At 59.0% G+C, this 57,671-nt stretch carries 49 protein-coding genes (2 of these 49 cut by a window edge); 28 read left to right on the forward strand and 21 right to left on the reverse strand.

What is annotated here, in order from left to right; translation table 11 throughout:
- Positions 1-2, reverse strand: partial view of a flagellar protein MotY gene (locus ACA074_RS22020; RefSeq protein ID WP_187678171.1) — a 2-nt sliver only. Its footprint begins 907 nt before the window's first position; just 2 of its 909 coding nucleotides fall inside the window; the start codon is cut by the window's left edge — 2 of its three bases fall inside, at positions 1-2; its stop codon lies off the left edge, out of view.
- A gap of 160 nt (positions 3-162) precedes the next feature.
- Between ACA074_RS22020 and pyrC the strand changes: the two genes are divergently transcribed.
- Together pyrC and rnt are read left to right on the forward strand one after the other, a co-directional pair.
- Positions 163-1,209, forward strand: coding sequence for a dihydroorotase (pyrC, locus tag ACA074_RS22025; RefSeq protein WP_095190451.1), 1,047 nt, complete (start codon positions 163-165; stop codon positions 1,207-1,209).
- Entirely contained in the window at positions 1,206-1,883 is a 678-nt protein-coding gene (gene rnt / locus ACA074_RS22030) for a ribonuclease T (protein ID WP_095190452.1), read from the forward strand. The genes pyrC and rnt overlap by 4 nt, the downstream gene beginning before the upstream one ends.
- A 72-nt stretch (positions 1,884-1,955) precedes the next feature.
- On the opposite strand, the gene ACA074_RS22035 is transcribed toward rnt, so the two are convergent.
- Positions 1,956-2,558, reverse strand: coding sequence for a peroxiredoxin (locus tag ACA074_RS22035; protein ID WP_187678173.1), 603 nt, complete (start codon positions 2,556-2,558; stop codon positions 1,956-1,958).
- 314 nt (positions 2,559-2,872) lie between these two features.
- Between ACA074_RS22035 and ACA074_RS22040 the strand changes: the two genes are divergently transcribed.
- Together ACA074_RS22040 and bfr are read left to right on the forward strand one after the other, a co-directional pair.
- The gene (locus tag ACA074_RS22040; RefSeq protein ID WP_093430580.1) at positions 2,873-3,091 is read left to right on the forward strand and encodes a bacterioferritin-associated ferredoxin; all 219 of its coding nucleotides are present in this window, start codon (positions 2,873-2,875) and stop codon (positions 3,089-3,091) included.
- Between the two features lie 200 nt (positions 3,092-3,291).
- A complete protein-coding gene (gene bfr / locus ACA074_RS22045) occupies positions 3,292-3,765 on the forward strand; it encodes a bacterioferritin (protein WP_187678174.1) in 474 nt (157 codons plus the stop codon).
- Between the two features lie 106 nt (positions 3,766-3,871).
- Here the strand turns inward: bfr and grxD are convergent, their stop codons facing one another.
- The 3 genes from grxD to plzR all read right to left on the reverse strand — a co-directional run bounded on the left by grxD (position 3,872) and on the right by plzR (position 6,842).
- Entirely contained in the window at positions 3,872-4,213 is a 342-nt protein-coding gene (gene grxD, locus ACA074_RS22050) for a Grx4 family monothiol glutaredoxin (RefSeq protein ID WP_187678175.1), read from the reverse strand.
- Between the two features lie 97 nt (positions 4,214-4,310).
- The gene (locus tag ACA074_RS22055; protein ID WP_497677796.1) at positions 4,311-6,416 is read right to left on the reverse strand and encodes a molybdopterin oxidoreductase family protein; all 2,106 of its coding nucleotides are present in this window, start codon (positions 6,414-6,416) and stop codon (positions 4,311-4,313) included.
- A gap of 135 nt (positions 6,417-6,551) precedes the next feature.
- Positions 6,552-6,842, reverse strand: a complete 291-nt coding sequence (plzR, locus tag ACA074_RS22060; RefSeq protein WP_103305479.1) for a PlzR type 4 pili assembly inhibitor — start codon at positions 6,840-6,842, stop codon at positions 6,552-6,554.
- Between the two features lie 404 nt (positions 6,843-7,246).
- On the opposite strand from plzR, the gene argF reads away from it, so the two are divergent.
- Positions 7,247-8,167: an ornithine carbamoyltransferase gene (gene argF, locus ACA074_RS22065; RefSeq protein WP_100845205.1), complete on the forward strand. Its 921-nt coding sequence runs from the start codon at positions 7,247-7,249 to the stop codon at positions 8,165-8,167.
- Positions 8,164-9,273: an ABC transporter ATP-binding protein gene (locus ACA074_RS22070; protein WP_489878826.1), complete on the forward strand. Its 1,110-nt coding sequence runs from the start codon at positions 8,164-8,166 to the stop codon at positions 9,271-9,273. The genes argF and ACA074_RS22070 overlap by 4 nt, the downstream gene beginning before the upstream one ends.
- Positions 9,274-9,350: 77 nt before the next feature.
- Here the strand turns inward: ACA074_RS22070 and ACA074_RS22075 are convergent, their stop codons facing one another.
- Positions 9,351-10,133 (reverse strand): PhzF family phenazine biosynthesis protein, encoded by a 783-nt coding sequence (locus tag ACA074_RS22075; protein WP_401266485.1) that lies wholly within the window; start codon positions 10,131-10,133, stop codon positions 9,351-9,353.
- A 98-nt stretch (positions 10,134-10,231) separates the two neighbouring features.
- Entirely contained in the window at positions 10,232-10,702 is a 471-nt protein-coding gene (gene ybaK / locus ACA074_RS22080) for a Cys-tRNA(Pro) deacylase (protein ID WP_489878824.1), read from the reverse strand.
- Between the two features lie 351 nt (positions 10,703-11,053).
- On the opposite strand from ybaK, the gene ACA074_RS22085 reads away from it, so the two are divergent.
- The 11 genes from ACA074_RS22085 to ACA074_RS22135 all read left to right on the forward strand — a co-directional run bounded on the left by ACA074_RS22085 (position 11,054) and on the right by ACA074_RS22135 (position 23,594).
- Complete coding sequence (locus ACA074_RS22085) at positions 11,054-11,905, forward strand: MIP/aquaporin family protein (protein WP_187678181.1); 852 nt, start codon at positions 11,054-11,056, stop codon at positions 11,903-11,905.
- A gap of 77 nt (positions 11,906-11,982) precedes the next feature.
- Entirely contained in the window at positions 11,983-13,485 is a 1,503-nt protein-coding gene (glpK, locus tag ACA074_RS22090; RefSeq protein WP_187678182.1) for a glycerol kinase GlpK, read from the forward strand.
- Positions 13,486-13,580: 95 nt separating this feature from the next.
- Positions 13,581-14,336 (forward strand): DeoR/GlpR family transcriptional regulator, encoded by a 756-nt coding sequence (locus ACA074_RS22095; RefSeq protein WP_007916700.1) that lies wholly within the window; start codon positions 13,581-13,583, stop codon positions 14,334-14,336.
- 312 nt (positions 14,337-14,648) lie between these two features.
- A complete protein-coding gene (glpD, locus tag ACA074_RS22100; RefSeq protein WP_497677797.1) occupies positions 14,649-16,184 on the forward strand; it encodes a glycerol-3-phosphate dehydrogenase in 1,536 nt (511 codons plus the stop codon).
- A gap of 348 nt (positions 16,185-16,532) precedes the next feature.
- Positions 16,533-17,447, forward strand: coding sequence for a glutamate/aspartate ABC transporter substrate-binding protein (locus ACA074_RS22105; RefSeq protein ID WP_187678184.1), 915 nt, complete (start codon positions 16,533-16,535; stop codon positions 17,445-17,447).
- 192 nt (positions 17,448-17,639) lie between these two features.
- Complete coding sequence (locus tag ACA074_RS22110; protein WP_042560752.1) at positions 17,640-18,386, forward strand: amino acid ABC transporter permease; 747 nt, start codon at positions 17,640-17,642, stop codon at positions 18,384-18,386.
- Positions 18,386-19,057 carry an amino acid ABC transporter permease gene (locus tag ACA074_RS22115; protein WP_095190467.1) on the forward strand — a complete coding sequence of 224 codons (672 nt, stop codon included), beginning with the start codon at positions 18,386-18,388 and terminating at the stop codon, positions 19,055-19,057. The genes ACA074_RS22110 and ACA074_RS22115 overlap by 1 nt, the downstream gene beginning before the upstream one ends.
- Complete coding sequence (locus ACA074_RS22120) at positions 19,054-19,788, forward strand: amino acid ABC transporter ATP-binding protein (RefSeq protein WP_187678185.1); 735 nt, start codon at positions 19,054-19,056, stop codon at positions 19,786-19,788. The genes ACA074_RS22115 and ACA074_RS22120 overlap by 4 nt, the downstream gene beginning before the upstream one ends.
- 241 nt (positions 19,789-20,029) lie before the next feature.
- On the forward strand, positions 20,030-21,931 hold the full coding sequence (aauS, locus tag ACA074_RS22125) for a two-component sensor histidine kinase AauS (protein WP_401266476.1): 1,902 nt from the start codon (positions 20,030-20,032) through the stop codon (positions 21,929-21,931).
- Positions 21,928-23,256, forward strand: coding sequence for a two-component response regulator AauR (gene aauR, locus ACA074_RS22130; protein ID WP_187680187.1), 1,329 nt, complete (start codon positions 21,928-21,930; stop codon positions 23,254-23,256). Before aauS ends, aauR begins: the two co-directional genes overlap by 4 nt.
- Positions 23,256-23,594: a GlpM family protein gene (locus ACA074_RS22135; RefSeq protein ID WP_325717581.1), complete on the forward strand. Its 339-nt coding sequence runs from the start codon at positions 23,256-23,258 to the stop codon at positions 23,592-23,594. Before aauR ends, ACA074_RS22135 begins: the two co-directional genes overlap by 1 nt.
- A gap of 32 nt (positions 23,595-23,626) precedes the next feature.
- On the opposite strand, the gene ACA074_RS22140 is transcribed toward ACA074_RS22135, so the two are convergent.
- Both ACA074_RS22140 and ACA074_RS22145 read right to left on the reverse strand, forming a co-directional pair.
- Complete coding sequence (locus ACA074_RS22140) at positions 23,627-24,106, reverse strand: hypothetical protein (protein WP_497677798.1); 480 nt, start codon at positions 24,104-24,106, stop codon at positions 23,627-23,629.
- Between the two features lie 211 nt (positions 24,107-24,317).
- Complete coding sequence (locus ACA074_RS22145; protein ID WP_497677799.1) at positions 24,318-25,352, reverse strand: alpha/beta fold hydrolase; 1,035 nt, start codon at positions 25,350-25,352, stop codon at positions 24,318-24,320.
- Between the two features lie 207 nt (positions 25,353-25,559).
- Here ACA074_RS22145 and ACA074_RS22150 point away from each other — a divergent pair, with 207 nt between their 5' ends.
- Positions 25,560-25,757, forward strand: coding sequence for a hypothetical protein (locus tag ACA074_RS22150; RefSeq protein ID WP_497677800.1), 198 nt, complete (start codon positions 25,560-25,562; stop codon positions 25,755-25,757).
- Between the two features lie 144 nt (positions 25,758-25,901).
- Entirely contained in the window at positions 25,902-31,124 is a 5,223-nt protein-coding gene (locus tag ACA074_RS22155; protein WP_497677801.1) for a dermonecrotic toxin domain-containing protein, read from the forward strand.
- A 65-nt stretch (positions 31,125-31,189) separates the two neighbouring features.
- On the opposite strand, the gene metE is transcribed toward ACA074_RS22155, so the two are convergent.
- Positions 31,190-33,502, reverse strand: coding sequence for a 5-methyltetrahydropteroyltriglutamate--homocysteine S-methyltransferase (gene metE / locus ACA074_RS22160; protein ID WP_497677802.1), 2,313 nt, complete (start codon positions 33,500-33,502; stop codon positions 31,190-31,192).
- 112 nt (positions 33,503-33,614) lie between these two features.
- On the opposite strand from metE, the gene metR reads away from it, so the two are divergent.
- Together metR and ACA074_RS22170 are read left to right on the forward strand one after the other, a co-directional pair.
- On the forward strand, positions 33,615-34,532 hold the full coding sequence (metR, locus tag ACA074_RS22165; RefSeq protein ID WP_187680192.1) for a transcriptional regulator MetR: 918 nt from the start codon (positions 33,615-33,617) through the stop codon (positions 34,530-34,532).
- A 352-nt stretch (positions 34,533-34,884) separates the two neighbouring features.
- Positions 34,885-35,133, forward strand: coding sequence for a DUF6124 family protein (locus ACA074_RS22170; protein WP_497615266.1), 249 nt, complete (start codon positions 34,885-34,887; stop codon positions 35,131-35,133).
- Positions 35,134-35,335: 202 nt separating this feature from the next.
- Here the strand turns inward: ACA074_RS22170 and ACA074_RS22175 are convergent, their stop codons facing one another.
- From ACA074_RS22175 to nosR, 4 genes are all read right to left on the reverse strand, one after another.
- Positions 35,336-35,833, reverse strand: coding sequence for a GNAT family N-acetyltransferase (locus tag ACA074_RS22175; RefSeq protein WP_401266493.1), 498 nt, complete (start codon positions 35,831-35,833; stop codon positions 35,336-35,338).
- A 1-nt stretch (position 35,834) separates the two neighbouring features.
- Entirely contained in the window at positions 35,835-36,473 is a 639-nt protein-coding gene (locus ACA074_RS22180; protein WP_497677803.1) for a LysE family translocator, read from the reverse strand.
- A 23-nt stretch (positions 36,474-36,496) separates the two neighbouring features.
- The gene (locus ACA074_RS22185) at positions 36,497-36,931 is read right to left on the reverse strand and encodes an NUDIX hydrolase (protein WP_497658021.1); all 435 of its coding nucleotides are present in this window, start codon (positions 36,929-36,931) and stop codon (positions 36,497-36,499) included.
- Between the two features lie 75 nt (positions 36,932-37,006).
- Entirely contained in the window at positions 37,007-38,359 is a 1,353-nt protein-coding gene (gene nosR / locus ACA074_RS22190) for a response regulator c-di-GMP phosphodiesterase, NosR family (protein ID WP_497677804.1), read from the reverse strand.
- Positions 38,360-38,611: 252 nt separating this feature from the next.
- Between nosR and ACA074_RS22195 the strand changes: the two genes are divergently transcribed.
- The 5 genes from ACA074_RS22195 to ACA074_RS22215 are packed head-to-tail and all read left to right on the forward strand — an operon-like array spanning position 38,612 to position 46,949.
- On the forward strand, positions 38,612-40,873 hold the full coding sequence (locus ACA074_RS22195) for an EAL domain-containing protein (RefSeq protein ID WP_497677805.1): 2,262 nt from the start codon (positions 38,612-38,614) through the stop codon (positions 40,871-40,873).
- On the forward strand, positions 40,870-42,741 hold the full coding sequence (locus ACA074_RS22200; protein WP_497677806.1) for a putative bifunctional diguanylate cyclase/phosphodiesterase: 1,872 nt from the start codon (positions 40,870-40,872) through the stop codon (positions 42,739-42,741). Before ACA074_RS22195 ends, ACA074_RS22200 begins: the two co-directional genes overlap by 4 nt.
- A 43-nt stretch (positions 42,742-42,784) precedes the next feature.
- A complete protein-coding gene (locus ACA074_RS22205; protein ID WP_497677807.1) occupies positions 42,785-43,738 on the forward strand; it encodes a cytochrome-c peroxidase in 954 nt (317 codons plus the stop codon).
- Positions 43,735-45,549, forward strand: a complete 1,815-nt coding sequence (locus tag ACA074_RS22210) for a DAHL domain-containing sensor histidine kinase (protein ID WP_401266444.1) — start codon at positions 43,735-43,737, stop codon at positions 45,547-45,549. Before ACA074_RS22205 ends, ACA074_RS22210 begins: the two co-directional genes overlap by 4 nt.
- Positions 45,546-46,949: an ATP-binding protein gene (locus tag ACA074_RS22215; RefSeq protein WP_497677808.1), complete on the forward strand. Its 1,404-nt coding sequence runs from the start codon at positions 45,546-45,548 to the stop codon at positions 46,947-46,949. The genes ACA074_RS22210 and ACA074_RS22215 overlap by 4 nt, the downstream gene beginning before the upstream one ends.
- 7 nt (positions 46,950-46,956) lie before the next feature.
- Here ACA074_RS22215 and ACA074_RS22220 read toward each other — a convergent pair whose 3' ends face one another.
- On the reverse strand, positions 46,957-48,282 hold the full coding sequence (locus ACA074_RS22220; RefSeq protein ID WP_497677809.1) for an APC family permease: 1,326 nt from the start codon (positions 48,280-48,282) through the stop codon (positions 46,957-46,959).
- Positions 48,283-48,565: 283 nt separating this feature from the next.
- Positions 48,566-49,387, reverse strand: coding sequence for a carbon-nitrogen hydrolase family protein (locus ACA074_RS22225; RefSeq protein WP_497677810.1), 822 nt, complete (start codon positions 49,385-49,387; stop codon positions 48,566-48,568).
- Positions 49,388-49,512: 125 nt separating this feature from the next.
- On the opposite strand from ACA074_RS22225, the gene ACA074_RS22230 reads away from it, so the two are divergent.
- Both ACA074_RS22230 and ACA074_RS22235 read left to right on the forward strand, forming a co-directional pair.
- Positions 49,513-50,313 (forward strand): helix-turn-helix transcriptional regulator, encoded by an 801-nt coding sequence (locus ACA074_RS22230; RefSeq protein ID WP_187680203.1) that lies wholly within the window; start codon positions 49,513-49,515, stop codon positions 50,311-50,313.
- 108 nt (positions 50,314-50,421) lie between these two features.
- Complete coding sequence (locus ACA074_RS22235) at positions 50,422-52,041, forward strand: FMN-binding glutamate synthase family protein (protein ID WP_401266432.1); 1,620 nt, start codon at positions 50,422-50,424, stop codon at positions 52,039-52,041.
- An 84-nt stretch (positions 52,042-52,125) separates the two neighbouring features.
- Here the strand turns inward: ACA074_RS22235 and ACA074_RS22240 are convergent, their stop codons facing one another.
- The 5 genes in view from ACA074_RS22240 to ACA074_RS22260 are tightly spaced (at most 43 nt apart) and all read right to left on the reverse strand, a layout consistent with a single transcriptional unit that may run on beyond the window.
- Positions 52,126-53,541, reverse strand: coding sequence for a glycosyltransferase family 39 protein (locus ACA074_RS22240; protein ID WP_497677811.1), 1,416 nt, complete (start codon positions 53,539-53,541; stop codon positions 52,126-52,128).
- A gap of 43 nt (positions 53,542-53,584) precedes the next feature.
- Positions 53,585-54,526 (reverse strand): lysylphosphatidylglycerol synthase transmembrane domain-containing protein, encoded by a 942-nt coding sequence (locus ACA074_RS22245; RefSeq protein ID WP_401266427.1) that lies wholly within the window; start codon positions 54,524-54,526, stop codon positions 53,585-53,587.
- Entirely contained in the window at positions 54,523-55,263 is a 741-nt protein-coding gene (locus tag ACA074_RS22250) for an SDR family oxidoreductase (protein WP_497615279.1), read from the reverse strand. The genes ACA074_RS22245 and ACA074_RS22250 overlap by 4 nt, the downstream gene beginning before the upstream one ends.
- The gene (locus ACA074_RS22255) at positions 55,260-56,576 is read right to left on the reverse strand and encodes an FAD-binding oxidoreductase (RefSeq protein ID WP_497677812.1); all 1,317 of its coding nucleotides are present in this window, start codon (positions 56,574-56,576) and stop codon (positions 55,260-55,262) included. Before ACA074_RS22255 ends, ACA074_RS22250 begins: the two co-directional genes overlap by 4 nt.
- A protein-coding gene (locus ACA074_RS22260; RefSeq protein WP_497677813.1) for a UbiA family prenyltransferase crosses the window boundary here: on the reverse strand, positions 56,573-57,671 show its 3' portion. Its footprint extends 371 nt past the window's final position; 1,099 of the gene's 1,470 nt are visible here — the last part of the coding sequence; its start codon lies off the right edge, out of view; its stop codon occupies positions 56,573-56,575. Before ACA074_RS22260 ends, ACA074_RS22255 begins: the two co-directional genes overlap by 4 nt.

Genomic DNA, 57,671 nt, shown 5'->3' on the forward strand with positions numbered 1-57,671 from the left:
ACGGGAGGCTCCATTGGCTTCTGAAACACAAAGACCGATTCACACTATGTTTACGGCATACCTACGGGATATCGGAAGCTTCCCGCAAAACTTGATAGCGAGTGCCTGCAAGAGTCTTTTCCGGTAGCATTCGCCTCAGTTTGACCCGCCTGGAATCCCCTCATGTCCGACCGCCTGACCCTGCTGCGTCCCGACGACTGGCACATTCATCTTCGCGATGGTGCCGTGTTGACCAATACCGTTGCCGATGTTGCGCGCACTTTTGGTCGCGCCATCATCATGCCCAACCTGGTACCTCCGGTGCGCAACGCCGCTGAAGCCGACGGCTATCGCCAGCGGATTCTCGCTGCCCGCCCGGCCGGCAGTCGTTTCGAGCCGTTGATGGTGCTGTACCTCACCGACCGCACCCAACCCGAAGAAATTCGTGAAGCCAAGGCCAGCGGTTTCGTACACGCCGCCAAGTTGTATCCGGCTGGCGCCACGACCAACTCCGATTCCGGGGTGACCAGCATCGACAAGATTTTCCCGGCGCTGGAAGCCATGGCCGAAGTCGGCATGCCGCTGCTGATCCACGGCGAAGTCACTCGCGGCGACGTCGATGTCTTCGACCGCGAAAAGATCTTCATCGATGAACACATGCGCCGTGTGGTCGAGCGTTTCCCAACGCTGAAAGTGGTGTTCGAACACATCACCACCGGCGACGCCGTGCAGTTCGTCAACGAGGCATCGGCCAACGTCGGCGCAACCATCACTGCGCATCACCTGCTGTACAACCGCAATCACATGCTGGTTGGCGGGATTCGGCCGCACTTCTATTGCCTGCCGATTCTCAAGCGCAATACGCACCAGGAAGCCCTGCTCGACGCCGCCACCAGCGGTAGCGCGAAGTTCTTCCTCGGCACCGATTCGGCACCGCACGCCCAGCACGCCAAGGAAGCCGCTTGCGGCTGTGCCGGCTGCTACACCGCGTACGCCGCCATCGAGTTGTATGCCGAAGCGTTCGAACAGCGTAATGCCCTGGACAAGCTCGAAGCGTTCGCCAGCCTCAATGGTCCGCGTTTCTACGGTTTGCCGGCCAACACCGATCGCATCACCCTGGTTCGCGAAGAATGGACCGCCCCAACCAGCCTGCCATTTGGCGAGCTGACCGTTATCCCGCTGCGCGCCGGTGAAAAACTGCGCTGGCGCCTGCTGGAGGAACACGCGTGAGTGAAGACCATTTCGACGACGAACTGGAAGGTCAAGGTGGCGGCGGCGGTTCCCGTCATCCGATGGCAGCGCGTTTTCGCGGTTACCTGCCGGTTGTCGTCGACGTAGAAACCGGTGGCTTCAACTCGGCCACCGACGCATTGCTGGAGATTGCCGCGACCACCATCGCCATGGATGAAAAGGGTTTTGTATATCCGGATCACACCTACTTCTTCCGCGTTGAGCCTTTCGAAGGCGCCAACATTGAAGCAGCGGCGCTGGAGTTCACCGGGATCAAGCTTGATCACCCATTGCGCATGGCGGTCAGTGAAGAGACGGCTCTCACCGACATCTTCCGTGGCATCCGCAAGGCGCTGAAGGCCAACGGCTGCAAGCGAGCGATTCTGGTCGGCCACAACAGCAGCTTCGATCTCGGCTTCCTGAATGCCGCCGTCGCGCGGCTGGACATGAAGCGCAATCCGTTCCATCCGTTTTCGAGTTTCGATACCGCGACACTGGCTGGTCTGGCTTATGGCCAAACCGTCCTGGCAAAAGCCTGTCAGGCAGCGGACATCGATTTCGACGGCCGTGAGGCGCACTCGGCGCGTTACGACACAGAGAAGACTGCCGAGCTGTTCTGCGGCATCGTCAACCGCTGGAAACAGATGGGTGGCTGGGAAGACTTCGACGACTGATCGTCGCCGTTTCAACCGCGCATAAAAAACCGGCCACGTGGGCCGGTTTTTTTGTACCTCGACGTTGATGCCTTACAGGGCAGCAGCGTTCTCGGTCAGGTATGCAGCAACGCCTTCTGGCGAAGCGTTCATGCCTTTGTCGCCTTTCTTCCAGTTGGCAGGGCAGACTTCGCCGTGCTCTTCGTGGAATTGCAGAGCGTCGACCAGACGGATCAGCTCTTCCATGTTACGGCCCAGCGGCAGGTCGTTGATGATCTGCGAGCGGACAACGCCCTTGTCGTCGATCAGGAACGCGCCACGGAAAGCCACGCCGCCTTCGGATTCAACGTCGTAGGCCTTGGCGATTTCGTGCTTCATGTCGGCAGCCATGGTGTATTTCACCTGACCGATGCCGCCATTGTTCACTGGAGTGTTGCGCCAGGCGTTGTGGGTGAAGTGCGAGTCGATCGACACAGCGATCACTTCAACGTTGCGTGCTTTGAAGTCAGCCATGCGGTTGTCCAGAGCGATCAGCTCGGACGGGCAGACGAAGGTGAAGTCCAGTGGGTAGAAGAACACCAGGCCGTATTTGCCTTTGATGGCCGAGGACAGGGTGAAGCTGTCAACGATCTCGCCATTGCCGAGTACGGCCGGGACGGTGAAGTCAGGGGCTTGTTTGCCTACGAGTACGCTCATTGATATCTCCTGGTGTAAAAACTTGAAGTTCAGGGTCCGGGCCAGCCTGCCACCCTGAGGCGACAGCCCTGTGACACGAACCCCCTTCGCAAGGGCCGACCATCATACACTGCGTTTTTGGCCTGTCCTTAACGGTTTTTTAAAGCAGGCGGATAACGGCGTTGCATTTACAGGGCCAGGCAGATGGCCAGTCACTACCGCTCGTCAGTCACTCGCTAATCCCGGCAAAAGCCTTCCGAAAGCACTTTGACAATCATTCTCGTTAACATTAAGATCCATCGCAATTGAGTCACAACCAGCGACGGTTCTCACTTATGTATGTTTGTCTCTGCACTGGCGTCACCGACGGTCAAATCCGCGATGCGATCTATGAAGGTTGCTGCAGCTACAAAGAAGTGCGCCAAGCCACCGGCGTCGCCAGCCAATGCGGCAAATGTGCCTGCCTGGCCAAGGAAGTGGTTCGCGAAACCCTGACGAAGCTGCAAACCGCCCAGGCTGCGATCCCCTATCCAGTAGAATTTACTGCTGCGTAATTACCCCTATTTCAAAGAACCGGACTTATGTCCGGTTTTTTTATGCCCGCAAATCAATCGGTTAGGCTCTAGACGCGGAACACAAACATTCTTATTCAGATTTATTTTCATTTATTATTCAATAACTTAGGTTTGACACTTATAAACGTGCAGCTCAAACTCCGCCTTATATACAGCTATTACAGGGCAGGACTCCGATCATGAAAGGCGACATTACAGTCATCCAGCATCTCAACAAGATCCTTGCCAATGAGCTGGTCGCGATCAATCAGTACTTCCTGCATGCGCGCATGTATGAAGATTGGGGCCTGAACAAGCTGGGCAAGCACGAGTACAAAGAATCCATCGACGAGATGAAGCACGCGGACAAGCTGATCAAGCGCATCCTGTTCCTCGAAGGCCTGCCGAACGTGCAGGATCTGGGCAAGCTGCACATCGGTGAGCACACCAAAGAAATGCTGGAGTGCGACCTGCGTATCGAGAAGACCGGCCACGCCGACCTTAAAGCCGCCATCGCGCATTGCGAGACCGTTGGCGACTTCGGTAGCCGTGAACTGCTCGAAGACATTCTCGAATCCGAAGAAGAACATATCGACTGGCTGGAAACCCAACTGGGCCTGATCGACAAAGTCGGTCTTGAGAACTATCTGCAATCGCAGATGGGCGAAGAGTAAGTTAGCGCCCGCTAAACTTGCGACACTAAAAAGCCCCGCCCTCTTTCGAGGCGCGGGGCTTTTTATTGCCCGGGTTTCAGCATTTGCTGAAACCCACAGAAGCCAATCAGGCTTCGGACTTGTTCGCAGCAGCCGCTTCGACAGCAGCCTTGATGGTGGTTTGCAGCGAACCGTCTGCAGACATCTCGGTCATGATGTCGCTGCCGCCGACCAGCTCACCACCCACCCACAGTTGCGGGAAAGTCGGCCAGTTGGCGTACTTTGGCAGGTTGGCGCGGATTTCCGGGTTCTGCAGGATGTCCACGTACGCAAACTTTTCGCCACATGCCATCACAGCCTGCGCAGCTTTCGCGGAAAAGCCACACTGTGGGGCATTCGGCGAGCCTTTCATGTAAAGCAGAATGGTGTTGTTGGCAATCTGCTCTTTAATCGTTTCGATGATATCCATGGAGCACCTCGGCTGAACTTTCCGACTCATGGGTCGGCACGGTGGCGCATTGTAACGGAATCCCGAGCGCCATGCTCGGTCTCCCCGACAGACATGTTCAAGCCGCCGCCACTGTCACCGGCACGCCATTGAGCGCGGCATTACCGGACAACTCGTCGAGCTGGCATTCATCCGTCAGGTCGTTGGCACTCGAACCCGGCTGACCGCTGGCAATCGCCATCTGCACACCAGGGCGCGCATGGCCCCAACCGTGCGGCAGGCTGACCACGCCCCTCATCATGTCCAGACTGCTGAGCACTTCCACTTCGATCTGCCCGACCCGCGAACTGACCCGCACCAACTGACCGTCATTGAGCCCACGGCTGGCGAGATCATCCGGATGCATCAGCAACTGATGACGCGGCTTGCCCTTCACCAGACGATGGTAATTGTGCATCCACGAATTATTGCTGCGCACATGGCGGCGGCCAATCATTAACAGCTCATCGGCGGCCGGCGCCTGCAATGCGGCGAAGCGTGCGAGATCCGCGAGGATCTCCGGCGGCGCTGCTTGCACCCGCTGATCAGGCGTTTTCAGACGCTTCGCCAGATTCGGTTTCAACGCGCCCAGATCAACGCCATGGGGATGATCGAACAGCGTCGCCAGCGACAGCTTATGCTCTGAAGCATCGCCATAGAGGCCCATGCGCAGCCCCATGTCGATCATCTTCGCCGGCGGCATCGTTGGTTTGAGCTCCTTGCCGGTTTGCTCGGCAAAGGCCTTGGCCAACCCGACAAAGATCTCCCAGTCATGCAGCGCGCCCTCAGGCTTGGCGAGGATCGCGCGGTTGAAACGACTAACGTTGCGCACCGCGAACAGGTTGAACGTGGTGTCGTAGTGATCGTTCTCCAGCGCAGAAGTGGACGGCAGGATCAGGTCGGCATAACGGGTGGTTTCGTTGATGTACAGGTCGATGCTGACCATGAACTCCAGACCGTCCAGCGCTTGCTCCAATTGTCGGCCGTTGGGCGTCGACAACACCGGGTTGCCTGCAACGGTGATCAGCGCGCGGATCTGCCCCTCGCCTTCGGTGAGCATCTCTTCAGCCAGTGCCGACACCGGCAGTTCGCCGCCGTACTCGGGGCGCCCGGAAACACGGCTTTGCCATTTGTTGAAATGCCCGCCCGAGGTCGACGCCACCAGATCAACAGCAGGCTCGGTGCACAGCGCACCGCCGACGCGATCCAGGTTACCGGTCACCAGGTTGATCAACTGCACCACCCAGTGACACAAGGTGCCGAACGCCTGAGTCGATACGCCCATCCGCCCGTAGCACACCGCGCTTGGTGCGGCAGCAAAGTCGCGGGCCAGTTGGCGAATCTGTTCGGCGGGAACGGCGCACAACGGACTCATGGCTTCAGCGGTGAACGTCGCCACGGCGGCGCGGACTTCGTCCAGCCCATCGACTGGCAAATGACTGTCGCGGGTCAGGCCTTCATCAAACAACGTGTTGAGCATGCCAAACAGCAGCGCCGCATCGCCGCCCGGGCGCACGAACAGATGCTGATCGGCGATCGCTGCCGTCTCGCTGCGCCGTGGGTCGACCACCACCACTTTGCCGCCGCGCGCCTGAATCGCTTTCAGGCGTTTCTCCACGTCAGGCACAGTCATGATGCTGCCGTTGGACGCCAACGGATTACCACCGAGGATCAGCATGAAGTCGGTGTGATCGATGTCCGGGATCGGCAACAGCAAGCCATGGCCGTACATCAAGTAGCTGCTGAGGTGATGCGGCAATTGATCGACCGACGTCGCGGAATAACGATTGCGCGTCTTCAGCAGACCGAGGAAATAGTTGCTGTGAGTCATCAGCCCATAGTTATGCACACTCGGGTTGCCTTGATAGACCGCCACCGCGTTTTGCCCATGCCGTTCCTGAATCGCCGCCAGCCGCTCGGCCACCAGCGCGAACGCCTCGTCCCACTCGATCGGCAGCCATTCACTGCCGACCCGGCGCATCGGCTGGCGCAGGCGATCAGGATCATTCTGAATGTCTTGCAGGGCCACGGCCTTGGGGCAGATGTGGCCACGGCTGAAGGTGTCGAGAGCATCGCCCTTGATCGAGGTGATCGCGACAGCGCCATCAGTTTCGGTGGTCTCGATGGTCAGGCCGCAAATGGCTTCACACAGGTGGCAGGCACGGTGATGGAGAGTCTTGGTCATGGCCAGTCTCTGTTTTGTTCTGGGGCAGGTAATGACGCCTGCGGGAACAAAACTATGGCCCCTACGTCGGTGGGGCGCCAGCGACGTTCGTCTTGTGAATCGACGGCTATCAGGCGAGCCGATAGCCCGCCGCGATCAGTTGGACGGCAGTTGCGGCGGCGCCTGCAACTGGATTTCCTGAATGGTTTCGATCTGCTCGTGGGCGACGTGTACGCCGGTGAGTTCACCGATCAGCCGCCAGTGTTCGTCTAGCCCGGCGCTGATGGTCGCCATGCGGTCGATCATCTGCCGGCTGGCAGCCTTGACCACGTCGTCTTCGCTGCGCAGCAGTTCGAAGGACATCGAAGTGACCGATGCGGTGAGATGGGTCAGAGAGCGAGCCGTATGGCCCAGCAATTCCATTAACAGTTTTTCTTTCGATTCCATGCGGAGGCTTCCTGCGTCGCTCGAAACGTATTTATAACCCAGCACTTTGCTTTAGCAAATGTTTCAGACTGAGCATCCGACCAAGTGGTGGCATGGCGCCATGGTCGTAAACCGACCAAAGCGGCGCTATCCCCGCCAAACCGGATTGCCAAGCCCTGCGAGGCCAGTGTACAAAGAGGCTCGCTGCTGTCCTGAACCCGGTTTCAAATGCGTGACGACTCTATTAAGTCCGCCCTCCGAATCCCGCAAAAACCGTAGCCTATTGGAAAAACGCGACATTTAGTGTCAATATCGCGCCTCCCCCTATTTCGTCGCCCCGTGCGGCTTACGCCGCAGGTCTCGCCCGTTGTTCCGATAAACAAGGCTTTGAGCATCTGCGGTTTGTAGCAAAAAGGTAGTCAATGATGAGCGCAAGGCACTTTCTCTCCCTGATGGATTGCACGCCCGAAGAGCTGGTCAGCGTGATCCGTCGAGGCGTTGAGCTCAAGGACCTGCGTAACCGCGGCGTACTGTTCGAGCCTCTGAAAAACCGCGTGCTGGGGATGATCTTCGAGAAATCCTCGACCCGTACCCGGATCTCCTTCGAGGCCGGCATGATCCAGCTCGGCGGCCAGGCGATCTTCCTTTCGCCGCGCGACACCCAACTGGGCCGTGGCGAGCCGATCGGCGACTGCGCCATCGTCATGTCGAGCATGCTCGACGCGGTGATGATCCGTACCTTTGCCCACAGCACCCTGACCGAATTCGCCGCCAACTCGCGCGTGCCGGTGATCAATGGCCTGTCCGACGACCTGCACCCGTGCCAGTTGCTGGCCGACATGCAAACGTTCCTGGAACATCGCGGCTCGATTCAGGGCAAAACCGTGGCCTGGATCGGCGACGGCAACAACATGTGCAACAGCTATATAGAAGCGGCGATCCAGTTCGACTTCCAGTTGCGTATAGCCTGCCCCGAAGGCTACGAGCCGAACCCTGAATTCGTCGCCAAGGCCGGCGATCGCGTGACCATTGTCCGCGATCCGCAGGATGCCGTGCGCGGCGCGCATCTGGTCAGCACCGACGTCTGGACCTCTATGGGCCAGGAAGAGGAAACTGCCAAGCGCCTCAAGCTGTTCGCACCGTTTCAGGTCAACCGCGCCCTGCTCGATCTCGCTGCCGAGGACGTGCTGTTCATGCACTGCCTGCCCGCGCACCGTGGCGAAGAAATCAGCCTCGACCTGCTTGATGACCCGCGCTCCGTCGCTTGGGATCAGGCAGAAAACCGTCTCCACGCACAGAAGGCCCTGCTCGAGTTCCTCGTCGAACCGGCATATCACCACGCATGAGCCATGAATTACTGCTGAACCTGCGCAACCTCGCTTGCGGCTATCAAGACCAACGCGTGGTGCAGAACCTCAATCTGCACCTCAATGCCGGTGACATCGGCTGCCTGCTCGGCTCGTCCGGTTGCGGCAAGACCACCACTCTGCGTGCCATTGCCGGTTTCGAACCGGTGCACGAAGGTGAAATCACGTTGGGTGGCGAGACCATTTCCAGCGCCGGTTTCACCCTCGCGCCGGAGAAACGCCGGATCGGCATGGTGTTCCAGGACTACGCGCTGTTCCCGCACCTGAGCGTCGCGGACAACATCGCCTTCGGCATCCGCAAGCACCCGCACAAGGATCGCGTGACCGAAGAGCTGCTGGAACTGGTCAACCTGAAGAACCTTGGCAAGCGTTTCCCTCATGAGCTGTCCGGCGGCCAGCAACAGCGCGTTGCCCTCGCCCGCGCCTTGGCACCGGAACCGCAACTGCTGCTGCTCGACGAGCCGTTCTCCAACCTCGACGGCGAGTTGCGCCGCAAGCTCAGCCACGAAGTGCGCGACATCCTCAAGGCGCGTGGCACCAGTGCGATTCTGGTGACCCACGACCAGGAAGAAGCCTTCGCCGTGAGTGATCACGTTGGCGTCTTCAAGGAGGGTCGACTGGAACAGTGGGACACGCCCTACAACCTCTATCACGAACCGGCGACGCCGTTTGTGGCCAGTTTCATCGGTCAGGGTTACTTCATTCGAGGCCAACTGAACACTCCGGAATCGGTGCAGACCGAACTGGGTGAACTGCGCGGTAATCGTGCTTATACATGGCCGATTGGTGGTGCGGTGGATGTGCTGTTGCGTCCTGACGACATCGTTTATGCGCCGGACAGTCCGCTGAAGGCACGGATTATTGGCAAAACATTCCTCGGCGCCTCGACGCTCTATCGCCTGCAATTGCCGACGGGCTCGCAACTGGAATCGATTTTCCCGAGCCATGCTGATCATCAGGTTGGCGCAGAGGTCGGAATTCGTGTTGCCGCTGAACATCTGGTGTTGTTCCAGGCGAGTGGCAGCACAGCAGCGCAAATACCAGCAGTGGAAAACGGCGTGCGCCGATTCAGCACCGCTTATTAAGATCAAAAGATCGCAGCCTTCGGCAGCTCCTACATTGATCCCTGTAGGAGCTGCCGAAGGCTGCGATCTTTTAGCTTTTAAGCGAGCAACAACTTACCGCTCGCAACGAGCGTCGCATTGCCACCGATCTTCACCCGCTCACCCTCCAGCCGACAGAACAACTCCCCGCCCCGCGCCGAACGTTGGCACGCGGTCAGACTGGATTTACCCAGACGCTTCGACCAATACGGAATCAGACTGCAATGAGTCGAACCGGTCACTGGATCTTCATTGATGCCGATGGCCGGCGCGAAGTAGCGCGAGACAAAATCATGATGATTGCCGCGAGCTGTGACGATAGCGCCCAGCCATGGCAGTTTGGCCAGTGCGACCATATCCGGCTTGCAATCGAGCACGGCCTGCTCCGATTCCAGCACTACAAACAACTCATTTGACCCGAGCACATCCACTGCTTCGACGCCCAGCGCCCGCTCGACATCCAGCGTCACACCGATTTCCGACGGCACAATCGACGGGAAGTCCAACCACAAGCGGCCACCTTCGCGACTGACACTCAGCGGTCCGGACTTGCAAACGAAGTCCAGACGTTCGGCAGTTTCCTTGTAGATCTCGAACAGGACATAGGCACTGGCCAGCGTCGCGTGCCCACACAACGGCACTTCTGTAGTCGGGGTGAACCAGCGGATGTGCCAGGCCTGACCTTCACGCACCAGAAATGCGGTTTCCGCCAGATTGTGCTCGGCGGCGATCTTCTGCATCAACTCATCCGCCAGCCATGCGTCGAGTCGATAGACCATCGCCGGATTGCCACTGAACGGCCGATCACTGAATGCGTCGACCTGATAAAACTCGAGCTGCATAACCTTCTCCCTAAGTTCGTCGGCAGAGCATGCAGCGCGGGTCGGATCAGCGCCAGTGACAGAACCGGCCAATTTTCTTCATACAGCGCAGGCCGATCTCAGGTTCGACCAATCTCGGCGAATTTTGCCTGGGTATGTTCGGCCAAGACCATTGGCGCCAGCTCAACCTCTAGCCCGCGCCGACCGGCGCTGACATAAATAGTCGCAAAACCCTGGGCTGAACTATCGATAAAAGTGCGCAGGCGCTTCTTCTGACCCAACGGGCTTATGCCTCCCAACAGGTAACCGGTGGAACGCTGCGCGGCTGCCGGATCAGCCATCTCGACTTTCTTCACGCCGGCGGCATGCGCCAGACCTTTGAGGTCGAGCGTTCCGACGACCGGCACGACAGCCACTAACAATTCACCTTTTTCACTCGCCGCCAGCAGCGTCTTGAACACCTGAGCAGGCTCAAGCGCCAGTTTTTCTGCGGCCTCCAGCCCATAGGACGCGGCCTTCGGATCATGTTCGTAACTGTGCACGCGATGTTCGGCACGAACTTTTTTCAACAAGTCCAACGCAGGGGTCATGGCAGCTCCAGGCTCGGCAGTGGCAGAAAAAACCTGTGGCGGATTTTAGGCCATCGCACCACAAAAGGCTCTATTCCAAGCCACGTTTCCCGTGGGCTGCAGGCTTTTGAGCACGCGGATCACAAACGATCATTCACATAACGAATAGTTTAATTGTGACCGACAGTTCACTTTCGACCTTTGACAGGTTTGTTTCTTGTCTATATTTTTTCGAATCTGAATAATGTAAGAATTGTCGACATCGCAGCACTCAGCAGTAAACCGGGAACAGGATGGGGATCCTGCCCCGGGGAAAATCGCGCATTGCCCTGTTGGCAATGCGCCAGACAACAACAAAAATCGAGGTTTTCAATGACAACTGCTTTACAGCAACCTTCGCTCTCGGGCCAATGCATGGCCGAGTTTCTGGGGACTGCACTCCTGATCTTTTTCGGTACCGGTTGTGTCGCCGCGCTCAAAGTCGCGGGCGCCAGCTTCGGCCTGTGGGAAATCAGCATCATCTGGGGCGTCGGCGTGAGCATGGCGATCTACCTCACCGCAGGGGTTTCCGGTGCGCACCTCAATCCTGCTGTGAGCATTGCGCTGACAATCTTTGCTGACTTCGAAAAGCGCAAACTGCCGTTCTATATCGTCTCGCAGATTGCCGGCGCCTTCTGTGGTGCGCTGCTGGTCTACACGCTGTACAGCAATCTTTTCTTCGATTACGAACAAACTCACCAAATGGTTCGTGGCTCGGCTGCCAGCCTTGAGTTGGCGTCGGTGTTCTCCACTTTCCCGAACCCTGTGCTGTCTACCGCTCAGGCATTCCTGGTCGAGATGATCATCACTGCCATCCTGATGGGCGTGATCATGGCCCTGACCGATGACAACAACGGTCTGCCAAAAGGCCCGATGGCGCCGCTGCTGATCGGCCTGTTGATCGCGGTGATCGGCAGCTCGATGGGTCCGCTGACCGGTTTTGCGATGAACCCGGCACGAGACTTCGGTCCAAAACTGATGACTTTCTTCGCTGGCTGGGGTGAAATTTCCTTCACCGGCGCCCGTGAAATCCCGTACTTCCTGATTCCGATTTTTGCACCGATTGTCGGTGCCTGCCTCGGCGCTGCCGGGTATCGCGGGCTCATCGCCCGTCACCTGACCGGCGCCACACCTGCTACAAAGGATGCAGAACCGGCCATTGAAGGCAAACCAAGAACTTCTTGAAACAGTCGGCGCAGGCTCCTGCCCTATAGAGCCTGCGCCCCGGCCCACTCTCCCTTATTTCGTCCAAGGCAATCGACATGACCGACATTCAGAATAAGAACTACATCATTGCCCTCGATCAGGGTACGACCAGCTCCCGCGCGATCATTTTCGACCGCGACGCGAACGTGGTCTGCACCGCGCAGCGCGAATTCGCCCAGCATTACCCGCAGGCCGGTTGGGTTGAACACGACCCGATGGAAATCTTCGCCACCCAGAGCGCGGTGATGGTTGAAGCACTGGCCCAGGCCGGCCTGCATCACGATCAAGTGGCCGCCATCGGCATCACCAACCAGCGTGAAACCACCGTGGTCTGGGACAAGACCACCGGTCGCCCGGTCTACAACGCGATCGTCTGGCAGTGCCGCCGCAGCACCGAGATCTGCCAACAGCTCAAGCGTGACGGCCACGAAGACTATATCCGTGACACCACGGGCCTGGTCACCGACCCGTACTTCTCCGGCACCAAACTGAAGTGGATCCTCGACAACGTCGAAGGCAGCCGCGAGCGTGCGCGCAACGGCGAACTGCTGTTCGGCACCATCGATAGCTGGCTGATCTGGAAATTCACCGGCGGCAAAGTCCACGTCACCGACTACACCAACGCCTCGCGCACCATGCTCTTCAACATCCACTCGCTTGAGTGGGATTCGAAGATGCTGGAGATCCTCGACATCCCGCGCGAGATGCTCCCGGAAGTGAAAGCGTCTTCGGAAATTTACGGTCGCACCAAGAGCGGCATCGCCATCGGCGGTATCGCTGGTGACCAGCAAGCGGCACTGTTCGGCCAGATGTGCGTCGAGCCGGGCCAGGCAAAAAACACCTACGGCACTGGTTGCTTCCTGCTCATGAACACCGGCGACAAAGCGGTGAAATCCAAGCACGGCATGCTCACCACCATCGCTTGCGGCCCGCGCGGCGAAGTCGCCTATGCGCTGGAAGGTGCAGTGTTCAACGGCGGTTCGACCGTGCAGTGGCTGCGTGATGAACTGAAGATCATCAACGACGCCCACGACACCGAATACTTCGCCAGCAAGGTCAAGGACAGCAACGGCGTGTACCTGGTGCCGGCCTTCACGGGTCTGGGCGCTCCGTACTGGGACCCGTATGCCCGTGGCGCGCTGTTCGGCCTGACTCGCGGCGTGCGCGTGGATCACATCATCCGCGCCGCGCTGGAATCGATCGCCTATCAGACCCGCGACGTCCTCGACGCCATGCAACAGGACTCCGGCGAACGCCTGAAGGCTCTGCGCGTGGACGGCGGCGCAGTGGCGAACAACTTCCTGATGCAGTTCCAGGCGGACATCCTCGGCACTCAGGTCGAGCGCCCGCAAATGCGTGAAACCACGGCACTGGGCGCGGCTTACCTGGCCGGCCTGGCGTGCGGCTTCTGGGGCAGCCTGGAAGAACTGCGCGGCAAAGCGGTGATCGAGCGCGAATTCGAGCCGAGCCTGGACGAAGTCGAGAAAGAGAAGCTGTATAAAGGCTGGAAAAAAGCCGTCAGCCGTACCCGTGACTGGGCGCGTGAAGACGCTGAATAAGCCAGTCTGAGGACTGACTAAGGCTGGAAACTGGTCGGGAGCGGATTCCTGCGGCATCATGGGCAAATTTTGCACGGCAGCCCAAAGGAAGCCCCATGAATCTGCCTCCCCGTCAGCAGCAAATCCTCGAGCTGGTCCGCGAACGCGGCTATGTGAGCATCGAGGAAATGGCCACGCTGTTCGTTGTTACCCCGCAAACCATCCGCCGCGACATCAATCAGCTCGCGGAAGCCAATCTGCTGCGTCGCTACCATGGCGGTGCGGCCTATGATTCCAGCGTCGAAAACACTGCCTATGCGATGCGCGCCGATCAGATGCGCGATGAAAAGCAACGCATCGGTGAAGCCATCGCCGCGCAGATCCCCGATCATGCCTCGCTGTTCATCAATATCGGCACCACCACCGAATCGATTGCCCGCGCCCTGCTCAATCACAACCATCTGAAGATCATCACCAACAACCTGCACGTGGCATCGATGCTCAGTGCCAAGGATGATTTCGATGTGCTGCTGACCGGCGGCAACGTGCGCCGCGATGGCGGTGTTGTGGGTCAGGCGAGTGTGGATTTCATCAACCAGTTCAAGGTTGATTTCGCCTTGGTTGGCATCAGTGGTATCGACGAGGACGGCAGCCTGCTCGACTTCGATTATCAGGAAGTGCGGGTCTCCCAGGCGATCATTGCCAATGCACGGCAGGTGATTCTGGCGGCGGACTCGAGCAAGTTCGGACGTAACGCGATGATTCGCCTTGGGCCGATCAGCCTGATTGATTGTCTGGTCACCGATCAGCAGCCGGTGCCCGCGTTGGCGCAGTTGTTGAGTCAGCACAAGATTCGTTTAGAAGTCGTTTAACCCCCTCAGCATTCCCATGTGGCGAGGGGATCTATCCCCGAGGGGCTGCGAAGCGGCCCCCTCAGCATTTCAAAGTGGAACCTCGTTTGATGGTTTTGGGACTGCTTCGCAGTCCATCGGGGATAAATCCCCTCACCACAACCACTCTTCTTCGCCTATTAATGTTCGAAAATTTTCCTTTCCCTGCCCTTCGATGAGTTTTTTCAATCGAAGTCGACTGGCTGTGCGCGTGTTTATGGGCTACCATTTTCGCAAATGAACATTAATGTTCGATTTCCAATACATAAAATCAAAAGAGCCCGAGGCCAGCCGATGTCCACATCTACCTTGCGTACGCCCCCTATCTCCGAGATCTACGACCTCGCCGTCATCGGCGGCGGGATCAATGGGGTGGGGATCGCAGCGGATGCCGCCGGTCGCGGTCTATCGGTGTTCCTTTGCGAAAAAGATGACCTCGCCAGCCACACCTCGTCGGCCAGCAGCAAGTTGATCCACGGTGGCCTGCGCTACCTCGAACATTACGAGTTCCGTCTGGTACGCGAAGCACTGGCCGAGCGCGAAGTGCTGCTGACCAAGGCGCCGCACATCGTCAAGCCGATGCGCTTTGTGTTGCCGCACCGTCCGCACCTGCGTCCGGCGTGGATGATCCGTGCCGGTCTGTTCCTGTATGACAACCTCGGCAAACGCGAAAAGCTGCCAGGTTCGAAAAGCCTGAAGTTCGGCGCCGACAGCGCGTTGAAAAGCGAAATCAAGAACGGCTTCGAATATTCCGACTGCTGGGTCGATGATGCCCGCCTCGTTGTATTGAACGCCATGGCAGCCCGTGAAAAAGGCGCCCACGTCCACACCCAGACCCGTTGCGTCAGCGCCCGCCGCGCCAAGGGCCTGTGGCACCTGAACCTGGAACGCGCCGACGGCAGCCTGTTTTCGATTACCGCCAAAGCGCTGGTGAACGCCGCCGGTCCGTGGGTGGCCAAGTTCATTCGTGATGACCTGAAGATGGAATCGCCGTATGGCATCCGTCTGATTCAGGGCAGCCACATCATCGTGCCGAAACTGTACGAAGGTGAAAACGCGCACATTCTGCAAAACGAAGACCAGCGCATCGTCTTCACCATTCCATACCTGAACCACTTCACCCTGATCGGTACTACCGACCGTGAGTACACCGGCGATCCGGCCAAAGTGGCGATCACCGAGGGCGAAACCGATTACTTGCTGAAAGTAGTCAACGCCCACTTCAAGAAGCAGATTAGCCGCGACGACATCCAGCACAGCTATTCCGGCGTACGTCCGCTGTGCAACGACGAATCCGACAATCCGTCGGCCGTGACTCGCGATTACACCCTGGCACTGTCTGGCGGTACCGAAGAAGCGCCGTTGCTGTCGGTGTTCGGCGGCAAGCTGACTACCTATCGCAAACTCGCCGAATCGGCGATGGCGCAACTGATGCCGTTCTTCACCCAGATGCGCCCGAGCTGGACGGCCACCGCCACCCTGCCCGGCGGCGAAGACATGACCACCCCGCAGGCGCTGAGCGCGCTGATCCGCGACAAGTTCGACTTCGTACCGACCGAGATCGCTCGCCGCTGGTCCACCACCTACGGCAGCCGCACCTGGCGCATGCTCGAAGGTGTCGAGACCCTCGCCGATATGGGTGAACACATTGGTGGCGGGCTTTACACCCGTGAAGTCGATTACCTGTGCAGCGAAGAATGGGCGACAACCGCGCATGACATTCTGTGGCGCCGCAGCAAGCTGGGGTTGTTCACCACGCCGGCAGAGCAGGAAAAACTGGCGGCATATCTGGGCAAGGTCGAGCAGAATCGAAAGATTGAAGCGGCCTGATCTGAGCAGCGCTTGAACGAAAGCCCCTGAATTGTGAGATTCAGGGGCTTTTTTGTTGGACAGCCAGAACCAGCCCCCTCCCGGCCCTCTCCCCATTCGGTTTTCCGAACGCGACCTGACGGTCGATTCGGTTAACCGGATCAGTTTGATCTTAAAAAACCATCACAAAACTTTAATAACGTTATAAATCATATAGTTAATGACAGGCTGGTGGTCTGGCACGACTCATGCTCTACACTCTCTCGACGAATGCCTGTTGCGCCAACACTTCAGGAGCCGTCAGGCATTCGAAGCACAAAAGGGCCGACAAACTGGCTCCATAAAAAAAACAATGTCGAGGAAAATTTGATGCGCATCGTTCCCCATATCCTGGGCGCAGCCATTGCTGCCGCTCTGATCAGCACGCCAGTTTTCGCCGCCGAACTCACCGGCACCCTGAAGAAGATCAAAGAGTCCGGTGTGATCACCCTGGGCCACCGCGACGCCTCCATCCCGTTTTCCTACATCGCGGATGCTTCCGGCAAGCCGGTCGGCTACTCCCACGACATCCAGCTGGCCATCGTCGAAGCGATCAAGAAAGACCTCGACCTGCCAAACCTGCAAGTCAAATACAACCTGGTGACTTCGCAAACCCGTATCCCGCTGGTGCAGAACGGCACCGTGGACGTCGAGTGCGGCTCCACCACCAACAACGTCGAGCGTCAGCAGCAAGTTGACTTCTCCGTCGGCATCTTCGAAATCGGTACCCGTCTGCTGTCCAAGGTCGACTCGAAGTACAAGGATTTCGACGATCTGAAAGGCAAGAACGTCGTGACCACCGCCGGCACCACGTCCGAGCGCATCCTCAAGGCGATGAACGCCGACAAGCAGATGGGCATGAACGTCATCTCCGCCAAAGACCATGGCGAATCCTTCCAGATGCTGGAATCGGGTCGTGCCGTCGCGTTCATGATGGACGACGCCCTGCTGGCCGGCGAAGCCGCCAAGGCCAAGAAAGCCACCGACTGGGCCGTGACCGGCACTCCACAGTCGTACGAAATCTACGGCTGCATGATGCGCAAAGGTGACGAGCCGTTCAAAAAGGCTGTGGATGACGCTATCAAGGCGACCTACGCATCGGGCGCGATCAACAAGATCTACGAGAAGTGGTTCATGGCGCCGATCCCGCCAAAAGGCCTGAATCTGAACTTCCCGATGAGCGATGAGCTCAAGGCCCTGATCGCCAATCCGACCGACAAAGCGGCTGACGACAAGAAATCCTGATTTCTGACTAACCTTATCTCCTGAAGGGGCGCGGCCCTTTCAGGAGTTTGTCACTCCCTGCTGGCATTTTTTGGAAACACTCGAACCGGTGGCTATCGAGCCGATCGCGTGTGCCTGATCTTCACGATCAGGGAGGGAACGGAGTTCCCCAAGCGGGCACTTGTACATCGATCGAATCGAGGGGAGACCCTAATGAATTACAACTGGGACTGGAGCGTGTTCTTCAAGTCCACCGGCGTGGGCAGCGAGACTTATCTCGACTGGTTCATTTCCGGATTGGGCTGGACCATCGCCATCGCCATCGTGGCCTGGATCATCGCCCTGCTGCTGGGCTCGATACTGGGTGTCATGCGCACCGTGCCGAACCGCATCGTGTCGGGCATTGCGACCTGCTACGTCGAACTCTTCCGTAACGTGCCGCTGCTGGTTCAGCTGTTCATCTGGTACTTCCTGGTGCCCGACCTGCTGCCGGCGGATCTGCAGGAGTGGTACAAGCAGGACCTCAACCCGACCACCTCGGCCTACCTGAGTGTTGTCGTGTGCCTGGGCCTGTTCACCGCCGCGCGTGTTTGCGAACAAGTGCGCACCGGTATTCAGGCGCTGCCTCGCGGCCAGGAATCTGCCGCCCGCGCCATGGGTTTCAAGCTGCCGCAGATCTACTGGAACGTGCTGCTGCCCCAAGCCTACCGGATCATCATTCCGCCGCTTACCTCGGAATTTTTGAACGTGTTCAAGAACTCCTCCGTGGCCTCGCTGATCGGTTTGATGGAGCTGCTCGCGCAGACCAAACAGACCGCTGAGTTCTCGGCCAACCTGTTCGAAGCGTTCACCTTGGCGACCCTGATCTATTTCACCCTGAACATGAGCCTCATGCTGTTGATGCGCGTGGTCGAGAAGAAAGTGGCCGTGCCCGGCCTGATCTCCGTGGGGGGTAAATAATGGAATTCGATTTCAGTGGCATCGTCCCGGCCATTCCCGGTTTGTGGAACGGCATGGTGATGACCCTCAAGCTGATGGCCATGGGCGTGGTCGGCGGGATCATTCTCGGCACCATTCTGGCGCTGTGTCGTCTGTCGCATAACAAACTGCTGTCGAACGTTGCCGGTGCGTACGTCAACTATTTCCGTTCGATTCCGCTGCTGCTGGTGATCACCTGGTTCTACCTGGCGGTGCCGTTCGTGCTGCGCTGGATCACCGGCGAAGACACCCCGATTGGTGCGTTCACCTCGTGCATCGTGGCGTTCATGATGTTCGAAGCCGCGTACTTCTGCGAAATCGTCCGGGCCGGTGTGCAGTCGATTCCCAAAGGCCAGATGGGCGCAGCGCAAGCGCTGGGCATGAGCTACGGGCAGATGATGCGTCTGATCATCCTGCCGCAAGCCTTTCGCAAGATGACCCCGCTGCTGCTGCAGCAGAGCATCATTTTGTTCCAGGACACCTCGCTGGTTTACACCGTGGGCCTGGTGGACTTCCTCAACGCCTCCCGCGCCAGCGGCGACATCATTGGTCGTTCCAATGAGTTCCTGATTTTCGCCGGTGTCGTGTACTTCATCATCAGCTTTGCCGCCTCGCTGCTGGTCAAGCGTCTGCAAAAAAGGTTCGCCGTATGATCTCTATCAAAAACATCAACAAGTGGTATGGGGACTTCCAGGTGCTGACTGATTGCAGCACCGAGGTCAAAAAAGGCGAAGTGATCGTGGTCTGCGGCCCGTCGGGTTCCGGCAAATCGACCCTGATCAAATGCGTCAACGCGCTGGAGCCGTTCCAGAAAGGCGACGTCGTCGTGGACGGCACTTCGATTGCCGACCCGAAGACCAACCTGCCGAAACTGCGTTCGCGCGTGGGCATGGTGTTCCAGCATTTCGAACTGTTCCCGCACCTGACCATCACCGAAAACCTGACCATCGCGCAGATCAAGGTGTTGGGCCGCAGCAAGGAAGAGGCGACCAAAAAAGGTCTGCAACTGCTTGAGCGCGTCGGCTTGTCGGCCCACGCCCACAAGCACCCGGGGCAATTGTCCGGCGGTCAGCAACAGCGTGTGGCGATTGCCCGTGCGCTGGCGATGGACCCGATCGTCATGCTGTTCGACGAACCGACCTCGGCGCTCGACCCGGAAATGGTCAACGAAGTGCTCGACGTGATGGTGCAACTGGCCCACGAAGGGATGACCATGATGTGCGTGACCCACGAAATGGGCTTCGCTCGCAAAGTGGCTGATCGGGTGATCTTCATGGACGCCGGCAAGATCATCGAAGACTGCCCGAAAGAGGAGTTCTTCGGCGACATCAACGCCCGCTCCGAACGCGCACAGCATTTCCTCGAGAAGATTCTGCAGCACTAAAAGCAACAACCCGCTCCCCGACTATGGGGAGCGGGCTGCCTGACAATGAGATCCCCTGTGGTGAGGGGATTTATCCCCGATTGGGCTGCGAAGCGGCCCCAGCACTTCAAAGTCAAACAGCGTGCATAGGTTTGACGACTGCTGCGCAGCCGATCGGGGATAAATCCCCTCGCCACAGAGTTCACCTCCAAACCAGCGGTGATTCACAAACAAGTGTTGTGGTTGACCCAAGGCAACTGTGATGAAATGCGACCCCACTCTCTATCGCGCAGCGCCGCCATCACTTGCCGTGAAACCCCGTCTGATTCGTCATCTGTTCCTGCCGCCGCTGGTCATCGCCCTGATGATCGGCCTGGGCTTTATCGGCTTCTGGACCAGTGAGCATTTTGGTATTCGCAGCCTCGGCGAGAACGGCCAGCGCCAACTGGAACTGCACGCCCGTGCGGTCGAGAGCGAGATCAGCAAATACACCTACCTGCCCAGCCTGCTGGAACTGGAAACCAGTGTCCCGCAATTGCTGGCCGACCCGACCCCGGAACACCGGCAAACGGTCAATGCTTACCTTGAAGGCCTGAACCGGCGCAGCCGCAGTCGGGCTATCTACGTGATGGACACCACCGGCCGCGTCATGGCCACCAGCAACTGGCGCGATGTCGACAGTTACCTGGGTGAAGACCTGTCCTTCCGCGCCTACTTTCAGAAAGCCATACGGGGCGAACCCGGCCGCTTCTACGGGATCGGCAGCACCAACGGCGAACCCGGTTACTACCTGGCCCACGGCCTTGAAGAACACGGCAAGATCGTCGGCGTCGCCGTGGTCAAGGTGCGTCTGGAAGCCATGGAAGAACGCTGGCAACGGGCGCGCCTCGAAGCGTTTGTCAGTGACGAAAACGGCATCATCATTCTCTCCAGCGATCCGGCGCGGCGTTTGAAGTCGGTGGTTCCGCTGAGCGACGAGACCAAGGAAAAACTCGCCCGCAGTCTGCAGTACTACTGGTTCCCGCTTAATGAACTGCAACCGCTGGCAAGGGAGACATTGTCCGAAGGTGTGGAGAAACTCACCTTCCCGGCCAACAGCGAAGTCGATTCCGATGAAGACGACATCAGCTATCTGGCGCAGACCCGTCCCTTGAGCGACACACCGTGGAATTTCACCCTGCTCACGTCATTGCAGGATTTGCGGCGCGAAGCAATCAATCAGGGCATCCTGGTGGCCGTGGCGTTTGCTCTGGTGGCCTTCCTGCTGATCGCCTGGAACGAGCGACGCAAGGTCATCGCCACCCGCCTCGCCGCCCGCGAAGCCTTGCAGGAAGCCAACAATCAACTGGAGCGTCGGATTACCGAACGCACCGCCGACCTGCGCGCCAGCAACGATCGATTGAAGAGCCAGATCCGCGAGCGGCGTCAGGCCGAAGAGACGTTGCGCCGCGCCCAGGATGAACTGGTCCAGGCTGGCAAACTCGCCGCCATCGGCCAGATGTCCACCAGCATCGCCCACGAATTGAACCAGCCACTGGCAGCCATGCGCACGCTGTCGGGTAATACCGTGCGCTTTCTGGAGCGCGGTCAGCTGGATGTTGCCAGCACCAATCTCAAGACCATCAACGACCTGATCGACCGCATGGGCCGGATCACCGCCAGCCTGCGTTCGTTTGCCCGGCGCGGTGACAACCACGGCCAGGCCAGCCTCGGCAAAGCCGTCGATGCCGCGCTGCAATTGCTCGGCGCACGCCTGGAGAGTTCGGCGCTGCAACTGCACCGGCAATTCATGGATGTGCAATTGCATATCGACCAGACTCGCCTCGAACAGATTCTGGTCAACCTGATCGGCAACGCGCTCGACGCCATGCAGGCGCAACCGCTGCCGGAACTGTGGCTGGAAGGTGAAGAGTTCAACGGCAAATATCGCCTGCGGGTGCGCGACAACGGCCACGGCATCGACATTGAAGCACGCAAGCATCTGTTCGAACCGTTCTTCACCACCAAACCGGGTGAGCAAGGCCTGGGCCTGGGCCTGACCCTTTCCGCCAGCCTCGCCGCCGCCACGGGCGGGCATCTGGGTGTCGAACACCCGGCCAGCGGCGGCACCACCTTCGTCCTCAGTTTACCGTTGGTAAGCCCTACTCCTGCCGAGCCAATATGAACCACGACCTTAGTGTGCTGATCGTCGAAGACGACCCCCATGTGTTGCTCGGCTGCCAGCAAGCGCTGACGCTGGAAGACATTCCCTGCGTCGGCGTCGGCAGTGCCGAAGAAGCGCTGGAACGTGTCGGCGACAACTTTGCCGGGATCGTCATCAGCGACATTCGCTTGCCGGGCATCGATGGCCTGGAACTGCTGACCCGGCTCAAGCAACGCGACCGCAGTTTGCCGGTGGTGCTGATCACTGGCCACGGCGACATCTCCATGGCGGTCGGCGCGATGCAAAAAGGCGCCTACGACTTCATGGAGAAACCGTTCTCCCCCGAGCGTCTGGTGGATGTCGCGCGGCGTGCGCTGGAGCAACGCAGCCTCGCCCGCGAGGTTTCATCGCTGCGCCGGCAACTGGCCGAGCGTGATTCTCTTGAAGGACGCATCATCGGTCGCTCGCCGGCCATGCAGAACCTGCGCGAGCTGATCGCCAACGTCGCCGACACCTCGGCCAACGTGCTGATCGAAGGCGAAACCGGCACCGGCAAAGAACTGGTCGCCCGCTGCCTGCACGATTTCAGCCGCCGTCACAGCAAGCAGTTCGTCGCGCTGAACTGCGGTGGCCTGCCGGAAAACCTTTTTGAAAGCGAAATCTTCGGCCATGAAGCCAACGCTTTTACCGGCGCCGGCAAACGCCGGATCGGCAAGATCGAACACGCCGACGGCGGTACGCTGTTCCTCGATGAAGTGGAAAGCATGCCGCTGCCGTTGCAGATCAAACTGCTGCGCGTATTGCAGGAACGCACCCTTGAACGCCTCGGTTCGAACCAGAGTGTGGCGGTGGATTGCCGGGTGATTGCGGCGACGAAATCCGACCTCGACGAATCGAGCAAGGCTGGCGAGTTTCGCAGCGACTTGTACTACCGACTTAACGTGGTGACTCTGGAGTTGCCACCGCTGCGCGAACGCCGCGAAGACATCCTGCAACTGTTCGAACACTTCACTCAGCAATCAGCCCTGCGCTTCGACCGCGCGTTGCCGGAGCTGGACAACCAGACCCTGTCGAACCTGATGAGCCACGACTGGCCGGGCAACGTGCGTGAACTGCGCAACGTCGCCGAGCGTTTCGCCCTGGGTCTGCCGGCCTTCAAGAAATCCGGCGCCGGCAGCGCTGGCCAGGGCCTGGCGTTTGCCGAAGCAGTGGAAGCCTTCGAGCGCAATTTGCTCAGCGATGCCCTGCAACGCAGCGGCGGCAACCTGACACAGGCGAGCCTGGAACTGGGCATGGCCAAGACCACGCTGTTCGACAAAGTGAAAAAATACGGGCTGAGCCACTGATGGATCTACTACTGAAAGCCGCACTCGGCGCCGCCGTGGTCGTGATTCTCGCGGCACTGGCCAAGACCAAGAACTATTACATCGCAGGCCTGGTGCCGCTGTTTCCGACCTTTGCCTTGATCGCGCATTACATCGTCGGCAAGGGGCGTTCGATTGATGACCTGAAGACCACCATCGTGTTCGGCATGTGGTCGATCATTCCGTACTTTGTGTACCTGGCAACGTTGTATGTGATGGTCGACCGGATGCGGCTGGAGGCTTCGCTCGCCGTGGCGGCGGTGGCGTGGTTGATGGCGGCGACGGTGCTTGTCACGGTGTGGGTGCGTATCCATGCATGACCTACGCACAATCCACTTCAAACCGGTGAAAATCAATTTTTGCAGGGCTCAACATCGTTGATCGAACGCTTCACCGTTAATACGCCATCACAATTAAAGTAACCTCTCGCAGTATTGATGTGCACTGTCAGGTTTTCATAGATCACAGAAGTCCTTACATGAATGGATGAAGCGTCGCCCTTTGATTCCGTCGAAAACTCATCGTTTGGTGAAGTGTTCACTCTCGGGCACGTAATACTTGTAAACGTACATTCATTGTTAGGACCATCGATGATGGCAGATGAGATACAGCTATGGTTTGCGCTATTTTCTTTCCAGGCTGTCATACAAGGTGTATCGGGTTTTGGTTTTCGACTTTTCGCCCACTCCGCGACTTTTGCCTCTTCCTCAGCGCTCTCTTTGTCGATAGCGTCAAGAGCGTCATCATATTGATCTGCCTTAACAAACTCGGCATCAAGAGAAAGCATGGCAAAAAATGTGGCTACAACAAGACCTTTGCGTAGACGTATCATTTTCTATTCTCCCTATAGTTATCCCGCTTCGCGAGACCATTAGCCGAGAATATTTTATATGATGCCAATTACGCCACTGTCAGAAATTACAGTCGGACATACCGATTCAGAATAGCGAAGAAACTTCTTACTTCATTTTATCTAATAGTTTCAAACCACGCAGCAAACTACCAAGGGGTTAACTTTTCCCGGTGTTTTCAATGCATCATTATTACAAAAGGCCTGTTCCCACCACCGGTTCAATCTGCGCCCAATGCGAAGTGTCTTCACGATGCGCCTGCAAATACGGCAACACCGCCGCCAGCAACGGCGCTTTGAATGCCTCTTGAAAACGATGCGCCAACCCCGGAATCAGCTTCAACTGACTGCCGCGAATGTGCGCCGCCAAATGCACGCCATGCATCACCGGCAGCAACGGATCGGCCGTGCCGTGCACCACCAGCGTCGGCACGCGCAACTGGTTGAGCAGCGCCACCCGGCTCCGCTCGGCCAGAATTGCCATGATCTGCCGCTTCACGCCTTCAGGATTGAACGCCCGGTCGTAGGACGCCGCCGCTTGTTGCAACAACGCCTGCCGATCATCGGTGACCGTCGGACTGCCCAGCGCCGCCAGCAAATCAGCCTGCTGCTCCAGCGCCACTTCACGGTTCGGCGCGCCACGCCGCGACAACAGTTGCACCAGCGCCGCACTCGGCGCCGGCAACCCTTCGGCCCCGGAGCTGGTCATGATCAGCGTCAGGCTCTCGACCCGTTGCGGCGCCATGGCCGCCATGTGCTGGGCGATCATGCCGCCCATGCTCGCGCCCAGCACATGGAATTGCTCGACATGCAGCGCGTCCATCAAGCCCAGCGCGTCGTCGGCCATGTCGGTCAGGCTGTACGGTGCCGACACCGGCAGACCGAGTTTGTAGCGCAACACTTCAAACGTCAGGTTGGCCTCCAGCGGGGCCTGACGCCAGGTCGACAAGCCGACATCGCGGTTGTCATAGCGAATGACCCGAAAGCCCTGCTGACACAGCGCCACCACCACTTCATCCGGCCAGTGGATCAACTGCCCGCCCAGCCCCATCACCAGCAACAGTGCCGGATCCGATGCGCGTCCGATGCTTTGGTAGGCGATGCTCACCTGCGCCAGATCGGCCCGCTCGGTCGGCACGTTCACATCGCAACGCGCGGCGGCAAACGACGATGAGCCGAACAAAAGCGCGGCCAAAACGGCCGCGATTGATAAAAAAACCTTGTGCATGAAAAACACCGAAACGCAGAACCCCAGTAGAGCGCGAGTCTGATGAAGTTTGTACAAGCGCGCTGCCACAGTTCGATGACAGTTTGATGAAGAGTGCCGAGTGGTCATTGCGCGATAACTATGTACCGCCATGGAGATCGACGATTTGCTTTGAATGACGGCTACAGGAAGCGGATCCGCCGTTTCGTTACGCGAGCCATAGTTGCCATGCCCGACAGTTTTATTTCCGCGCTCTCAGATCCCGGTCCGGCGCAAACACCGTCCGTTGCCCATTTACCCAAAAACCCTGACGCCGCAGTGGCGCTGAGTGCTTCGAACCGCTGGCGCTACAGCAGCCAGGCGCTGCGTGAACTGTTCGCCGGTGTGCCGACCACGCGTAAAACGCTGACTCGATTGCTTGAGTAGGAACTGGATCTGGGCGAGCCCGATATCGGTTTTCGCTTTGCGGCCACCCCGCAAAGCCCCGAACATTTCATACCGATCGTGCAGGCCTGTGCCTTTGGCTTTCAGCATCCGCTGCCTGCGAACACACTTGACCGGCAATGCCGCGTGACGGGTTTGCCCGCCACCCATGCGCTGTTCGCCCTCACGCCGCGGCAATTGCTTGAACGGCTCAAGGCCCTGGATCTGGAGAAGGCACTGGACCGGGACTGGGATCAATACTGGGATGCGCGCGCGCCCGGCGCTTCGGTATCCCGTCGCGAACGCGCCGATCAACAGTATCGCCAGCATTTCGAAGCGACCGTACTGACCGCCGTCGCCCAGCATCGCGTGACGCCCGAACAGCGTCTATCGCTGTTAGCGTTGATGGACGCGACCACTCACGATGCAACAGTCACCTGCGAGCAGATTTCGCTGGTGTTAAGCAATGGCAGCAAAGTGAAGTGCCCCACGGCCTGGGTCATCGGCTTTGGCGCCCGGCAGCAACCCGTGCATTGGTTGTACCTGCCGTTGCGCCCCGAAGCATTAAAAGGCTTTGACCAGCGCAGCGAACTCGAGGCCTGGCTGGGCGCTCAGTCGCTGATTCCCAGTGGCTTGCCACAAACCGGTCTGAGGTTTGAATACACCCACAGAGAGTTGCCATTGACCACTGGCATGAGCGACCTGCTGACGCACTTTCGCCAGGCCCGGATCGACGCCCTGCGCAACGGTAGCCTCGGCAAGCCCGGGTTTGCCGAACATGGCAGCAAAGCCCTCGACTTCTCTGACCAGACAGACCGTCAACGGCAGACCGCTGCCGTGTTCGGTTCTCCCCCCGTGTTTGAATCCGTCAGTGTCGAGGACGATGAACCGTCGCTGTTCGGCAGTCTCTATGCCGACATTCCTCTGGCCCTGCGTCAGGCCGCTCTCAAGCGCCAGCGTGATGCCCTGGAAGCCCGGTTGGGTACGTCGAGCGACAACGCCGCCCTGCAACCGATCAAGGATTTGCAACAAACATTGGAAACCGCCGAGCAAGCCGCCGACAACGCCGCGACTGCGCTGTTGGGCCGCTCGCAGCCTTTCGACCTGCTTACCCTCAATCGTGAGTTCACCGCTCTGCATCAGGCACACAAGGCCGGTTTGCTAGCCGAAACCGACTTGCAAAAGTTGCTTGAACAGATCAGCAGCGAAGAACACCAACTGATCAAGGCCCTGCTCGACCCGCCAGACAATCCCGACAGCGACTGTGTAGCCGCCAGCCTGATACTTTCGACGAGCGAAACGGCTGACAGCCCAACGACCGAGACGCTCAACGGCCCGTTTGTCATGACCCGCGCCGGTACGTTGCTCGACCCGACGTCTGCCCACAGCCTGTTGCTGTACTGGCCCGGCACTGGTGGAGGACTGCAACGCTTTGCCAGTCGTCGGGCGCTGGAAAGCCAGATGTTCGCCCTTGCCGAAAAGGATCCATTACTGACCCTGCGACTGAAAAAAATCAGCGGCGATCCGCTGCATCACGCCCTCGATCAAGTGACCAGCGAGTACGAAGAGCAGGCCGCCGTGCTCCGTGCGCACCCCGGCAAGTCCATGTTGACACCCGAACGCAGCGGGCCAATGCAGGCCCTGCGCGAACGTTTCAGGGCCGCCCTCCAGGTGCCAGTGCACGCCGCACGGAATCTGGCCTTTGCCCATCTGCTGGAACAAAACCGCTCCGGCAGGTTGGCCGACAATCTGCCGCACTGGCAACGGAACTTGCCGGCCAGCGAACGCAGCAACCTGAAGACGCAAATCCAGGCCTATATCGCCGCCATGCACCGCAGCCACCAACTCCTGATGCGGGCCTTGCCGCCACGTGATGACTTCACCCGTCAGCATTTGCACCAACGGTTGCGTGAGGACTTCTCGGTGCAGGGGCCTTTCTCGGTACAGATCGACCTGCCGGACTCCGCCAGACTGCAAAAGCAATTGAGCGACGGCTCAACCATGACCACCCCGCAAAAGCTGGTCGCGGTGCCCAGCGCCTCACGCAGTAAGGTGCCACTCGAAGACCTCGCGCAGTCCAACATCGACAACACACCCTCGATGCGTCTGGAGTCGGAGTCCTTGCGCCTGCTGTTCATGACGGTCGAGGTCATCGCGGCCGATGACAGCGCACGAGCAGCCTTGCGCACAGGCATCACCCATGAGTACCTGCGCAAGATTCTGCCGGAACTGGATTTGCCCAAAACCTACGAGCAAACGATCCGTGACGCCTTCATGGGCGGGCTCGGTGAATCCGCCTTCGTGCGCGAGCATCGGCGTGAATGCCTGATCGAACCGTGGCGGCTGATGCTCAAGATGCAAGGCGAATGCGCGCGTTTACAACAACGCATCAACCATCACGAATGGCAAATATTCAACATTGCCATTGAAGCCGACACCACCCATGCCTGGAACACAGGAGCCCTGCGCATTGCGCTCCTGCCGGCCTTCCTCAGAGCCGGTGGCAAGGACACCCCCAATCAAGGCCCCGTCACGCTGTCAGGCGTCACCTTTATCCAGGAGCAAATCAGCGGGACAACCTTGCTCTATTTGCCAGACAGTCCCGACGACCAGGTTCTGCGTCGTTACGACAGTCTGGAGGAGGCCCGCAAGGCGCTATTCAAACTCTGCGAGCAAGACCCGTGGATCAGCTATCTGGCAGGCCGGGCCTTGCAAGGGGATGTGCGCGCCCATGAAAACCGCCTCGCTCAGGCCATCGTGAAAAAGCATGACGCCATGATCGGCGTCGGTATGCCCTGGCCTTCGACCACCTCATTGGCCGCGCACCTGCTCAACGCCCACATGGGCCGATTGATCGAAGCCCATCGCGGCACATCGCGCGCCAATGATGCGTTGTACATGGAACGCTATGCCCTCAAGGGACCGCGAGCTTTCAATTACCTGAAAATGGCCTTGGGGTTGCTGCCCTTTGTCGGCGTGGCGTTTGCCGTCTACGACGCCTGGACCAGCGCCAATCAGGCGGTCGCGGCATTTTTGCGCGGTGATGTGGGTGATGGCCTGGCGGAACTTGAATCGGTGTTGTTGTCGCTGATCGATGCGGCCATGGATCTGCTGCCGGGCGAAATGACCACTTCCGCCCTTTCCCGAGCGGCCCGTTCACTGACCCGCACTCGCCAACTGCGCAGACTGGCTCAAGGCGCCGGCGCGCTGCATGTTCCCTCGCAACGTCAGGCTCGGCATCTGACGGCGCGTTTCGCCGGCTACGAGTATGAAAAGCCGATTTCGCTGTCAGGGCTGGAACCGGCCACCGAAGGCCTCTATCGCGGCATCTACCGGCATGCCGACGGCGACTTCATCCTGCGCCAGGGACGGATCTTTGAAGTTCAACGCAGCAACAACGCCGACAACTGGCGTTTACACGGCACGAGTACCAAGACCTATAAACAACCGATTGCCCTGGATGAAACCGGCCAGTGGGATACGTGGTTCGGTGTGCATGGCACGGCAGTCGAAGGCGGGGCGCTGGGCGGCGGGAATATCGCCGGACACCTGGCTGATGCGGCCGATCCCTTCTGGCCACAGGCGATTCGGCAGCGCCTGCCGCGCTGGCTGGTGGATCGCAAGTATCGCCGTTATCGTCAGTTGACCCAGGCCGCCGATAGCCTGGCCGACCAGCTCGATGCCAGGGGTGTGGCGAGCGATGCCGCAATCAACCGTTACGGCGCGGCATCGCAAGCGGATCGACCGGCCTTGATGCCGGCCTCAGAGGCCGCCTGTGTCGGCGATATCCAACTGGCAACCCGGCACTACGAAACCCTCGATGATTTGATGCCCTTGACCAAGGGAAACAAAAAACGCGCGCTGCTTGAAATACAGAGCAAGGAGGCCTCGCTGTTGACTGACCGTTACTGGCGCCGCGCTTACCATCTCTCCCACAGCACCGCACGGGTGACTGAAAAAATTGATGACCTGGCCCTGGCACTGGATAACCTGCCCCCAGAAAGTCTGGCCCAACGCATCAGCCTCCTTGAGGATATCCGCACACAGCGGGTCGATTACGTACGCCTGCTTGAGCAAATGGAGCAGCTCAAGGGCGATGCCAATTACTGGTATGAGCGCATCCGCATCCGCGCGCACAAAGAACCCAGAACGGCGATGATCGAGGATATAAACACCAAGCACAGTGATGCCAACCTGCTTTATCTGAAAACCAGTCAACGCTTGGAAACCGTCAAGCGCTATGGCCGAACCGACGATGTCTCCTGGTTCTACCTGATGGGACAGGCTCGGGAGCTTCGCAGCAATGTCGATAGGGCCTTGTACACGCAGTACAACCTGCCGAACATCCAGGCGACCCGGGCACAACGCAATCAGATTCTGCACAACTGCCTGGAGCTGTACACCCGCTATCGCCGTGAAATGAATATCTGGACCGCCACCTATCCGCAACACTTCCACTTGAATGAAGTCCCCGCATTGATGAGCGGGATCGAATGGCTCGCCGAACGCGCCCGCAAAGGCATCATCGAACCGCCCGCGCCGACAACGGGGGGGCAGGCCGCACAGCGCGTGTTCACAACCGCCGATAATCAGTTGATGTATGGCATCGAGCGTTGGGAACCGACGACCCAGAAACACCAATACGTTTCCACCGGCCGCGCAGGCCATGAGGAAGTCTGGGAGCAAGGCAGCGATGGCAGTTACCGCCTGCTCAACCCGCGAAATACAGAGCCGTCCGCCCCCGCCCCGATGAGCCTCGCCAAGTTGGTGGCCGATGCGCAACGGCGCCTGGATGCCCAGGCGGACTACCAGATCAGAGTCGAATCCTACGCCGAGCAGGACATGCTCCCGGTCGACCTGGAACACATGATGGTCAGTGAGGCAGCCGAGCTCAATCGGCGCGCCGACCGCATCGAGACCCTGGCGGCGCAAAACCCGATCATTCCACAACTGCGCGACAAGGCCAGCGAACTGACCCTCATCGGCCGGAACCTGCGTACCCGCCAATCACTGACCAGCCAAAAACCCACCGACGGCATGCTTGAAGACCTCATCGAGCAGAACGCTGTGGAAATCCGTAAAACCAGCGCGCTGAAAAACCTCGGCAAGCGCCACGGCCATAACGACTATCTGCAGGAATATGAAATCTGGGACATGACCCTGTCGCCAGCGGAGCTGCTGTGGTATGCCCACTTTCACTATCGCAAACCGACAGCGGCGTTCGGCAATTTCGAGAAGGCCCACTTGAAACTGCCAGACCACCGCTTCCTGACCCACGCGGACGATGCCACCCTGCCCTACGCCGGCATTGGCAAGAAGTCAGCCGTGCTCGAGCACTTCGAAGCAATTGCGGCTAACGACCTGGTCTAGCAAGCTGCGCTGATCAACAATCTGAAAAGCCAGCCGCACGCAAAGGCTGGCTTTTTTGCGGCCAGTTACGCCAACAGACTGCGCAACTGCCGGGCCGCCGCCACCATGTTCACCAGTGCCGCTTCCGTCTCCGGCCATGCCCGGGTCTTCAAGCCGCAATCGGGGTTGACCCAAAGCCGTTCGGCGGGAATCCGCTGCACCGCTTTCTGCATCAACTTGACCATCTCGGCGGTATCCGGCACCCGTGGCGAGTGGATGTCGTAGACGCCCGGGCCAATGTCGTTGGGGTAGTCGAACGCTTCGAAGGCTTCGATCAATTCCATGTCCGACCGCGAGGTTTCGATGGTGATCACGTCCGCGTCCATGTCGGCAATCGCCTTGATCACGTCGTTGAATTCGCTGTAGCACATGTGGGTGTGGATCTGGGTTTCATCCTTCACGCCCGACGCCGTCAGACGGAAGGCCTCAACGGCCCAATCCAGATACGCCTGCCATTGTGCGCGGCGCAGCGGCAGGCCTTCGCGGAATGCCGCCTCGTCGATCTGGACGATCTTGATCCCGGCGTTTTCCAGATCCACCACTTCGTCACGCAGGGCCAGCGCCAATTGCTGCGCCTGGACTTTGCGCGGCACATCTTCACGGGGGAACGACCACATCAGCATGGTCACCGGGCCGGTCAGCATGCCTTTCATGACCTTGTCGGTCAGGCCTTGGGCGTAGGTGATCCAGTCGACGGTCATGGCATTCGGGCGACTGAGGTCGCCATAAATCACGGCCGGTTTCACACAACGCGAACCATAGCTCTGCACCCAGCCGAAACGGGTGAACAGGTAGCCGTCGAGCTGCTCGGCGAAGTACTCGACCATGTCGTTGCGCTCGGCCTCACCGTGTACCAGCACATCCAGCCCCAGGCGTTCCTGAATCTTCACGGCGTGGCGAATTTCGCTGCGCATGGCGTCGTGGTAATCGTTGGCCGACAGCTTGCCCTGCTTGAACGCCTGGCGCGCCAGACGGATTGAGCCGGTCTGTGGAAAAGAACCGATGGTGGTGGTCGGGAACGTCGGCAATTGCAGGTGCGCCTGTTGTTGGGCGATGCGTTTGGCAAACGGCGAATGACGCTGACTGTCGTTGGCATTGATCGCCTTGATCCGCGCCTGCACCTGGGCTTTGTGGATGCGTGGCGACTGCGCACGGCTGGCCTGAATCGCTCGGTTCTCGGCCAATGCGCTTTGCACTTTGGGCGCCTGTGGATCGTTCAAGGCATCGCGCAATACGGAGATTTCGCTGCACTTCTGCACGGCAAACGCCAACCAACTCTTGAGCTCCGGATCGAGCTTGTCTTCACGCTCGACATCCACCGGGCTGTGCAGCAACGAACAGGAACTGCTGACCCACAGGTTGTCGCCGAAACGTTCCTGCGCCGGCTGCAGTTGCGCCAGCGCCTGCTCCAGTTCGCAGCGCCAGACGTTGCGCCCGTTGACCAGGCCCACCGAAAGAATCTTGTAAGTCGGCAGGCGATCCAGCACCTGGCCAAGTTGCTCCGGCGCCCGCACCGCGTCGATGTGCAGACCTTGCACCGGCAGGCCTACGGCCAGGCCGAGGTTGTCTTCAAGGCCACTGAAGTACGTCGCCACGAGTTTCTTCAGCGGCGAATACTGGAGGATGTGATAAGCGCGTTCGAAGGCGCTTCTCCACGCTTGCGGCAGGTCGAGGGTGAGGATCGGCTCGTCGATCTGCACCCACTCCACGCCTTGCTCGGCGAGGCGCACGAGAATCTGGTTGTAGATCGGCAGCAGACGCTCAAGCAAGTCGAGCTTGTCGAAGTCGTTGCCTTTCGCCTTGCCCAGCCACAGGTAAGTCAGCGGACCGATGATCACCGGTTTGACGTTATGGCCCAGCGCCTTGGCTTCTTCGACTTCATCGAACAACTGTTCCCAGCTCAGCTTGAACTGTTGATCAGCGCTGAATTCCGGGACGAGGTAGTGGTAGTTGGTGTCGAACCACTTGGTCAGCTCTTGTGCATATTGAGTCTTGCCGTGGTTATCAGCGCAGCAACCAGCCGTGGCGCCGCGAGCCATGGCGAACAGCGTGTCGAGGGTCGGCTGGCCACGCTCGTCGCGTACGCCGTCAAAACGCTCAGGGATCACGCCGAAAGTCATCGAGTGAGTCAGCACCTGGTCGTACCAGGCGAAGTCGCCGACCGGCAACAAGTCGATACCGGCAGCTTTCTGCAACTGCCAGTGAGTGGCGCGCAGATCACGGCCAACCTGGTTCAGCGCGGCCTGATCGAGATCGCCTTTCCAGTAGGCTTCGAGGGCTTTTTTCAGTTCGCGGTCGGCGCCGATGCGCGGGAAACCAAGGGTGTGGGCCACGGCCATGTCGAATGTGCTCCATTGCGTAAAAGATGGCGCCATTGTCGACAGTCAAGCCAACATGAGACAAACTCAACCTTTTCGTGTTGATCACAAGTTTTCCTCATGGAGCCAGCCGGTGCTTGAAATCCGTCACCTGAAAACCCTGCACGCACTGCGCGAAGCCGACAGCCTGGTCGATGCCGCCGACCGGTTGCACCTGACCCAATCGGCGCTGTCCCACCAGTTCAAGGAGCTTGAAGAACGGCTGGGAATGCCGTTGTTCGTGCGCAAGACCAAACCGGTGCGCTTCACCAGCGCCGGCCTGCGCCTGTTGCAACTGGCCGACGCCACCCTGCCGCTGCTGCGCGGCGCCGAGCGCGACATCGCTCGACTGGCCGGCGGCACTGCCGGACGCCTGCACATGGCGATCGAATGCCACAGCTGCTTTCAGTGGCTGATGCCGACCATCGACCAGTTCCGCGATGCGTGGCCGGAAGTCGAACTCGACCTCGCGTCGGGCTTCTCCTTCGCCCCGCTGCCGGCCCTGGCCCGAGGTGATCTGGATTTGGTGGTGACCTCTGATCCGCTGGAAATCGCCGGCATCACCTATGTGCCGCTGTTCACCTACGAAGCCATGCTCGCGGTGGCCAATCAGCACCCGCTGGCGAGCAAACCCTACATCGTCCCCGAAGACTTGTTGACAGAAACCCTGATCACTTACCCGGTGGAACGCGACCGACTGGACATCTTCACCCGCTTCCTTGAACCGGCCGACATCGAACCGGCGCTGGTGCGCACTTCGGAACTGACAGTGATGATGATGCAACTGGTCGCCAGCGGCCGTGGCGTCTGCGGTATGCCGCACTGGGCGCTGCATGAGTACAGCTCGCGCGGCTATGTGAAGGGCAAGCGACTGGGCGAGAAAGGTCTGTTTGCCACGCTGTACGCCGGGATACGCGCCGACATGCTCGATGCGCCGTACATGCGCGATTTTCTGCTGACGGCCAAGGACACATCGTTTTCGACGCTGGATGGCGTTAGCGCTGTGCGCTGAAACTCCAAAATCAAAAGATCTTAAACGGCTGCCGTTTAAACGACATGTCCAGACACGGACTCAGGCTACACATCCTTGCGTCACGGCCTACAGCTACGCCAGAATCCGCCGGCTTGTGCGCCTTGTGCCTGACCTCTATCGTTTGTCGGTCGCTGAACATTCAGCGATCGGGTTTAGCGACTCGACTAGGTATTAAGTCCAAACATGCGCCAGTTTTTGGTGGCTGTACGTGGGAGACCTTCGGGTCTGCCGGGTCTTATACCTCTCGGTTCGCTAACCCGCGTACAGCTGCCACCCTTACTTTTTTAGCGACAGGTGTTGGTGGAACACCAGGTATAAATGGAGATTCGCCATGTTCAAGGTAACGCCCAACCCGCCTCGCCTCCCCAGCACCCTGTTCCACGTCACTCCCGACACCGATAACGAAACCCTCCTCGCCCACGCCTGTGAATCCCTTGCCTCGGCAAGTGTGATGCTCAGTGATTTCGCCGGCCTGCTCGACACGCCGCATCGCAACACCTTGCTCGGCATTCAGCAGGTGGTGATGCTCGGCGAACTGACGGTAAACCGGGCATTGGATAACCTCGATCCCACTGCCTGAACATTTGCCGGATAAAAAGATTCATTGTGGTGAGGGGATTTATCCCCGATGGGCTGCGCAGCAGTCCTGAAACCTGTGCACACGGTGTTTCAGAGAGACCGCGTTTGTAGGGTTTGGGGCTGCTTCGCAGCCCATCGGGGATAAATCCCCTCGCCACAAAAGCCCCTCTCTTAGGGTAATGCTGTTCACTTAGGTGGGAGGGTCAGAGTTCACGCCACATGTGGATCTTGTCGAAGTAGTCTTCGCCGACTCGCACCGCCAGCGGTTCCAGACCGAACTGGATAAATCCGCAGCGCTGGTACAGCTTGAAGGCCGCATCGTTGCCGGCGGTGACGGTGAGCTGGATGAGTTTCAGCCCGGGGTGGTTTTGTGCCTCGGTCAGCGCGGCTTGCACCAGTTCGAAACCGAGACCGTGTTGGCGATAATCTGCCGAGACGTACATGCCGAACAGGGTTGTCTTGTGCCGGGCCTTTTCGCGCGGTTCAAACGCCAACCCGACAATGCCGGCCAACACCCCCGCTTCAAATGCACCCAGCACCACATCAAGCTTGCTGGTCAGCCGCGCTTCCCACCAGCTCAACGGCATCGCCGCGCGTTCGCGCACGCTGGAGGTGAACGCCTGTGGATGGCGGTCGTAGGCTTCAAGCATCAGTTCGCGATAGGCCAGGGCATGGCTGGCATCCAGCCGCTCAATCCACATCTCAAGCGCCTCGCCGTTGTTCAAGCATCAACCGCACGGCCAGGCCGCCGAGCACCATCCCCATGAAGTAACGCTGCATCGCCAGCCACGTCGGGTTGCGCACGAACCACGAAGCGATGCCGGCAGCGAACAGCGCGATCAGCAAGTTGACGCAGAAACTGACGCTGATCTGGGTCAGGCCGAGGATGATGCTCTGGGTGAACACCGAGCCGTGTTCAGGGGTGATGAATTGCGGAAACACCGAGAGGTAGAACACGGCGATTTTCGGGTTCAGGGCGCTGGTGAGAAAGCCCATGGTGATCAGTTTGCGTGACGAATCCGCCGGCAACTGCTGAGCTTCGAACGGCGAACGCGCGCCGGGTTTCACCGCTTGCCAGGCCAGCCACAGCAGGTACAGTGCACCGGCCCACTTCAACACTTCATAGGCCATTGGCACCGCAAGAAACACCGCCGTCAAACCGGCGGCGGCGGCAAACAGATGCACAAAGAACCCGGCCACCACGCCGAGCAACGATGTCACGCCAGCCTTGCGTCCCTGACAGATCGAACGCGAGATCAGGTAGATCATGTTCGGCCCCGGCGTCAGCACCATCAGCAACGCGGCGGCGGCGAAAATCAGCAGGTCTGGAAGCGGGATCATGGCAACGTCCTTTGCGGGGATGATCAGGCGATGGCGGTGAGCGAACGGCGATAAAACGGCAGGATCAGGTCGCGTGTCAATGGCGCCAGGTCGATAGCAGGATCAGTGGCCGGATCGACCCAGATCACCTCTTCGATTTCGGCTGCCGGGCAGACCTCGGCATCGATGGTCAGTTGAAAGATCTCGGCCTGTACGACAAACCCCGGCTCATTGGCGGCGGGTGCGGAGAACTGGCCGAGAAAAGTGGCCTGCGTCGGGTCGATCAGCAACCCCAGTTCTTCTTCCAGCTCACGAGCCAGGGCATGTACTGGCAACTCGTGCGGTTCGATCTTGCCGCCCGGTTGCATGAACGCCGTGGTGCCGCGTTTGCGCACCAGCAGGGTCCGGCCATCGGCATTGAGCAACAGGGCAGCGGCGATGCGAATGATGCGCGGGGAGACAACGGATGCAGAGGTCATGGGTGAGCCACCGGCCTGGAAAAACCGCAAGGATCCCACGCCCCGCCCATGGCGTCACCTCATCGGTCTTCCACTCTAGGCGTTGAGCGCCGCCTCAACCTCCTCGGGCACCTTGACGAAAATCTTGTATTGGCCGCCTTCCATGGCCTCAAAGGCAATCAGCTTTTCCACCAACAGGCCGCTGAGAACCTTGCCGGCATTGAGCAACAACATGCCGTTATCGGCATTGAGATTGCGCGCCAGAATCATCCCTGCCGCCAGATCCCGCGTGGTCAGCACCTTGACCGTCGGGTCGGCCAGGGTGACGTCGCTGAGGAAGGCCGCACACACCTGAATGAAATCTTCGACCAGTTCCGGGTCGTACAGTCGCCCGGCGTACTGACGCAGGTACAGCAACGCTTCGTCGCTGTTCATATGCCGTTCAAGGATCAAACCGCGCTGCAACTCGACGAAATCCACCGCCAGTTTCAGCAAGCGTGAACCGAATGGAATCGCCTCACCCTTGAGCCGGTCGGGAAAGCCGCTGCCGTCCCAACGCTCCTGGTGATGCAGGATCAGCCGTGCGGCATCCTTCATCGGGTCCAGCGTCATCAGCAGCGATTCGCTCTGCTTGGGGTAGTCACGATAACGCTCGCGATCGGTATGACGCAGGAGGTCCGAAGGCGTGGTCATCATGCCGTCGGTCCAGCTCAGTTTGCCGATGTTATAGAGCGCCGCGGCCATGGTCAGGTCGCGGCCGGTGGCTTCATCCAGACCATGTTGTGTGCAGTAACTGCGCACCAATTCGATGATCTGCCGGTTGGTCTGTTTGGCCGGGGGCAGGCGCAGGTTGGCCAGCAGCGAAAACACCTCAGTGCCGGTGACATAACTGTGTTTGAGCTCTTCGTACGCCAGATCGAGCATGTCGGCGGTCTGTTGCAGTTCGGCGGTGCGCGAGGCGACATGTTTTTCCAGGGTGCTGTTGAGCAGCTTGAGCTGATCGTTCTGCACCCGGGTCAAGCGCTCCAGGCGCTGGCGTTCCTGCTCGGAGTGTTGATGCTCAAGGGATTGACGCAGGATCAGCAGCAACTCTTCGTCATTCCACGGTTTGCTGATGTAACGGTGAATCTGCCCGTCATTGATCGCCTTGATGATGGCGGACGGGTCGGCATAGCCGGTAAGCATGATGCGCACGGTCGCCGGATGGCGTTCGCGGACTTGGGCCAGCAACGAGGCGCCGTCCATAGTGGGCATGCGGGCATCGCTCATCACCAGGTCCACCGGCTGCTGCGCCAGCATTTCCAGTGCCTGGGCACCGCTGGTCGCCAGCAGGACATCATAGGGCTGGCCCCGCAACAGGCGGCGCAAGCTGTTGAGGATCGATTCCTCGTCATCGACCAGCAACACTTTGGGACGGTGCGGCTGCGGCGGGGCGGTTTGCTCTTCCATGGCGTGACCTCAAGCATTACAGGGGCAAACGACGCAACGGGCCGACCGCCTCGCTGGCCCGCGCCTGAGTCAAAGGCTAGATGATTTTTGGCAGCCTTCACGCAAATCTTCGGCGCGAATGCGCATGCGAAGTAACGGGACGCCAACTATGCTCAATAGGTTGAACGACTCCGTCGGTCTTCGAACAGGCCTGTGCCGAGGGAAACGGATGCTCCCGATGACAACACCATATGACCCCATGGTCGGTGCGGCATGAACCTGCCCCCCGCGCTCGTCAATCGACGTGTGCTGATCGTCGATGACAGCCCGGCGATCCATGGCGACTTCGCCAAGATTCTCTGCCCCGCCACCCCGGCGGACGACGGCCTGGGTGAGACCGAAAGCCTGCTGTTTGGCACCCCGTCTGCGGTACGGACCCCGCATTTCGAACTGGACTCGGCGTTTCAGGGCCGTGAAGCGCTGGACAAGCTCAAAGCCGCGCTGGCCGACAATCGCCCCTATGCCATGGCCTTTATCGACATGCGTATGCCGCCGGGCTGGGACGGGCTTGAGACCATCGAACGGCTGTGGCAAGTCGACCCCAAGTTGCAGGTCGCCCTCTGCACGGCCTATTCCGACTATTCCTGGGAAGACATCGACCGGCGCCTGGCGCTGAACGACCGCCTGCTGATTCTGAAAAAGCCCTTCGATGCGATCGAGATCCGCCAGATGGCCAGCGCCCTGACGGTCAAATGGCAAATGACTGAAGACGCCGCGCTGAAAATGAACCTGCTGGAACAGGCGGTTCAGGCGCGCACCCGGGAACTGTCCGACGCCAATATGATCGTGCAGAACAGCCCGACCATCCTGTATCGACTGCGCGGCGATCCGTCGTTTGCCTTGATGTATATCTCCCACAACATCACTCGCTACGGCCATGTCGCGGCGGATCTGGTGGGCTCACCGAACTGGGCGCAGGCACTGATTCATCCTGATGATCAGGCCAACGTCGATGCGGCCATGGCCCGGGTACTGGATCGGCACGCGTCGGGCGCAACCATCGAGTTTCGCCTGCGCACCGGCCAGGGCACCTGGCGCTGGGTAGAAAACCGCTACATACCGGTACGCGATCATGACGGCCGGCTGCTTGAAGTCGAGGGCATCATTCTGGACATTACCGAGCGCCGTCTGGTCGAGGACAAACTGGCGTTGCTGGCCCGCTCCGACGGCCTGACGGGGCTTACCAACCGCGCCACGCTGATCGAGCGCCTGCACCAGGCGTTCGCCGCCGCGCGCCGTGGCGCCATGCCGTTCGCGGTGTTTTACCTGGATCTGGATCACTTCAAGCGCATCAATGACACCTTGGGCCATCCGGTCGGCGATCTGCTGTTGCAGGAAGTCGCCCGGCGCATCAGATCCAGCGTGCGCGAAAACGACATCGTGGCGCGTCTGGGCGGCGACGAGTTCGCGATTCTGCAACTGGACGTCAGCGACCCGACCCAATCGGCCGCCATGGCCACCCATATCCGTGACAAGCTGCTGGCGCCCTACAACCTGGCCGGCAATGCCCTGCACATCTCGGTCAGCATCGGCATCAGCAGTTACAGCGCCGTCAGCCTCGACGCCGACAGCCTGCTGGGTCAGGCCGACATGGCGCTGTACCGCGCCAAGGAAATGGGCCGCAACCAGTACCACTTCCACTCAGAGGAGATCTCCCGGGAAGTGGCGGAACGCATGACCATTGTCAGCGAATTGATGACGGCCCTCGAAGGGGATGAGTTGAGGCTGCATTACGCACCGGAGATGGACCTGCACAGTGGCAGGATTCTGGGCATGGAGGCGCAAGTCCTCTGGCAGCACCCACGCCTCGGCCTGTTGCCGGCCAGCGCCTTCGTACCGGCAGCGGAAAGAACCGGCGCGATCATTCCTCTGGGGCGCTGGGTGCTGGATCGCGCCTGCCGCCAGATGCAGATCTGGCGCGACGAAGGCGTTGCACCACCGGTGATCGCGATCAAGCTTTCTCTGGCACAACTCAAGAGTGGTCACGAGCTGATCTACGACGTTCTGCGCACCACCGCACGCTGGGAACTCGCGCCCTGGGACCTGCGTTTCGATGTCACCGAGGCCACACTGGCCCAGACCAAGTGGACTCACAACGACGCATTGCCGCGTCTGCGTGAACTGGGCGTGACCATTGCCATCGATGATTTCGGCACCGAATACTCCTCGTTCGATTACCTGAAAACCTACCGGGTCAATCACCTCAAACTCGCCCAGCGCTTCATCGACAGCGCAGCCCAGGATGTGGCCGGCGCCAATGCGCTGCGCGCCATCGTCAACTTCGCCCGGGATCTGGACATTGGCATCATCGCCGAAGGTCCGCCCAAGCCCGAACAGCATTTCGCGCCGTCCACGGTCAGTCCCCTGCCCAGTGCGCAGGGGCTCTACTTCATCGAGGCGGTCAGCGCCGAGGAGGCTGGCCAACTGCTCAGAGACGGATGCAAGGCGGCGGACCCGCAGGAGGGTGAAGAATGAGCGCAGCATTCGCACAAACCAACCGGCGCATCCTGATCATCGATGACACACCGGCGATTCACGACGATTTCCGCAAGATCCTCGCCCCGCAATCGCCGGACGAGGCAGATCTGAATCATCTGGAACAGACGCTGTTCGGCACCCGTCTGACGACGCATCTGACCTTCCAGCTCGACTCCGCCTACCAGGGTCAGGAAGGGTTGGCGCTGGTTCAACGCGCGCTCGCCGAGGGCAAACCGTACGCCCTCGCCTTCATAGACATGCGCATGCCGCCCGGCTGGGATGGTCTGGAAACCATTGAGCAACTGTGGCGCGTCGATCCGAACATGCAAATTGCCTTGTGCACGGCCTATAGCGACTACAGCTGGGAAGCCATGGCTGAACGCCTGGAGTTCGGCGACCAGTTGCTGATCCTGAAAAAGCCGTTCGACAGTCTGGAAATCCGCCAGATGGCCAGCGCCCTGACGTGGAAATGGCAACTGGCCCAGGACGCAGCGCTGAAGATGCTCGGCCTTGAGCAAAGCATCGAGGCGCGGGTGCATGAACTGCTGAAAGTCTCGCACCTGCTGCAATACGACACCCTCACAGGTCTGCCCAACAGCACCCTGCTCGGTGATCGCCTGAGCCATGCGATGGCCGTCTGCCGGCGCCATGACAAGCAACTGGTGGTGATGTTCCTCGGCCTGGATCGGTTCAAGCGCATCAACAATGCATTGGGCCATCCGGCGGGCGACGAGATGCTCAAACGGGTCGGCCAGCAACTGTTGCAGTGCGTCCGTGAGTCAGACTCGGTCTTTCGTTACGGTGGCGACGAGTTCGTGGTGATTCTCAGCGACATCAGCCATCCCCAGCAAACCCGTGGCATTGCCGAAAAAGTGCTCGCCGCCATACGCCTGCCGCAGATGATTGCCGGTCATGACATCAGCGTTACCGCCTGCCTGGGCATCAGCGTCTATCCCGATGACGGCCTGGAGGCCATCGAGTTGATCAAAAAGGCCGAAACCGCGATGCGCAACGTCAAGGACAACGGCCCCGACAACATCGGTTTCTTCATCGATGCGATGAACCAGCGCGCCCGCGAACAGCAGAGCATCGAGTCGGGCATTCGCCGGGCCTTGCAACAGCAGGAATTCGTCCTGCACTACCAACCGAAAATCGATCTGCGCAGTGCCAGAGTGGTGGGTGCCGAGGCATTGGTGCGCTGGCAGAAACCGGGCCACGGCCTGGTCTATCCTTCGGACTTCATTCCGGTGGCCGAGGACAGCAAGCTGATCGTGCCGCTAAGCCAATGGGTGCTGGGCGAGGCCTGTCGCCAGACCCGGGCGTGGCAAGTTGCGGGACTGCCGACCATCCGCATGTCGGTGAACATTTCGCCCATCGACTTTCGCCAGCGTGACTTCGTCGAAAACGTCGAGCGGATACTCGAGCAAAGCGGTCTGGCCGCCGATTGGCTGGAGCTGGAAATCACCGAAGGCGTCCTGATGCAGAACGTCGAGGCGACGATGACCGTGCTCAATCGCCTGAAAGCGCTGGGGACACGACTGGCCATCGATGACTTCGGCACCGGTTATTCAAGCCTGAGCTACCTGCGCCGGTTTCCCGTTAATGTACTGAAGATCGATCAGTCGTTCATTCGCGGCCTGAGCAACGACAGCAACGACGCGGCCCTCGTTAGCGCCATTATCAGCCTGGGCAAGAGCCTGCGGTTGAACGTCATCGCCGAAGGCATCGAAACCGCCGAGCAACTGGCTATTCTCAAGACCCAACATTGCGAAGAAGGCCAGGGCTACTACTTCAGCAAAGCCCTGCCGCCCGATGCGTTTGCACATTTGCTCGCCGGCGCAGGCCCCGCGCCATGGACGGTGTGATGAACAGCCCGACACCGGCCTCAAGTCTGGAAGACGTTTACCCATGAGCTTTTTGCGCCACGCCATCGTATTGGCCCTCTGCGGACTCTGTGCCAGCCCTCATGCGGAGCCGCTGAACGAGCCGCTCAAACCCTTGCCGCCGGTGGTGCAACAGGATGCCCGACGGGTTGAACTCGGTCGCCGGTTATTCCACGAGCCACGACTGTCGATCAACAACACGCTGTCGTGCGCCAGTTGCCACCAACTGGACAAGAACGGTGCCGACAGCCGTGCCTTTTCACTGGGTTTCGACGGCAAACCGGTGGCCTTCAACACGCCGACAGTGTTCAACGCCGCCCTGAACTTCCGCCAGTTCTGGGACGGCCGCACCGAGACGCTGGAGGAGCAGACCAACGTTGTCATCACCAGCCCGCATGAGATGGGTAGCGACTGGAACACTGTGGTCGAGCGCATCGCCAAAGACGCCGATTATCAGCGGGACTTCGCCGCCAGTTACCCGAACGGCGTGACCAAGGCCAATATCCAGCAAGCGCTGGCCACCTTCGAAAGAACCTTGCTGACGCCCGACTCCCGCTTCGATCAATACCTGTTGGGCAACACCGACATCCTGACTCTGGAGGAAAAGTACGGCTACCAGCGCTTCAAGGAATACGGCTGCATTGCCTGCCATCAAGGGGTGAACATCGGCGGCAACATGTTCCAGAAATTTGGCGTGTTCGGCGACTACATCGCCGAACGCGGCAACCCGACCGGAGCCGATCAGGGGCGCTTCAATGTCACCGGCGACGAAGCCGATCGTGCCGTGTTCAAAGTGCCGAGTCTGCGCAATGTCGCGCTCACCGCGCCGTACTTTCACGACGGCTCGGCGCCCACCCTCGAACGGGCCGTGGACGCGATGTTCCAGTACCAGTTGGGGCGCATGCCCAGCGAAGAGGACAAAACACTGATCATCCTGTTTCTCAAGACCCTGACCGGCCAATGGGAGGGCAAGCCATGAACACCATCTCACGTCGCGGCAGCCTGCTGTTGCTCACACTGGTGGTTGTCGTGCTGGCCTCGACGCTGTTGTTTCTTTACCTCAAGTCCAGAACCGAACAGACCATGACCTACACCGAGTCTCGGGATTTGATCCGGCAGATCAAACAGCAGAACGCCCTGTGGGAAAACGAGGTGCTCAAAGCCAGGGTGGCGATCTCGTACAACTACGACCCACTGGTCTCGCCCATGAACGAAATGACTCGACTGTGGCAGCGCTTCGATTCCCTGGAATCCGGCCATGGTCGCAATGACTCGGCGCAATGGAGCGTCGCCCACGAGGGCTACCGGCAAGCGACGCAGGAAAAAATCCGGCTGGTGGAACAGTTCAAGTCGCACAACGCCTTGTTGCGCAACTCTCTGGCGTTCCTGCCGACGGCCGAAGACGACATCCACGCGCAACTGGCCAACCTGTCTGATTTCGACAAACTTCAGTTGCAGAACATCATCACCGACACCTACGACCTGCTGCTCAGTGCTCTGGAGTTCTCCCAGGTCACCTCCGCTGAAAAGGCCGCCGACATTGAGGTCGGGCTGAACAAACTGGCGGTGAATGCACAACGCCTGCCCGAGGATTTTCAGGCGCCGATCAGGATCATGAGCAATCACATCAAGCTGATTGCGCGCGAGCAGCCGCTGGTCAATCAGCTGCTGGAAAGCATCGAAGCCGTTCCCGTGGCCGAGCGTCTGGACACCATCACCACCATGCTTGACCGGGATCAGCAGCGGGTCGACGTCATCGAGAGGCAATACCACTTTTACCTGTTGCTGTTCGCCGTGCTGCTGATGCTGTCATTGATCTGGCTGACCGTTCGCCTGATCCGCAGCTTCGCCGAGATCAACCGAGTCAACACGGCTCTGCAAACCGCTAACGATGCACTGGAGCAACGGGTCGAGGAACGCACCCGCGAACTCAAGAACGCCCAGCGCGAACTGCTCGACGCTGCGCGTCAGGCCGGCATGGCGGAAATCGCGACCAATGTGCTGCACAACGTTGGCAATGTGCTCAACAGCGTGAACATTTCTTCCGACCTGATCGCGCGAAAGCTGCGTGCCAGCAAGACGCAGGGATTGGGCAAGGCGATGCAATTGATCAACGAGCATCCGCACGATCTTGGCCATTTTCTCAACGAGGATGCCAAGGGCAAATTGCTGCCCGGTTACCTCAATCAACTGGTCGGCGCGATCGCCCTGGAACAGCAGGAAATGGTCGACGAATTGAACCAGATGAACAAAAGCGTCGACCACATCAAGGACATCGTCGCCACCCAGCAGTCCTACGCTGGGGCCAACAGCATGACCGAGCCGCTGTTTATCAACGAACTGCTCGAGGATGCCCTGCGCATGAACGCCGGGGCACTGACCCGACATCACGTTACGGTGGTCAAGGAATACGCCGACGTGCCCCAGGTGATGGCCGACAAACACCGTTTGCTGCTGATCCTGATCAACCTCATCAGCAATGCCAAATACGCGATGTCCGACCTCAGCAACCGCCCACGCAACATGACACTGGGGGTAAAAGTCGTGGAGGAAGACTTCCTCGAAATCAGCGTCAGGGACGATGGCGAGGGCATCGCGCCGGAGAACATGACGCGGATCTTTGCCCATGGCTTCACCACTCGCAAGGAGGGCCATGGTTTCGGCCTGCACAGCTGTGCCCTGGCGGCCATCGAGATGAACGGCCACCTCACCGCGCACAGCGACGGACCGGGCAAGGGTGCATTATTCACCCTGCAAATTCCTCTGGTCAGCGTCACGGAGAACGCATGAGCGAGCTTTCGAACCGTCGCATTCTGCTCATCGACGACATGCCGTCGATTCATGAGGACTTTCGCAAGATTCTCGCTCCGGCGGCGCCACACTCGGTGGAGCTGGACGAAATGGAGACCGCGCTGTTCGGCACCGAGGCCCGCCCCCTGCGCCCCTTGTTCGAGCTGGACTCTGCCTACGGCGGTGAAGAAGGTCTGGGCAAACTGGTTCAGGCCATGCAGGAACAACGTCCCTACGCGCTGGCTTTCGTCGATATGCGCATGCCCGATGGCTGGGACGGCGCGAAAACCATCGAACACCTGTGGCAACAGGATCCGCAGTTGCAAGTGGTGGTGTGTACCGCGTATTCGGATTATTCCTGGGACGAACTGCTGGAACGTCTGCACGCCCATGATCGGCTGCTGATCCTGAAGAAGCCGTTCGACAACATCGAAGTGCAGCAGATGGCTAACACCCTGCTGACCAAATGGCAGATGACTGAACGAGCCTCACTGCAAATGCACCAACTGGAACATCTGGTGGATCAGCGCACCGCGCAGTTCAAGCAGGCCAGCGAAGAACTGCAGCGAGAGATCGACGAGCGCAAGCAATTGGAAAGTCAGCTGGTGCAGTCGGAAAAACTCGCCTCACTCGGGCAATTGGCAGCGGGCGTGGCCCATGAAATCAATAACCCGATTGGCTTCATTTCCTCCAACCTCGGCACGCTGGACGGCTACTTCAAACAATTGCTGACCGTGCTTGATGCCTGCCAGACGCTCGATAACGCCGCGGACAGCGAAGCTGCGACACGGCTGGCACAATTGCGCACAGAGGTCGAACTGGATTTTATGCTTGAAGACATTCCCGTGCTGATCCGCGAATCCAAGGAGGGCATCGGTCGCGTCGGGCAGATCGTCAAGGATCTGAAGGATTTCTCCCGGGTCGATTCCAATCAGCAGTGGCAGTGGGCCAATCTGCAGCAAGGCATCGAATCGACCCTGAACATCGTCGCCAGCGAACTCAAATACAAGGCCGACGTGATCAAGGAGTATCAGACATTGCCGGATATCGAGTGTCTGCCCTCACAAATCAATCAGGTGATCATGAACCTGATAGTCAACGCCACCCAGGCCATGGGGCCGGAGCGTGGCACCATCACTTTGCGCACCGGGCAAGCGCAAGACACCGCCTGGGTTGAAGTCGCCGACACCGGATCGGGCATCGCGCCGGACACCCTGCAAAAAATCTTCGACCCCTTCTTCACCACCAAACCCGTCGGTGAAGGGACCGGGCTTGGCTTATCCCTGTCTTACGGCATCGTGAAAAAACACGGCGGAAACATATCGGTGCGCAGCGAGCTGGGTGTGGGCACCACATTTCGTGTCGAACTGCCGATGCGCCAGAGCCGGCCCGCTGCCTGAAGGCGCCTCAGCTGGCTTCCTGGAAATCCATTTCCGGTGGCTGGCGACGGAAACCACCGGTCAGCACCGCCAGATACACCACGCCAATCGCCAGCCAGCTCAGGCCGAGCCAGACCGCCAGATGATCGAGGCTGACCATCAACCACAAGTCCGCGACCAGACCAATGAGCGGGAAAACCAGAAACAGCACCAGCTCACGCAGGCCCTTTTTTTCGCCGCCGATCCAGTAGTGAAAAATCACCGACAGATTCACCAGACTGAACGCGAGAAACGCGCCGAAGTTGATGAACGAGGTGGACGTCGTCCCGTCGAGTTTCAGCGCCAGCAAAGCCACCACTGCGCAGAGCAGGATGCTGTTGACCGGCGTGCCAAAGCGCGCGTGCAGCGTGCCGAAGAAGGATTTTGGCAACACCCCGTCGCGCCCCATGGCAAACAGCAGTCGCGAACCACTGGCCTGCGCCGAAAGCCCCGAGGCGAACTGGCCGACAATCAGGCCGATGAGGAAGATCGAGACGAACAGGTCGCCGCCGATATTGCGCGCGATTTCATAAGCCGCCGAGTCGACGCTGTCGAACTGGAACGACGGGTGGGCGATCTGCACAAAGTAAGACACACCGACGAAGATCAGCCCGCCGATCAGGGTGATCAACATGATCGCCCGAGGAATGGTGCGACGTGGGTCGCGGGTCTCTTCCGTGAGGGTGCTGACCGCGTCGAAGCCCAGAAACGAATAACAGGCGATGGCCGCGCCGCTCATGATCAGTGGCATCTGCATGTCGCCGTTGAAGAACGGTTTGATCGACCAAAGCGGCGTACTCGCGTCGCCACCGATGTAGTGCACGCACAGGGCGACGAAGGCGATCAGCACCAGAAACTGCACCAGCATCAGCAAGGCGTTAATGCCGTTGGCCAGTTTCAGGCCGACGATATTGATCGCGCTGGTGATGCCGATGAACGCCAGCACCCAGATCCATTGCGGGATCGACGGGAATGCCGAGGTGAGGTAAGCGGCGCCGATCAGCCAGATCGCCATCGGCAGAAACAGATAATCGAGCAGCACCGCCCAACCGGCGATAAAGCCGAGTTTCGGGCTGATGGCCTTGCGCACGTAGCTATAAGCAGAGCCGGCGACCGGGAACGCGGCGGCCATGCGACCGTAGCTCATGGCGGTGAAGAACATGGCGACCAGCGCCGCCAGATACGCGGCGGGCACCATGCCAGCGGTGGATTGCGCGAGGATGCCGAAGGTGCCGAGGACGATGATCGGCGTCATGTAGGCGATGCCGAACAGCACCACCGACCCTAACGAAAGGGTGCGTTGCAAACGAGCCATGGGCGACTTACTCCGAAATATTATTGGATTTATGGCAGAGCCGAGTTCGGCGAATGTTGCGGGTTTGTTTTGTTGTTTTGGTGTGACTGAAATATTTGTACGACTTGAGATCTTTCCCCCTCACCCCAGCCCTCTCCCCCAGGGGGGGCGAGGGGGAAAGGGGGCAGATTTTTGTCGCTTTCAAGCCCCGAGTTCGGCTGGATATCTCAGGTCGGTGTACTTCGAAAAAGCGACTCGGTCAGTCCCCTCTCCCGCCGGGAGAGGGTTAGGGTGAGGGCAGCGGTTAACCGGCAGGAATCAACAACTCCCGAACACCCGAAGACCGCACCACCACCTCCCCCGGCAATTTCAACCGCTGATCATCCAGATAGCGGTAATCCCTGCGCGCAATCTGCAACTGGCTGAAATCCAGCTCAACCGTGAACTGTCCTTCTTCACGCCCCGCCTCAAACAGCAAAGTCCCAAGCGGATCCACCAGCGCGCTGCCGCCGGCAAACATCAAACCGTCATCCCCTGCTTCCACCCGATTGACCATCAACGCGAACGCCTGATTCTCCTGCGCGCGTGCCATGATCGCGGTGCGGTGAGTCGGGCCGTACGGGTCCATGTTGCCGTTGGTGACGATCAGCAGGTCAGCGCCGAGCTGTGCAAGAGCCCGGGCCGTTTCCGGGAATTCGATGTCGTAGCAGATCAGCAGACCGACGCGCACACCGTTCCACACGCAGGTCGCATAACGGTCACCGGCCTCGAACACACCGCGATCCGACGCCCACAGATGCGTCTTGCGATATTTCAGGGCGATGCCATCAGGGGTGATCAGCAGCGTGGTGTTGTAGAAGCGCCCGTTGTCGTTCTCGGCCATGCCGATCACCACAGCGATGTTGCGTTCGCGGGCGGCGGCCAACACCGAGCTGACGGTCGGGCCGTCCACCGCTTCGGATGTTTGCGCCACGGTGTCGGCAGTCGGGAAACCCATCAGGTGGGTTTCCGGAAACACGATCAGTTGCGTGTCGGCTGCACAAGCCGCAATTGCCGCCAGGGCTCGTTCGAGGTTGTAGGCAGTGCCATTGTCACGGCCCGCCAATTGGGCGAGTTCGACTTTCATGAGGTGTCCTTGTTCTATTGGCCGGGCGCTGAAAGATTGCCCGGTGCCTGTCTGTGGGCCAGTATGCGCAGCAAGCAACCGGCCAGGGAATCACGCGGCCGGGGTAACCCGATAGGGGTAGATCGATGACACTTTCGTTTGACGACATCACCTGGCACCGCGCCGTCGGGCAATTGATCGATGCGCTGGACAAGCCGAATTTCTGGGCACAACTGGTGCGTCTTCTCGATCAGTACGTGCCGTTCGATAGCTGGGTGGCGTTGCTGTTCAGCGCCGATCAGCACCCGCAAGTCTTTGCCGAATGCCCTGGTGAAGACGGTAGCCCTGATCAGTTGTTCCAGGATTATCTGCGCGGTCTGTACCTGCTCGATCCGTTCTACATCGCCTGCCGCGAGCAATCGCGCACCGGGTTGTATCGCCTCTCGGAAGTGGCGCCAGAACATTTCGAGCTGACCGAGTATTACCAGCGATACTTTCGTCTGAATGTGGTGGCCGACGAAATCCAGTTCAATTGTCAGCTCCAGGGTGAACGCACGTTGTGCCTGTCGCTGGGCAGCAAACAGCGTTTTACAGTTGAACAGATCGCGCTGTTGTCGCTGATTCAGCCGTGGGTATTAGGCTTGTTGCGCCAGCGTCTGCCTTACGAAATCAATGAAACCGTGTCCCTCGCGGCCTCACCTGCTCCGGCGGATTGGCGGGTGCAACTGGAAGCTTCGGTGCAACAACTCAAGGGCGCGCAACTGACCGCCCGGGAACTGGATGTCGGCCGCTTGATGCTCAGCGGTTGCTCGAGCAAAGAAATCGCTCGTAAGCTGGAAATCTCTGTAGAAACCGTGAAAGTCCATAAGAAACACATGTACAGCAAGCTCGGGATCAAGTCCCAGTCCGAGTTGTTTTCGATATTTCTCCAGGCACAAAACGCCTGAAAAGATCGCAGCCTTCGGCAGCTCCTAAAGGGGCAAGCCATGCATCTAACTGTAGGACTGCCGCAGGCTACGATCTTTAAAACCCGAGTCCGAACCCAAGGAAACCGTATGAGCCTGTCACTCCTGAGCCGCTACGCCTTCTTTGCCGTCTGCGTGATTTTCACCCTCGCCAGCCTGCCTTTTCTCGAACACGACTGGCTGTGGCCAATCACCGCTGTGACCGGCGTATTGAGCCTGATCGGTATATTCGACCTGCTGCAAAGTCCGCACGCGGTGCGGCGCAATTACCCGATCCTCGGCAACATCCGTTATCTGGTCGAAGGCATCCGCCCGGAGATCCGCCAGTACCTGCTGGAGTCCGACAGCGACGCCCTGCCCTTCTCCCGCGCCCAGCGTTCGCTGGTGTATTCGCGGGCGAAGAATGAAAGCGCCGACAAGCCGTTCGGCACGCTGATCGATGTCTATCAGTCCGGCTTCGAATTCATCGGCCACTCGATGCGCCCGGCGCCGCTGAGCGACCCGAGCAGTTTCCGCGTCACCGTCGGCGGCCCGCAGTGCACTCAGCCGTACTCGGCCTCGGTGTTCAATATTTCGGCGATGAGCTTCGGCTCGCTCAGCGCCAACGCCATTCGCGCGTTGAACCAGGGTGCGAAACTCGGCAACTTTGCCCACGACACCGGCGAAGGCAGCATCAGCCCGTATCACCGCGAACACGGCGGCGACCTGACCTGGGAGCTGGGCAGCGGCTACTTCGGCTGCCGCACCAGCGACGGCCGTTTCGACCCGGAACGCTTCGCCGTTCAGGCGCAGAATCCGCAAGTCCGCATGATCGAAATCAAGATGAGCCAAGGCGCAAAACCGGGCCACGGCGGCATTCTCCCCAAGCACAAAGTGACCAAGGAAATCGCCGAAACCCGCGGCATCATGATGGGCGAAGACTGCGTCTCGCCATCCCGCCACAGCGCGTTTTCCACGCCGCTGGAGATGATGCATTTCATCCAGCAATTGCGTGAACTGTCCGGCGGCAAACCGGTGGGCTTCAAGTTCTGCCTCGGCCATCCGTGGGAGTTCATGGGCATCGCCAAAGCCATGCTGGAAACCGGCATCCTGCCGGACTTCATCGTGGTCGATGGCAAGGAAGGCGGCACCGGCGCCGCGCCGGTGGAATTCACCGACCACATCGGCGTGCCGATGCGCGAAGGCCTGCTGTTCGTCCACAACACCCTGGTCGGCCTGAACCTGCGCGACAAGATCAAACTCGGCGCCAGCGGCAAGATCGTCAGCGCCTTTGACATCGCCAGCGTGCTGGCCATCGGCGCAGACTGGGCCAACTCCGCGCGCGGCTTCATGTTCGCCATCGGCTGCATCCAGTCGCAAAGCTGCCACACCAACAAATGCCCGACCGGCGTCGCCACTCAGGATGCGTTGCGCCAACGCGCACTGGTCGTGCCGGACAAAGCGCAGCGGGTATTCAACTTCCACCGCAACACGTTGAAGGCCCTGGCTGAAATGCTCGCGGCGGCCGGGCTGGACCATCCATCGCAACTGTCGGCCAAGCATCTGGTACGACGCATGTCGGCGACCGAGATCAAGCTGTTCTCGCAGTTGCATGTGTTTTTGAAGCCGGGGGAATTGCTCACCGGGGAAGTGAACGGAGAGTTCTATTCGCGGATGTGGCAGATGGCGCGGGCGGATAGTTTTGAACCGCAGGAAGTGGTGGCTGCTTGAAAGCACACTGGCGCCACTGATGGCAGATTTGGCGCCAGCTCCCTGCTTTCAAACTTTGAGAAACAAGTAAACAGGCGCATTGACTTATTTGTAAGTCAATGCGCCTGGCTCACACCCCTGCGTCCCGTTTGATTTGAGCAATGCAATCGAAGTTTTCTGATATTCCACCTTTTCTACGACCATCACATCCAACTGATCGGAATAATCGCGAAGCCGATCGATATCCAGTATGTAAAAACAGTGTGGCGTACTATGTTCTTTTATTTCAGCCATCAATTTTTCATAGGGAGCAGCACGAACAGGCGAACCCAGAATCTTTAAATAATCAGAATAAACCGAATCACCATATACAGGGATATTTCTAGCATCCTCGATTATCTTCTTCACTGGCGACCGGAGATCATGCTCAATTCGCAGCTTACTATACTCAGGACTCGCCAGATAAGAAGACACTGACATCACACAAACAAACCCCAGCAACAGCCACCGAACAAAATTCTCACGCACGAGATTAAAGCCAAAGGACACAAGCACTATAATGACCGGCATAAAGACAATCATATTTCTGGGTGACAATATTGGCGTATAAAACAATGACCGAAGCCACGCCATTGTAAAACCTAAAAACCACCAGAGCATCAACACCTTTAACGAATCACTCTTGTCTGCCTGCACAAAAAGTTTGGCTAGTGCAAACACCATAAACATCCCACAGAGCAATACCACTGACAGATCCCCGAACAGCAGAACAAAAATTTCTATTAGAAAATCTTCGTTCGGTTTTTGTATCCATGTGTCAGTCCTCCTGAGATTGATCAACACATAAGAAAACAAGGGAATTAACGAGAACAAAATGATTAACCCGGCAGCACCACCTGAAATAAGCAGACGTTTATCGACACCCGCCCGCATCGAAAAATAAAACAATAGAACAAACTGAGTCATTACCATAAAGAAGCCAAAATAATGAGTATTTACTAGCATCGATGCAAAAACCGCATAAACCACTACTGCCGGAGCATTCTTTTTTTCGATCAGCCTGAGAAAAAACAAAAATGACATCACTGCCAAAAAAACCAATAGGCTATAGGATCTTGTATCTCTAGCCGCCGCAATAAAAATAAAGTTAACCGCACTCAACAGCGCTGCAATTGTGCCAACGCGCTCATTGAAAAGTTTTTGTCCCAGGCAATATATTGCTGGAAGCAGTGCCACGCCAAAAACAACCGAAAGTACCCGCCCCACACGTTCTCCGTAATCGAAAACATGAAAAACAAGCCAAAGCAGAATCTGGTAGAAGGGAGGATGAACATCTTCGACCGTCACATGAAAAACTTCACTCAGGCTGTGATTCGGATCACTTACGTTGACGCTGAACACTTCGTCAAACCACAAGCTTTTCCCAAACAAATCATAGCTACGCAATACGGTGCCAAGCGCAACAATGAGCAACAACAGGGTGTATTTGTTAAATAGCTGTTTACTTCGTTTTGAAAACATGGCCGCTCCGACTATCCATAGTTAATGTCCGCGTGTGGAACCGTCATTGCTTGCTATAGGCAAGCATCACAGCCCCCAACCCCACCGCCAGCCACAACGTCACCAACCGCAACAAAACCGTCGCAGCAATCGCATCAGGCAATGCCACGCCGCCCGATACCAGCAACGCCACCATCACCGCTTCGGCACTGCCCAACCCGCCAGGCATAAAACTCAAGGCACCGGCCAACATGGCAACGGCATAAATGAACATCGCGGACGTCAGAGGCACATCCGCACCCATGGCATTGAGAATCCAGTAAAACGCCAGCGCTTCCAGCCCCCAGGCCAGAACACTCAAAAGCGTCGCGCCAATCTGGCGGCGTGGGGTGTGGCAACTATGGGACTGGTGCAACACTTGAACGACATGACGCAACAAACGGGGAAACCAACCGTTCCTTTGATCGACCCGTCGATCAAGAGCACCGACAAGTGCTGGTCGGGATACCAGCAATACGCCGCACACCAACAGCACCAGACAGGCAAAGATCATCGAAAACCATTCGGGATGCGCGCTCAATCCGAACAGGGCCAATGCCACCATTGCCATCAAGTCCGACAGGCGTTCACTGAACAGTGCGGCAAAACTGTGTGGATACGGCACATCCCAACGCTTGAGCAAAACTCCGCGCAACGCCTCGCCTGCCTTGCCGGGGGTGGTGGTCAGGGCGAATCCCGCCAGATAGATTTTCAGACTTGGCCACCAGGGCAGCGGATGGCGCAAGGCATTGAGGTAGACCTGCCAGCGCAAAAAACGCAGACCGTAACCGAGTAGCACCAGCCCGACGATTTGCCCTCCCTCCCCCCAGCCCACCCGACTGAGGGCCGCGCTCACGGCCGGCCACCCGCCCCACAGGGAAACGGCCAGATATGCAAGGGCGGAACAGACCACCGAACCGATCAGAACCCGATAGCGCCACCCGGAGAGCATCAGCGCCTGGCTCATAGATTCAGCCTCTTGAAAATCGGCTGCGGTATGGCCCGAATCAACCCCATGATCCACGCCCAGAATCCGGGCACATAAAGTACCGCCGCCTTGCGCTCGATACCCGCGACGATGCGTTGCGCGACGCTATCCGGTTGCGCCACCAGCAACGCCGGTAGCGCCAGCCCACGGGTCATCGGTGTATCGACGAAACCGGGTTTGATGGTGATCACATGCACACCCGATTTGAACAAGCGCGCGCGCAAGCCTTCGCAAAATGCGGTAACTGCGGCTTTGGCTGCGCCGTACAGATAGTTGGAAGGACGTCCGCGATCCCCGGCCACCGAGGAAATCACCGCCAGGGTGCCGCGATGCTGAGCGGCCATGCGGTTAGCCAACAGCGTCAACAGGGCTATCACCGAACTGCCGTTGTTGGCGAACTCCCTTAAGGCTACCTCAACGCTTTGTTCGCACTCGCGTTGATTCGGCAAGGAGCCATAGGCAATCAGACAGATATCCACCGTCTGCAACGCTGCCATACAGCGCTCGAACATGACGGCGTGCCCGGCAGTATCGCTGACATCCATCTCATAGGGAGTTACCGCTCTAGCACCTCGGGCTTGCAGGTCAGCGCAGGTTTGCTGCAGCTTTTGCCCATCCCTGGCGACGAGAAAAAACTCGCTCCGTTCAGCCGCCCAAAGTCGTGCGCACGCACTGGCGATGGCCGATGTAGCGCCCACAATGAGTATTTTTTTCATCGGATGACTCGCTGCCAGAAACGGGAAATCAGGGCCGGGTCGCGCATTGCTTCCACTTGCTCCCAGGCGGGATAGGCCTGGCGAAAATCGCTGCCGCTCATATGTGCGTCCTTGGCCGGGTACAAACGGCCATGCGCTTCGCGGACGATGGAGTCGAGACGCGGCAGAAGTTTTTTTGTCAGGGCACTGTTCTGCGGGAAATCCAGTGCCAGTGAGATGCCCGGCATTGGAAAGGACAGCAGCCCGGGGGAAGCCATATCGCCACAACGTTTGAGCACCGCGAGAAAGGAGCCGGCACCGCTGCGGGCGATGGACTTGAGCAGTTCGGCCAATGCCGCCTGCGCCACCGCGCTCGGCAAAACACACTGAAACTGCTGGAAGCCTTTGCGTCCGTATATATGGTTCCAGTGCTCGATTCGATCCAATGGATAGAAAAACGGGCTGTAGGCGACCGTCCGAAATTGTCGGGTTGTCGGTTGCCGGTTCCAGTATTGACGGTTGAACAGTTTCAAAGTGAGCGGATTGATCAGCGATACCGGTGGCCGGATCGGCATGTGCAGCGAACGCGGCACTGCGGCCTGAAGCGCACCCGTTTCGCAATGATCCCCGGCGGTAAAGACACCGCGCCCTTGCGCACTGCCACTGGCCAGACAGTCGATCCATGCAACGCTGTATTCGTGCCGGGCATCCATTTCGGCCGACAGGGCAAAAAAGTCATCCAGCCCGTCAAAGCGCACCCGCGTGGTGTCGATCAGGCTGGTCTGGACCTTGCGCAAGCGAAGGTTCACCCAAGTGATGACGCCGGTCAGGCCCAGTCCACCGATTGTGGCGGCGTACCATTGGGGATTCTCCGTTGGCGAACAGACCATGGGCGATTGCTGGGACCGGTGCAGACCGAAACTCACCACCGAATGAGCAAACGTCCCGCACCGGTGATGGTTTTTGCCGTGCACATCATTGGCCACCGCTCCGCCCAGCGTCACATGCCGCGTCCCGGGTGTAACCTGCAAAAACCAGCCGTGCGGGATGGCCAGTTGCAGAATCTCGCCCAGGGTCACCCCGGCCTCGGCGCAGATCTCACCGTTCACCCAGTCAGCCTCGATGAAGCGACTCAAGGGACGTAACTGCAACACATGATCACTGACGGCCAGACAGCTGTCGCCATAGCTGCGGCCATTGCCGAACGGCAACGTGGTGCCGTGGGCCTCGATCAACTGCTGCCACTGCAGCTCCACGTCAGTTTGCCAGTGGCAGGGATGGCCGGTTTGCGGTGCATCGGGGTAGGCTCCCCAAGAGGTCAGTGCCGGCTTCATGCCGCCACCCAGAAAATCAGCGTAAACACCGCGCCCATCGCCAGACTCAAACGATCGCGCAATGCGAACACCACCGGGTCGTCATTCATTCGGCCGCGATGGGTGAGTAGCCAGATCCGGGTGATCCAGAGCAACAATACGGGGCATGCCAGCCAGATCCATCGAGGATGTGCATAGAGCGCAGTGGTCGCGCTGTCATGGATGTAAAGCGCCAGCACCATAACGGCGAGATAACCGGACGCTGCACCCAATGAAGAGAGCATCGCCAGATCGGCGGGAAAGTAATCGCGGCCACCGGTTTTCCCGGTGATCCCGCTGTGCAGCGCCAGCAACAGTTCGGCATAACGCTTGACCAGCGCCAGACTCAAAAACATGAACATGGAGAAGGCCAGCATCCAGCCCGTCAATTCGAGCTCAAAAGCGGCGCCACCGGCAATGATGCGCAGGGTGTAAAGCAGGGCCAGGGCAATCACGTCGAGCGCCATCAGTCGCTTCAACACCAGTGAATAAACCAGCGTCAGTGCGTAGTAACAGGCGAGCACCGCGACGAATGCCCGAGGCAGGCAAAACCAGGCGCCAGTAAAGGACACCAGCAACAGCAAAGGAAAAACCATCAATCCGGACTTGATCGACAAAGATCCACTGGCGAACGGTCGATGGCGCTTGGTCGGATGCTTGCGATCATCGGCAAGGTCGAGCAGGTCATTCAGGACGTACACACCCGATGCACACAACCCGAAAAATACGAAAGCCAGCACGCCGTGCCACAGCGGCAGCGGGTTGGCCAGTTGATGGGCGGCGAGCAGAGGGACAAAAATGAGCGCGTTCTTCACCCATTGATGAATGCGCAAGGCTTTGTACCAACTTCTGAAGCTGGTCGTGTCAGAGCGAATCACCTGGACAACGTTGCCCAAGTGCCGAGTGGCATGCTCGACACCCGCTAACGGATTGACCACATAGGCTTGCCTGGCCGAGCGCCATATCGGCAGATCGTCAAACGAATTACCGACGTAGTCGAACCCTCCTTCACCGTACAGCGTGACCAGCACATCACGTTTGTGCATTCCCGACAGGTTGCGCTCAAGGGTGGTCCCC

This window comes from Pseudomonas sp. LBUM1655, from assembly GCF_059716085.1.

Bases quoted from the DNA above. Each gene is read 5' to 3' on its own strand.
- ACA074_RS22250 (WP_497615279.1), bottom strand. From the start codon at position 55,263: ATGAAAAAAATACTCATTGTGGGCGCTACATCGGCCATCGCCAGTGCG.
- ACA074_RS22185 (WP_497658021.1), bottom strand. From the start codon at position 36,931: ATGACCTCTGCATCCGTTGTCTCCCCGCGCATCATTCGCATCGCCGCT.
- argF (WP_100845205.1), top strand. From the start codon at position 7,247: ATGAGCGCAAGGCACTTTCTCTCCCTGATGGATTGCACGCCCGAAGAG.
- glpD (WP_497677797.1), top strand. From the start codon at position 14,649: ATGTCCACATCTACCTTGCGTACGCCCCCTATCTCCGAGATCTACGAC.
- ACA074_RS22215 (WP_497677808.1), top strand. From the start codon at position 45,546: ATGAGCGAGCTTTCGAACCGTCGCATTCTGCTCATCGACGACATGCCG.
- ACA074_RS22145 (WP_497677799.1), bottom strand. From the start codon at position 25,352: ATGCACAAGGTTTTTTTATCAATCGCGGCCGTTTTGGCCGCGCTTTTG.
- nosR (WP_497677804.1), bottom strand. From the start codon at position 38,359: ATGGAAGAGCAAACCGCCCCGCCGCAGCCGCACCGTCCCAAAGTGTTG.
- ACA074_RS22255 (WP_497677812.1), bottom strand. From the start codon at position 56,576: ATGAAGCCGGCACTGACCTCTTGGGGAGCCTACCCCGATGCACCGCAA.
- ACA074_RS22120 (WP_187678185.1), top strand. From the start codon at position 19,054: ATGATCTCTATCAAAAACATCAACAAGTGGTATGGGGACTTCCAGGTG.
- pyrC (WP_095190451.1), top strand. From the start codon at position 163: ATGTCCGACCGCCTGACCCTGCTGCGTCCCGACGACTGGCACATTCAT.
- ACA074_RS22245 (WP_401266427.1), bottom strand. From the start codon at position 54,526: ATGAGCCAGGCGCTGATGCTCTCCGGGTGGCGCTATCGGGTTCTGATC.
- ACA074_RS22240 (WP_497677811.1), bottom strand. From the start codon at position 53,541: ATGTTTTCAAAACGAAGTAAACAGCTATTTAACAAATACACCCTGTTG.
- ACA074_RS22105 (WP_187678184.1), top strand. From the start codon at position 16,533: ATGCGCATCGTTCCCCATATCCTGGGCGCAGCCATTGCTGCCGCTCTG.
- ACA074_RS22225 (WP_497677810.1), bottom strand. From the start codon at position 49,387: ATGAAAGTCGAACTCGCCCAATTGGCGGGCCGTGACAATGGCACTGCC.
- ACA074_RS22180 (WP_497677803.1), bottom strand. From the start codon at position 36,473: ATGATCCCGCTTCCAGACCTGCTGATTTTCGCCGCCGCCGCGTTGCTG.
- ACA074_RS22140 (WP_497677798.1), bottom strand. From the start codon at position 24,106: ATGATACGTCTACGCAAAGGTCTTGTTGTAGCCACATTTTTTGCCATG.
- aauS (WP_401266476.1), top strand. From the start codon at position 20,030: ATGAAATGCGACCCCACTCTCTATCGCGCAGCGCCGCCATCACTTGCC.
- ACA074_RS22035 (WP_187678173.1), bottom strand. From the start codon at position 2,558: ATGAGCGTACTCGTAGGCAAACAAGCCCCTGACTTCACCGTCCCGGCC.
- ACA074_RS22205 (WP_497677807.1), top strand. From the start codon at position 42,785: ATGAGCTTTTTGCGCCACGCCATCGTATTGGCCCTCTGCGGACTCTGT.
- ACA074_RS22210 (WP_401266444.1), top strand. From the start codon at position 43,735: ATGAACACCATCTCACGTCGCGGCAGCCTGCTGTTGCTCACACTGGTG.
- ACA074_RS22085 (WP_187678181.1), top strand. From the start codon at position 11,054: ATGACAACTGCTTTACAGCAACCTTCGCTCTCGGGCCAATGCATGGCC.
- ACA074_RS22175 (WP_401266493.1), bottom strand. From the start codon at position 35,833: ATGTGGATTGAGCGGCTGGATGCCAGCCATGCCCTGGCCTATCGCGAA.
- ACA074_RS22075 (WP_401266485.1), bottom strand. From the start codon at position 10,133: ATGCAGCTCGAGTTTTATCAGGTCGACGCATTCAGTGATCGGCCGTTC.
- ACA074_RS22070 (WP_489878826.1), top strand. From the start codon at position 8,164: ATGAGCCATGAATTACTGCTGAACCTGCGCAACCTCGCTTGCGGCTAT.
- ACA074_RS22055 (WP_497677796.1), bottom strand. From the start codon at position 6,416: ATGACCAAGACTCTCCATCACCGTGCCTGCCACCTGTGTGAAGCCATT.
- ACA074_RS22230 (WP_187680203.1), top strand. From the start codon at position 49,513: ATGACACTTTCGTTTGACGACATCACCTGGCACCGCGCCGTCGGGCAA.
- ACA074_RS22200 (WP_497677806.1), top strand. From the start codon at position 40,870: ATGAGCGCAGCATTCGCACAAACCAACCGGCGCATCCTGATCATCGAT.
- bfr (WP_187678174.1), top strand. From the start codon at position 3,292: ATGAAAGGCGACATTACAGTCATCCAGCATCTCAACAAGATCCTTGCC.
- plzR (WP_103305479.1), bottom strand. From the start codon at position 6,842: ATGGAATCGAAAGAAAAACTGTTAATGGAATTGCTGGGCCATACGGCT.
- grxD (WP_187678175.1), bottom strand. From the start codon at position 4,213: ATGGATATCATCGAAACGATTAAAGAGCAGATTGCCAACAACACCATT.
- ACA074_RS22040 (WP_093430580.1), top strand. From the start codon at position 2,873: ATGTATGTTTGTCTCTGCACTGGCGTCACCGACGGTCAAATCCGCGAT.
- glpK (WP_187678182.1), top strand. From the start codon at position 11,983: ATGACCGACATTCAGAATAAGAACTACATCATTGCCCTCGATCAGGGT.
- ACA074_RS22220 (WP_497677809.1), bottom strand. From the start codon at position 48,282: ATGGCTCGTTTGCAACGCACCCTTTCGTTAGGGTCGGTGGTGCTGTTC.
- ACA074_RS22195 (WP_497677805.1), top strand. From the start codon at position 38,612: ATGAACCTGCCCCCCGCGCTCGTCAATCGACGTGTGCTGATCGTCGAT.
- ybaK (WP_489878824.1), bottom strand. From the start codon at position 10,702: ATGACCCCTGCGTTGGACTTGTTGAAAAAAGTTCGTGCCGAACATCGC.
- ACA074_RS22110 (WP_042560752.1), top strand. From the start codon at position 17,640: ATGAATTACAACTGGGACTGGAGCGTGTTCTTCAAGTCCACCGGCGTG.
- metE (WP_497677802.1), bottom strand. From the start codon at position 33,502: ATGGCCGTGGCCCACACCCTTGGTTTCCCGCGCATCGGCGCCGACCGC.
- ACA074_RS22095 (WP_007916700.1), top strand. From the start codon at position 13,581: ATGAATCTGCCTCCCCGTCAGCAGCAAATCCTCGAGCTGGTCCGCGAA.
- ACA074_RS22235 (WP_401266432.1), top strand. From the start codon at position 50,422: ATGAGCCTGTCACTCCTGAGCCGCTACGCCTTCTTTGCCGTCTGCGTG.
- aauR (WP_187680187.1), top strand. From the start codon at position 21,928: ATGAACCACGACCTTAGTGTGCTGATCGTCGAAGACGACCCCCATGTG.
- ACA074_RS22150 (WP_497677800.1), top strand. From the start codon at position 25,560: ATGCCCGACAGTTTTATTTCCGCGCTCTCAGATCCCGGTCCGGCGCAA.
- ACA074_RS22115 (WP_095190467.1), top strand. From the start codon at position 18,386: ATGGAATTCGATTTCAGTGGCATCGTCCCGGCCATTCCCGGTTTGTGG.
- ACA074_RS22170 (WP_497615266.1), top strand. From the start codon at position 34,885: ATGTTCAAGGTAACGCCCAACCCGCCTCGCCTCCCCAGCACCCTGTTC.
- ACA074_RS22135 (WP_325717581.1), top strand. From the start codon at position 23,256: ATGGATCTACTACTGAAAGCCGCACTCGGCGCCGCCGTGGTCGTGATT.